The organism is Algiphilus sp., assembly GCF_965216485.1.
Taxonomy (GTDB): domain Bacteria; phylum Pseudomonadota; class Gammaproteobacteria; order Nevskiales; family Nevskiaceae; genus Algiphilus.
This window is the reverse complement of the sequence record NZ_OZ244162.1, coordinates 1,152,902-1,209,192: the sequence shown is the minus strand read 5'-3', so window position 1 is coordinate 1,209,192 and position 56,291 is coordinate 1,152,902. Positions and strand designations below refer to the sequence as shown.

General features: G+C 65.8%; 52 protein-coding genes, 1 tRNA gene and 1 pseudogene (2 of these 54 running past the window's edge). 25 read left to right on the top strand and 29 right to left on the bottom strand.

The genetic code is table 11. The features are described 5' to 3' along the window. Positions 1–129: the 5' end (the start) of an isovaleryl-CoA dehydrogenase gene (locus ACOOFO_RS05565; RefSeq protein WP_420428799.1), read on the bottom strand. Its footprint begins 1,035 nt before the window's first position; 129 of the gene's 1,164 nt are visible here — the first part of the coding sequence; the start codon lies at positions 127–129; the stop codon falls past the left edge of the window. Positions 130–228: 99 nt separating this feature from the next. On the opposite strand from ACOOFO_RS05565, the gene ACOOFO_RS05560 reads away from it, so the two are divergent. The 3 genes from ACOOFO_RS05560 (at position 229) to ACOOFO_RS05550 (ending at position 2,118) form a co-directional block, all read left to right on the top strand. Beyond that, the gene (locus ACOOFO_RS05560; protein WP_420428797.1) at positions 229–858 is read left to right on the top strand and encodes a TetR/AcrR family transcriptional regulator; all 630 of its coding nucleotides are present in this window, start codon (positions 229–231) and stop codon (positions 856–858) included. Positions 859–862: 4 nt separating this feature from the next. Further along, positions 863–1,813: a helix-turn-helix transcriptional regulator gene (locus ACOOFO_RS05555; RefSeq protein ID WP_420428795.1), complete on the top strand. Its 951-nt coding sequence runs from the start codon at positions 863–865 to the stop codon at positions 1,811–1,813. Between the two features lie 74 nt (positions 1,814–1,887). Next, complete coding sequence (locus ACOOFO_RS05550) at positions 1,888–2,118, top strand: hypothetical protein (RefSeq protein ID WP_420428793.1); 231 nt, start codon at positions 1,888–1,890, stop codon at positions 2,116–2,118. Positions 2,119–2,130: 12 nt separating this feature from the next. Here ACOOFO_RS05550 and ACOOFO_RS05545 read toward each other — a convergent pair whose 3' ends face one another. The 4 genes from ACOOFO_RS05545 to ACOOFO_RS05530 form a co-directional block, all read right to left on the bottom strand. Next, complete coding sequence (locus ACOOFO_RS05545) at positions 2,131–2,622, bottom strand: hypothetical protein (protein WP_420428791.1); 492 nt, start codon at positions 2,620–2,622, stop codon at positions 2,131–2,133. Between the two features lie 136 nt (positions 2,623–2,758). After that, the gene (locus ACOOFO_RS05540; RefSeq protein ID WP_420428789.1) at positions 2,759–3,751 is read right to left on the bottom strand and encodes a diguanylate cyclase; all 993 of its coding nucleotides are present in this window, start codon (positions 3,749–3,751) and stop codon (positions 2,759–2,761) included. A gap of 205 nt (positions 3,752–3,956) precedes the next feature. Then, the gene (locus ACOOFO_RS05535; RefSeq protein ID WP_420428787.1) at positions 3,957–4,259 is read right to left on the bottom strand and encodes a hypothetical protein; all 303 of its coding nucleotides are present in this window, start codon (positions 4,257–4,259) and stop codon (positions 3,957–3,959) included. 116 nt (positions 4,260–4,375) lie between these two features. Then, positions 4,376–4,466: transfer RNA gene (locus tag ACOOFO_RS05530), tRNA-Ser, on the bottom strand. Between the two features lie 256 nt (positions 4,467–4,722). On the opposite strand from ACOOFO_RS05530, the gene mltF reads away from it, so the two are divergent. Then, a complete protein-coding gene (mltF, locus tag ACOOFO_RS05525) occupies positions 4,723–6,198 on the top strand; it encodes a membrane-bound lytic murein transglycosylase MltF (protein WP_420428785.1) in 1,476 nt (491 codons plus the stop codon). Between the two features lie 12 nt (positions 6,199–6,210). On the opposite strand, the gene ACOOFO_RS05520 is transcribed toward mltF, so the two are convergent. Continuing rightward, entirely contained in the window at positions 6,211–6,543 is a 333-nt protein-coding gene (locus ACOOFO_RS05520) for a (2Fe-2S) ferredoxin domain-containing protein (RefSeq protein ID WP_420428783.1), read from the bottom strand. Then, positions 6,540–7,277 (bottom strand): DUF481 domain-containing protein, encoded by a 738-nt coding sequence (locus ACOOFO_RS05515; protein ID WP_420428781.1) that lies wholly within the window; start codon positions 7,275–7,277, stop codon positions 6,540–6,542. The genes ACOOFO_RS05520 and ACOOFO_RS05515 overlap by 4 nt, the downstream gene beginning before the upstream one ends. 111 nt (positions 7,278–7,388) lie before the next feature. On the opposite strand from ACOOFO_RS05515, the gene ACOOFO_RS05510 reads away from it, so the two are divergent. After that, a complete protein-coding gene (locus ACOOFO_RS05510) occupies positions 7,389–8,582 on the top strand; it encodes a (Fe-S)-binding protein (protein ID WP_420428779.1) in 1,194 nt (397 codons plus the stop codon). Here the strand turns inward: ACOOFO_RS05510 and lptE are convergent. The 3 genes from lptE to ACOOFO_RS05495 form a co-directional block, all read right to left on the bottom strand. After that, a complete protein-coding gene (gene lptE, locus ACOOFO_RS05505) occupies positions 8,579–9,127 on the bottom strand; it encodes an LPS assembly lipoprotein LptE (RefSeq protein ID WP_420428777.1) in 549 nt (182 codons plus the stop codon). The genes ACOOFO_RS05510 and lptE overlap by 4 nt on opposite strands. Continuing rightward, entirely contained in the window at positions 9,124–11,715 is a 2,592-nt protein-coding gene (leuS, locus tag ACOOFO_RS05500; protein WP_420428775.1) for a leucine--tRNA ligase, read from the bottom strand. The genes lptE and leuS overlap by 4 nt, the downstream gene beginning before the upstream one ends. Positions 11,716–11,829: 114 nt before the next feature. Next, positions 11,830–13,380: an exopolyphosphatase gene (locus ACOOFO_RS05495; protein ID WP_420428773.1), complete on the bottom strand. Its 1,551-nt coding sequence runs from the start codon at positions 13,378–13,380 to the stop codon at positions 11,830–11,832. 134 nt (positions 13,381–13,514) lie between these two features. Between ACOOFO_RS05495 and ACOOFO_RS05490 the strand changes: the two genes are divergently transcribed. Together ACOOFO_RS05490 and ACOOFO_RS05485 are read left to right on the top strand one after the other, a co-directional pair. After that, a complete protein-coding gene (locus tag ACOOFO_RS05490) occupies positions 13,515–13,835 on the top strand; it encodes a c-type cytochrome (protein WP_420428771.1) in 321 nt (106 codons plus the stop codon). A gap of 28 nt (positions 13,836–13,863) precedes the next feature. Continuing rightward, positions 13,864–14,214, top strand: coding sequence for a c-type cytochrome (locus ACOOFO_RS05485; RefSeq protein WP_420428769.1), 351 nt, complete (start codon positions 13,864–13,866; stop codon positions 14,212–14,214). 358 nt (positions 14,215–14,572) lie between these two features. On the opposite strand, the gene rpoD is transcribed toward ACOOFO_RS05485, so the two are convergent. From rpoD to rpsU, 4 genes are all read right to left on the bottom strand, one after another. Then, positions 14,573–16,429 carry an RNA polymerase sigma factor RpoD gene (gene rpoD, locus ACOOFO_RS05480; RefSeq protein WP_420428767.1) on the bottom strand — a complete coding sequence of 619 codons (1,857 nt, stop codon included), beginning with the start codon at positions 16,427–16,429 and terminating at the stop codon, positions 14,573–14,575. A gap of 89 nt (positions 16,430–16,518) precedes the next feature. Then, entirely contained in the window at positions 16,519–18,276 is a 1,758-nt protein-coding gene (dnaG, locus tag ACOOFO_RS05475) for a DNA primase (RefSeq protein ID WP_420428765.1), read from the bottom strand. A gap of 103 nt (positions 18,277–18,379) precedes the next feature. Then, complete coding sequence (locus tag ACOOFO_RS05470) at positions 18,380–18,826, bottom strand: GatB/YqeY domain-containing protein (RefSeq protein WP_420428763.1); 447 nt, start codon at positions 18,824–18,826, stop codon at positions 18,380–18,382. Positions 18,827–18,843: 17 nt separating this feature from the next. Continuing rightward, the gene (gene rpsU / locus ACOOFO_RS05465; RefSeq protein WP_223055296.1) at positions 18,844–19,059 is read right to left on the bottom strand and encodes a 30S ribosomal protein S21; all 216 of its coding nucleotides are present in this window, start codon (positions 19,057–19,059) and stop codon (positions 18,844–18,846) included. 119 nt (positions 19,060–19,178) lie between these two features. Between rpsU and tsaD the strand changes: the two genes are divergently transcribed. After that, positions 19,179–20,207: a tRNA (adenosine(37)-N6)-threonylcarbamoyltransferase complex transferase subunit TsaD gene (tsaD, locus tag ACOOFO_RS05460; RefSeq protein WP_420428761.1), complete on the top strand. Its 1,029-nt coding sequence runs from the start codon at positions 19,179–19,181 to the stop codon at positions 20,205–20,207. Continuing rightward, positions 20,200–20,574: a dihydroneopterin aldolase gene (gene folB, locus ACOOFO_RS05455; RefSeq protein ID WP_420428759.1), complete on the top strand. Its 375-nt coding sequence runs from the start codon at positions 20,200–20,202 to the stop codon at positions 20,572–20,574. Before tsaD ends, folB begins: the two co-directional genes overlap by 8 nt. A gap of 19 nt (positions 20,575–20,593) precedes the next feature. On the opposite strand, the gene ACOOFO_RS05450 is transcribed toward folB, so the two are convergent. The 3 genes and pseudogenes from ACOOFO_RS05450 to glyQ form a co-directional block, all read right to left on the bottom strand. Continuing rightward, positions 20,594–21,052 (bottom strand): hypothetical protein, encoded by a 459-nt coding sequence (locus ACOOFO_RS05450; protein ID WP_420428757.1) that lies wholly within the window; start codon positions 21,050–21,052, stop codon positions 20,594–20,596. A gap of 30 nt (positions 21,053–21,082) precedes the next feature. Continuing rightward, positions 21,083–23,146, bottom strand: coding sequence for a glycine--tRNA ligase subunit beta (gene glyS / locus ACOOFO_RS05445; protein ID WP_420428755.1), 2,064 nt, complete (start codon positions 23,144–23,146; stop codon positions 21,083–21,085). Further along, positions 23,143–24,035 (bottom strand): annotated as a pseudogene (gene glyQ, locus ACOOFO_RS05440) (glycine--tRNA ligase subunit alpha). The gene glyS and the pseudogene glyQ overlap by 4 nt, the downstream one beginning before the upstream one ends. Before the next feature lie 358 nt (positions 24,036–24,393). Between glyQ and glnA the strand changes: the two are divergent. From glnA to ntrC, 3 genes are all read left to right on the top strand, one after another. Then, positions 24,394–25,803: a glutamate--ammonia ligase gene (gene glnA / locus ACOOFO_RS05435; RefSeq protein WP_420428753.1), complete on the top strand. Its 1,410-nt coding sequence runs from the start codon at positions 24,394–24,396 to the stop codon at positions 25,801–25,803. A gap of 810 nt (positions 25,804–26,613) precedes the next feature. Continuing rightward, positions 26,614–27,687, top strand: coding sequence for a nitrogen regulation protein NR(II) (gene glnL, locus ACOOFO_RS05430; protein WP_420428751.1), 1,074 nt, complete (start codon positions 26,614–26,616; stop codon positions 27,685–27,687). After that, positions 27,684–29,180 carry a nitrogen regulation protein NR(I) gene (gene ntrC / locus ACOOFO_RS05425; RefSeq protein WP_420428749.1) on the top strand — a complete coding sequence of 499 codons (1,497 nt, stop codon included), beginning with the start codon at positions 27,684–27,686 and terminating at the stop codon, positions 29,178–29,180. The genes glnL and ntrC overlap by 4 nt, the downstream gene beginning before the upstream one ends. 8 nt (positions 29,181–29,188) lie before the next feature. Here ntrC and ACOOFO_RS05420 read toward each other — a convergent pair whose 3' ends face one another. Both ACOOFO_RS05420 and ACOOFO_RS05415 read right to left on the bottom strand, forming a co-directional pair. Next, positions 29,189–30,574, bottom strand: coding sequence for an NAD(P)/FAD-dependent oxidoreductase (locus tag ACOOFO_RS05420; protein WP_420428747.1), 1,386 nt, complete (start codon positions 30,572–30,574; stop codon positions 29,189–29,191). Positions 30,575–30,652: 78 nt separating this feature from the next. Then, a complete protein-coding gene (locus ACOOFO_RS05415; protein ID WP_420428745.1) occupies positions 30,653–31,513 on the bottom strand; it encodes an EcsC family protein in 861 nt (286 codons plus the stop codon). A gap of 87 nt (positions 31,514–31,600) precedes the next feature. On the opposite strand from ACOOFO_RS05415, the gene ACOOFO_RS05410 reads away from it, so the two are divergent. Continuing rightward, on the top strand, positions 31,601–32,377 hold the full coding sequence (locus ACOOFO_RS05410; RefSeq protein WP_420428743.1) for an NRDE family protein: 777 nt from the start codon (positions 31,601–31,603) through the stop codon (positions 32,375–32,377). Further along, positions 32,361–32,861 carry a methylated-DNA--[protein]-cysteine S-methyltransferase gene (locus ACOOFO_RS05405; RefSeq protein WP_420428741.1) on the top strand — a complete coding sequence of 167 codons (501 nt, stop codon included), beginning with the start codon at positions 32,361–32,363 and terminating at the stop codon, positions 32,859–32,861. The genes ACOOFO_RS05410 and ACOOFO_RS05405 overlap by 17 nt, the downstream gene beginning before the upstream one ends. Here the strand turns inward: ACOOFO_RS05405 and ACOOFO_RS05400 are convergent. From ACOOFO_RS05400 to ACOOFO_RS05385, 4 genes are all read right to left on the bottom strand, one after another. Then, the gene (locus ACOOFO_RS05400; RefSeq protein WP_420428739.1) at positions 32,762–33,958 is read right to left on the bottom strand and encodes an MFS transporter; all 1,197 of its coding nucleotides are present in this window, start codon (positions 33,956–33,958) and stop codon (positions 32,762–32,764) included. The two genes, ACOOFO_RS05405 and ACOOFO_RS05400, sit on opposite strands and share 100 nt — an antisense overlap. Before the next feature lie 6 nt (positions 33,959–33,964). After that, positions 33,965–34,684, bottom strand: a complete 720-nt coding sequence (locus tag ACOOFO_RS05395; protein ID WP_420429656.1) for an SDR family oxidoreductase — start codon at positions 34,682–34,684, stop codon at positions 33,965–33,967. An 81-nt stretch (positions 34,685–34,765) separates the two neighbouring features. Next, entirely contained in the window at positions 34,766–35,998 is a 1,233-nt protein-coding gene (locus ACOOFO_RS05390) for a multifunctional CCA addition/repair protein (RefSeq protein ID WP_420428737.1), read from the bottom strand. Beyond that, positions 35,998–37,938: a transglycosylase SLT domain-containing protein gene (locus ACOOFO_RS05385; protein WP_420428735.1), complete on the bottom strand. Its 1,941-nt coding sequence runs from the start codon at positions 37,936–37,938 to the stop codon at positions 35,998–36,000. The genes ACOOFO_RS05390 and ACOOFO_RS05385 overlap by 1 nt, the downstream gene beginning before the upstream one ends. A gap of 62 nt (positions 37,939–38,000) precedes the next feature. On the opposite strand from ACOOFO_RS05385, the gene ACOOFO_RS05380 reads away from it, so the two are divergent. The 4 genes from ACOOFO_RS05380 (at position 38,001) to ACOOFO_RS05365 (ending at position 41,019) form a co-directional block, all read left to right on the top strand. Further along, positions 38,001–38,795 carry a sulfite exporter TauE/SafE family protein gene (locus ACOOFO_RS05380; protein WP_420428733.1) on the top strand — a complete coding sequence of 265 codons (795 nt, stop codon included), beginning with the start codon at positions 38,001–38,003 and terminating at the stop codon, positions 38,793–38,795. A 105-nt stretch (positions 38,796–38,900) separates the two neighbouring features. Continuing rightward, positions 38,901–40,118: a sulfate adenylyltransferase gene (gene sat, locus ACOOFO_RS05375; RefSeq protein ID WP_420428731.1), complete on the top strand. Its 1,218-nt coding sequence runs from the start codon at positions 38,901–38,903 to the stop codon at positions 40,116–40,118. Then, positions 40,115–40,621, top strand: a complete 507-nt coding sequence (locus ACOOFO_RS05370) for an acyl-CoA thioesterase (RefSeq protein WP_420428729.1) — start codon at positions 40,115–40,117, stop codon at positions 40,619–40,621. Before sat ends, ACOOFO_RS05370 begins: the two co-directional genes overlap by 4 nt. After that, a complete protein-coding gene (locus ACOOFO_RS05365) occupies positions 40,618–41,019 on the top strand; it encodes a VOC family protein (protein ID WP_420428727.1) in 402 nt (133 codons plus the stop codon). The genes ACOOFO_RS05370 and ACOOFO_RS05365 overlap by 4 nt, the downstream gene beginning before the upstream one ends. 24 nt (positions 41,020–41,043) lie before the next feature. Here ACOOFO_RS05365 and pip read toward each other — a convergent pair whose 3' ends face one another. Continuing rightward, entirely contained in the window at positions 41,044–41,994 is a 951-nt protein-coding gene (pip, locus tag ACOOFO_RS05360) for a prolyl aminopeptidase (protein ID WP_420428725.1), read from the bottom strand. Positions 41,995–42,145: 151 nt separating this feature from the next. On the opposite strand from pip, the gene ACOOFO_RS05355 reads away from it, so the two are divergent. The 4 genes from ACOOFO_RS05355 to ACOOFO_RS05340 all read left to right on the top strand — a co-directional run bounded on the left by ACOOFO_RS05355 (position 42,146) and on the right by ACOOFO_RS05340 (position 47,824). Continuing rightward, positions 42,146–44,182, top strand: a complete 2,037-nt coding sequence (locus ACOOFO_RS05355) for a LysM peptidoglycan-binding domain-containing protein (RefSeq protein WP_420428723.1) — start codon at positions 42,146–42,148, stop codon at positions 44,180–44,182. Between the two features lie 64 nt (positions 44,183–44,246). Further along, positions 44,247–45,716 (top strand): DUF3336 domain-containing protein, encoded by a 1,470-nt coding sequence (locus tag ACOOFO_RS05350; protein WP_420428721.1) that lies wholly within the window; start codon positions 44,247–44,249, stop codon positions 45,714–45,716. Further along, the gene (locus ACOOFO_RS05345) at positions 45,713–47,104 is read left to right on the top strand and encodes an SDR family NAD(P)-dependent oxidoreductase (RefSeq protein ID WP_420428719.1); all 1,392 of its coding nucleotides are present in this window, start codon (positions 45,713–45,715) and stop codon (positions 47,102–47,104) included. Before ACOOFO_RS05350 ends, ACOOFO_RS05345 begins: the two co-directional genes overlap by 4 nt. Before the next feature lie 51 nt (positions 47,105–47,155). Beyond that, on the top strand, positions 47,156–47,824 hold the full coding sequence (locus ACOOFO_RS05340; RefSeq protein WP_420428717.1) for a TetR/AcrR family transcriptional regulator: 669 nt from the start codon (positions 47,156–47,158) through the stop codon (positions 47,822–47,824). 166 nt (positions 47,825–47,990) lie between these two features. Here ACOOFO_RS05340 and ACOOFO_RS05335 read toward each other — a convergent pair whose 3' ends face one another. Both ACOOFO_RS05335 and ACOOFO_RS05330 read right to left on the bottom strand, forming a co-directional pair. Next, a complete protein-coding gene (locus ACOOFO_RS05335) occupies positions 47,991–48,350 on the bottom strand; it encodes a copper chaperone PCu(A)C (protein ID WP_420428715.1) in 360 nt (119 codons plus the stop codon). A gap of 118 nt (positions 48,351–48,468) precedes the next feature. Next, positions 48,469–49,338, bottom strand: a complete 870-nt coding sequence (locus tag ACOOFO_RS05330) for an SDR family oxidoreductase (protein WP_420428713.1) — start codon at positions 49,336–49,338, stop codon at positions 48,469–48,471. Between ACOOFO_RS05330 and ACOOFO_RS05325 the strand changes: the two genes are divergently transcribed. From ACOOFO_RS05325 to ACOOFO_RS05315, 3 genes are all read left to right on the top strand, one after another. After that, positions 49,337–50,356, top strand: coding sequence for a 2Fe-2S iron-sulfur cluster-binding protein (locus ACOOFO_RS05325; RefSeq protein WP_420428711.1), 1,020 nt, complete (start codon positions 49,337–49,339; stop codon positions 50,354–50,356). The genes ACOOFO_RS05330 and ACOOFO_RS05325 overlap by 2 nt on opposite strands. Before the next feature lie 69 nt (positions 50,357–50,425). Beyond that, a complete protein-coding gene (locus ACOOFO_RS05320) occupies positions 50,426–51,931 on the top strand; it encodes a hypothetical protein (protein WP_420428709.1) in 1,506 nt (501 codons plus the stop codon). Positions 51,932–52,062: 131 nt separating this feature from the next. Then, positions 52,063–52,683, top strand: a complete 621-nt coding sequence (locus tag ACOOFO_RS05315) for a class I SAM-dependent methyltransferase (RefSeq protein ID WP_420428707.1) — start codon at positions 52,063–52,065, stop codon at positions 52,681–52,683. Between the two features lie 69 nt (positions 52,684–52,752). On the opposite strand, the gene ACOOFO_RS05310 is transcribed toward ACOOFO_RS05315, so the two are convergent. The 3 genes in view from ACOOFO_RS05310 to hemC are tightly spaced (each overlapping or abutting the next) and all read right to left on the bottom strand, a layout consistent with a single transcriptional unit that may run on beyond the window. Continuing rightward, a complete protein-coding gene (locus ACOOFO_RS05310) occupies positions 52,753–53,931 on the bottom strand; it encodes a heme biosynthesis HemY N-terminal domain-containing protein (protein WP_420428705.1) in 1,179 nt (392 codons plus the stop codon). Then, positions 53,931–55,874, bottom strand: coding sequence for a uroporphyrinogen-III C-methyltransferase (locus ACOOFO_RS05305; protein WP_420428703.1), 1,944 nt, complete (start codon positions 55,872–55,874; stop codon positions 53,931–53,933). The genes ACOOFO_RS05310 and ACOOFO_RS05305 overlap by 1 nt, the downstream gene beginning before the upstream one ends. Further along, positions 55,871–56,291: the final stretch of a hydroxymethylbilane synthase gene (hemC, locus tag ACOOFO_RS05300; protein ID WP_420428701.1), read on the bottom strand. Its footprint extends 527 nt past the window's final position; only the last 421 of its 948 coding nucleotides appear in the window; its start codon lies off the right edge, out of view — the gene reads right to left on this strand; its stop codon occupies positions 55,871–55,873. The genes ACOOFO_RS05305 and hemC overlap by 4 nt, the downstream gene beginning before the upstream one ends.

Sequence of the window (56,291 nt, the reverse complement as noted above, 5' to 3'; positions counted from 1 at the left end):
CGGGAAGGTGTTGCTCTCATCGACTTCGGCAGCGATGGGTGCGATTTCGCGACGCACGAAGGCGGTGATAGCGTCGCGCAGGGCGTCGAGATCGGCGCCGAGGTCGTGGTTGAGAGCGGCCAATTCCATGATGTCGCGTCCGGTTCGTGGCAGAGGCGCAGGAGTCTAGTCACCCCGTCGCAAGATGTGAAGTAAGATTCAGCAAAAGCGAGGATGATGCTGCAGACCATGGCTTACCGCCGATCTGCGCGCATGCAGGCGCGCCTTGACGACAACCGCCAGCGCATTCGCGAAGCCGCGCGACGCATCATTGCCCGCGGCGGTTTCCGTCACGCCCAGATGGCCGCCATCGCCGACGCGGCCGGCCTCTCCACCGGCTCGCTGTACCGCTATTTCCCTTCCAAGGCGGAGCTGTTCATCGACGTGCTCAGTGCCGCCGCCGACCAGGAGATCCGGCTGCTCGAAGCCATTGCGGTCTCGCACGCCCCTGCCCCACAGCGGCTCGCGCAGGCTGTGCGGCGCTACGTCGGTCGCGCCCTGGACGGGCCGCATCTTGCCCACGCCTTCATGGTCGAGCCGGTGGAGCCCGATCTTGACGCCGCCCGCCAGCAGCATCGCAAGCGGGTGGGCAAGGTCTTTCAGCGGATCCTGGAGGACGGTATCCACGATGGCGCCTTTCCGCCGCAGGATGCCGCTATCGCCGCCGCCTGCCTGGTCGGCGCGATGACCGAGGCACTGAGCGGCCCGACTGCCGCCGCGCCCGAAACCAGCGAGGCGCGGGCGCAGTTGGTGGAGCGCATTGCCGGCTTCTGCCAGCGTGCGGTCTCGGAGAATCGCTCGCTGGATCCGGCCGCCTGAGCGCATGGAGCGCGGCGAACGCTTCTACTACATCCATCGCCGCCTGCGCAGCGGCGCCTGCCTGCCGCTGCAGCACTTCCTCGATCACCTGGAGGTCTCGCGCGCCACCTTCAAACGCGATATCGAATACCTGCGCGACCGTTACCGCGCCCCCATCGTCTATGACCGCGATGCCGGGGGCTACCGCTACGACCGCACCAACCCCGACGACGCTCGCTTTGAGCTGCCCGGCCTGTGGTTTTCTGCCGAGGAATTGCACGGCCTGCTGACCATGGACGCGCTCATGCAGCAGATGGACCAGGAAATGCTGGGCGAACCGCTGATGCTGCTGCGGCAACGGCTGGTGGACCTGCTCGGCGATCAGGGCATCGCCCTCGAACAGTTGCAGAAGCGAGTCCATGTCTTTCAGACCGGAGTACGGCGCCGGCTGTCGAGCAGCTTCCCGACTGTGGCGCACGCGGTCATGACCCGGCGACGTCTGCAGATGCGTTACTGGACGCGCTCGCGGGACTCGGTGACCGAGCGCGAAGTGTCTCCACAGCGACTGATCTTCTATCGCGGCAACTGGTATCTCGACGGCTGGTGCCACCTGCGCGAAGGACTGCGCAATTTTTCGGTCGATGCCATCGTGCACGTCGAACTGGGCCACGACGACGCCATCGACATTGACGACTCCAGCCTGCAAGCAGAACTCGGTGCGGCCTACGGCATATTTTCGGGACAACCCGACCAGTGGGCGGTCCTTCGGTTTTCCGCCGAGCGCTCGCGCTGGGTAAAGGACGAAACCTGGCATCCGGAGCAGGAATCCACCCTAGACGTTCAAGGGCGCTGCACCCTGCGCATCCCCTACCGTCACGACGAGGAGTTGGTGATGGAGATTCTTCGCCACGGGCGCGAGGTGGAAGTGCTTGCGCCCGATGGCCTTCGGGCACGGGTGCAAGCGGCGGCGCAATAGTTTTTCGGCAGGCTCACCGCATGAGCCACCCGACGATCAAGCTGGGCCTCCATCCGCTCCAACGGAGTAGCCCCATGCCGGTCCACGCTCACACCACGCGTCGCAGCCACAGCCACCGCACCCGCCGTCAACGCGCAACACCCCCGTTCGACGCAACGGCGCTACGGAATCATCGTCTCCCTGGCGCGCTTGCGTCCGCAGCCCAAGCGGACAAGGCAGCGCCGCGGGAGCAGGCCAAGGTCAAACCGTGGCAGGTTGCGCTGGGTCTGCTCGCGCTGCTGTGCAGCGGCATTGACCTGGGCTAGCGCAGCCCGAAACTAGCGACCGGGCGGCAGTTTCTCGCTCTTGTCGGCAAGCAACTCAGCGCTAGCGAAGCCTTCGGCTTCGATCTGCAACAGCGGGCAGGCCGTGCGCTCCGGCCGGGTCGCGCCATGGAAGCAGTAGTCCACTTCCATTTCGATGCGCAGTTGATCGCAAGGAGTGGCGCTATTCAGACCGGTCTGCACCCGGTCTTCGGAGATACCGGCGTCATCCCAGCCGCGGAAGACGAGCTGCAGGGGCAAGCGGGTGGCAGCGCCATCGCGCACGTCCACGAAGGCGATATCGCCATACAGCGCGTCCAGCCCCGTGGCCTCCTTGTTGACCCGTGCCACGCGTTGGGGCCCGCATACGCCGTCGGTATTCTCCGTGGCGGTGAAGACCACTTGTACCGTGTCATCGGGCAATGTCGGCTCCTGCGCCGCCCCACCGCCGCAAGCCACGAGTGCCAGAGCGACGCTCACGCACCAGCCCTTTCCGAAGTTCGCCATAGTGCTTCCCCTGATCGACAGGCTTCGCAGTATCGCGGAGTCGCCCGACCGTTGCCAGGGCAGTGCGCTCGCTGAACGCAATCCCCCACCCTACGGAAGGTCGATTGCGGGGCTCCGCGTCAGAGCCCGCTGGTGGTTAGCGGTTCCGATCCGCGCGCCGCGTCTTCTTGATTTCGTACATGGCGGCATCGGCGCGTGCCAGTACCCGCTCCGCGTCCACTTCGCCCTGCTCTGCACGGGTCAGCCCGATACTTCCACCTCCCGCAGCGATCACCTGCCCCTGATCCGAGAAGGGCATGCCAAGCGTCCGCTGCAGGCGTTCGCGGAGTTCCGCCGGCTGGTCGGACGTGGTCACCACCACGAATTCATCCCCACCGTAGCGGGCCACGATGTCGCCCGCGCGCACGCCCTCCTTGAGTCGGCGCGCAATCTGCATGAGGAAGCGGTCGCCGACGTCATGCCCGTGGGTGTCATTGATGGCTTTGAAACCGTCGAGATCGATGAACAGCACATGCACCGGATAGCCGTGACGCTCCGCTGTCTTCAGGGTGTCGCGCAGTGCCGTCATCAAGCCGCGGCGGTTCACTACCCCCGTCAACGCATCGATACGGCTTTCCGCCGAAAGGCTTTCATTGGCACGACGCAAATCAAGGATGGCCTGCTCTCTCTCGACCTGATGCGCGATCAGACGCGCAAACAGCGACAGCAGATTCATGGTCTGGCCGTTCAGAGTGTGCCGCGCATCACTGGCCGCGCACAGTGTTCCGTACAGTTCGCCGTCGGCGCGTTGCACCGGATGGCTCAGATAGGTCTGTATGCCCAGCGCACGGGCTGCCGCAGAGTCCCCCCAGATGCCCGGCACGTCATCGGTGTAGGGGCGCTCTTCCTCCAGAGCACGTTTGCAGAGCGTGTCGTTCCAGTCGACGCTCAGGCCCTCTGGAATCTTCATGGCCCGCGTGTTGCGCGCGTACAGGATGTGCTGCTGCCCCGCCTGAAGATCGACCGTAGTCAGGTAGGTCGACTCCATGCCGGTAACGGCTTCGAGTAGCTCGAGAATCGGGCGCGACAGCGCTTCGAGATCCGTTGCCGCGTTGACCGCTTGGGCGAGGTTTTCAAGGGTTGCTTGCATGAACGCATTGTCAGGTCGGCTCTTACGCGCATCAACCCGGGTAGACAAGCGGACTCAGCTGGACGATCTGCGGTACCAGCGATGGCCGTCCCCGGCGCGGGGCGATCGGCGCTGAGTCGCCAACGGCAGCCAGGTGAATGCGCATAGGACACGGCACGACGGCTTCCAACGTATCGGCTTCCGTCGCGACCTGCGCCTTGGTGCCTTAGCGACGGACGTCCTGTTCCAAGCGACTGACACGCCCGCCAGCGAAGTACACGCTCAGCGCGTACTTCTGGTAACCGCTGCCGATATTCCAGTACTCCCAGCGCTGGCCCACCGCCGCACCCACGCGATTCTCCAGGGTCAGCCGTGCATTGGGCGCGCCGAGGACCGATGCGACTTCTGCCCGCGAATCGCCGAGCTGAATGAGGCGGCCGTCGTAGCGAAAGCTGGAAATTTCGCGCGGCTGGGCGTTGGCGACTGTAGCCGCGGCAGCGAGCATTCCGAGCCAGAAGAGTTGCTGCATGGCGGGTGATCCGATACCGGCGCGACTCCCAATGTACTCTGCGGTGCCTGGTCCGCAAGTCGCGCTGCAGCAAGCCCAACAAAAAGGGCTGACCCGGGTCAGCCCTGTTGCGAAGATGGCGGAGGGGGTGGGATTCGAACCCACGTGGGGCGTAAGCCCCCAACCGATTTCGAGTCGGTGCCGTTATGACCGCTTCGGTACCCCTCCAGGGGTGTGCATTCTACAGAGGAGTGGTGCTTTACGCGCCAGGTGCCGTCATGGTCCGGCCTGACGATGACACCGTCAGGCGCTCACCGTGCTGCGATGTGCCACAGGCACATCGGTCACGGCTCGCCCACTTCGGACCCCCTCCAGGGGTGCGTATTCTACAGAGGAGTGGTGCTTTACGCGCCAGGTGCCGTCATGGTCCGGCCTGTCGCAGATCGGACTGCCGTAGGTGCACGTCCTACGCTACGCTGCGCGCATGGACTCCGGGACACGATGGCGCTTCGAATGGAACGAAGCCAAGGCAACGCTGCGTGTGATCGCGTGGCTCCTGCTTGCCGTCCTGCTGTCCACCTACAGTGGTCGCGAAGACGCGTTGCGACAGATTCAGAAGACCGGCGTTCTGCGTGCCGCCATGGTCAACGATCCCACGAGCTACTACCTGGGTCCTGCGGGCTACACCGGCTTCGACTACGACCTTGCCAACGACTTCGCCGACTATCTGGGGGTGTCGCTCGATATCGTATTGGTCGACACACCGGAGGATGCCCTCACTGAGGTGCTTTCGGGCAATGCGCAGATGGCCGCCATCTCCATGCCGGTGACCGCAGAGCGCGCGCAGGCCATGCGCTTCAGCCGCCCGCTGCGTTACCGAACGCCAGAACTGGTGCGCAAAATGGGCAATCCAGAAGCAGAGGACCTGGAGGCGCTGGAATCCCCCATCATCGTGCCCGGCGGCAGTGCGCACGCCACCTGGCTGGAGCAACTCGAAGCCGAGATCCCTTCACTGAAGTGGGACACCCGCACCGATGCCGAGCCGGAAGCCCTGCTGCGTGAAGTCGCCAACGGTGAACTGGATCTGACGGTGGCCGGCTCGGATCTGGTTGCCATCACCAGACGCTATTACCCGCGCCTGGCCGTGGTCCGTCAATTGGGCGCACCGCGCCCGCTGGCGTGGGCACTGGCGCCCGAGCAAGGCGATTCCCTCTATCACGAGCTCAGTCACTATCTGCGCCTGCTGGGCAAGAAGGAGCTTCAGCGCCTGCGTGACCGCTACTTCGGGCATATCGAACGCCTCGACTATGTCGATGCCGTGACTCTGGCAACGCATTTCGAAACCCGCCTTCCGCGCTACCGCGAGAAGTTCGAGCAGGCGGCGAAGGAAAACGGCATTGACTGGCGCCTGCTCGCGGCCGTGGGTTATCAGGAGTCGCACTGGGACAATTCGGCGGTCAGTCCCACCGGGGTGCGCGGCATCATGCAGATCACGCAGCAGACGGCGCGCTTTCTGAATATCTCGGACCGCACCGACCCATCCGAAGCCATTGCCGGGGCGGCGCGCTATCTGCGCTCGCTGCACGGCCGCCTGCCCGAATCGATTCAGGAGCCGGATCGCAGCTGGTTCATGCTGGCCGCCTACAACATCGGGCTCGGTCATGTGCTGGATGCACGCCGTCTGACAGAGCGTATGGGCGATGATCCGGATCGCTGGGTCGATGTGCGTCAGCATCTGCCGCTGCTGACGCAACCCCGGCACTACAAGCAGCTGCGCTATGGCTATGCGCGTGGACCCGAGGCCGTGCATTACGTGGGCCACGTCCGCACCTACTTCGACATGCTTGTCTGGCTAACCAGCCGCGAGGAGGAGGCACCCGTCCCTGTCGACCCGCGTCCGCGCGAAATGCGCCCACCCAAGGGCGAGAATCCGCTGGCGATCGAGCAACCGCTGCTCTAATGTCTCCCGCAATCAGGGCAGTCGCAGGCGCTCCACGGGACGGCCTTTGCCGATGTGCTCCTCGATGATCTCGTCAATATCCTCTTCGTCGAGATAGCGATACCAGACCCCTTCAGGGTAGACCACCAGCACCGGTCCCAGCTCGCAGCGGTCCAGACAGCCGGCCATATTGATACGGACCTGGCCGGGCCCGTTGCAGCCCAGCGCCTTGATGCGCTCCTTTGCGTAGGCACGCACGCGCTCGGCCCCGTGGGCCGCGCAGCAGGGGCGGGCTGCGGTGGCATCCCGGCGATTGCAGCAGAAGAAGAGATGGTGCTGGTAGTAGCCAGCGGACGGGTCGCTCATGACGACCCGAAGCTATAGCTCAGGTTGAGCGCCGTGTAGGTGTCCGTCTTGTCGTCACCGGGACCCACGTCCGAATTGTTCAGCACGGTATAGCTCAATACCGCGAACAGATTGCCGACAACCGATAGCCGCAGCTCGGTGATCGATTCGGTGGAGGTGTTGGCCGAGCCGGTCTCCACATTGATCTGCTGACGCAGCTTGTTCGCGTCCGCGATCTGCCATTCGTAATCCAGACCGAAGCGGCCGATGCCTTCCGATTCCTGCGCACCTTCGGGCTCCTGGAACTCGATCTGCCGCAGACCGCCGCCGAGTTCCACATTGAGCGCATGCCGCTCGGTATCGATAAGCCGGCGGCCGTAACCCACCGTCTCACTCGTGCGCTCGCGTACACCACCGAAAAGATCCTTCTCGAAGGACAGTGCAACAAAGGCGAAATCGGCCTTGGTGAAGTTGAAATCCAGCTTGTAGCCCGCGGTGTAGCGCTCCACCGTGCGGTCGCCTTCATCCGTGGTGTTCAGCGCCTTGCCGCTGAGATGGTGCACCCAGTCGGTGGTGTCCCACTTCAGCGCGGCGCTGGCGTTGGCACTGCGCGATTCGCTGTTGCCGCTGGACGCCACGAAGCCCGCCGCGAGATCACCCGACCACCCCTGAGCGGTATCCGAGGCCTCCTGCGCACTGGCGACACCCATTGCGCTCGCCATCAGGCATGCGACGACGAAACGCCCGGATGCCATGCGATACTGATTCCTGTGCATGAGAGCTTGCCAAGCAATGAAAGGCCGCGGAGTGTACCAAGCACCACTGCTGCCTTCGTAAACGACAAAGCCGCATCCAAGGCACAGCGCGTGCAACAGGAGGCGGATCGCTGCGTCAAATGCGGTCTGTGCCTGCCGCATTGCCCGACCTATGCACTGGATCGCGAGGAATCCGAATCCCCGCGCGGACGCATCGCATTGCTGCAGGCCATCGCCAGTGGGCAGGTTCAACCGGACGAGGCCATCACCCATGCCATCGACGACTGTCTGAGCTGCCGCGCCTGCGAGCGCGTCTGCCCTGCCGATGTCCGCTACGGGCAACTCTTCGATGCCGGCCAGGCGATGCTCGCTGAACATGCGCCGCCGCGCGCGCGACTGGCAAGGCGCAAGGCCTGGCTGCTGCACCACCCAACCCTCCGACGTGGCGTGTTTCGTGCGCTCTTCCTCTTGCAACGCCTTGGCATGGTGGCGATCGCACGCTCCCTTCTCGCGGGCACGCGTCTCGGCGTGGCATTGCGCCGGTTGCCAACGCTGCCGTGGGCCCGTCGCCCGCGCCGCGGCGCGCCGCCGCCTCAAGGTCAGGTTGGCCTGTTCACCGGCTGTCTGGGCGAAGGGCCGGACCAGCATGCGGTACGCGGGGCCCAGCAACTGCTCAGCGCGGCCGGGTGGCGCTGGCACGCGCCCCGGTCACAGGACTGCTGCGGCGCCCTCGAACAGCACGGCGGCGCCGGAGGTACCGCCCACCAGGCGATCCAGCGCAACGCCAACGCCTTCGCCGAGCACACCCATATCGTCTCGCTGGCAAGTGGCTGCACCGCGTGGCTGCAGGATGCCGACCACAGTGCGTCGTCCGACGACCGCCCACCGCCCTTTAACGGACGGCTGACCTCGCTATGGGCGCTGCTGCACGATGCCCCGCAAGCGCTGCGCCTTGTCGCCCGCGACGAGCGCGTCGCGGTCTGGCTGCCCTGTACCCAGCGCAATGTGCTGCGTGACGAGCGCACCATGCTTGCAGTTCTGCGTCAGGTACCCGGAGCACGCGTAGATGTGTTGCCGGTGATGGACGGCTGCTGCGGCGCCGCCGGACTGCATTTCCTGGAGCAGGCCGAACGCGCCGACCGTCTGGCTGCCCCCATCGTGCGTGCACTGCAGGAAAACCCGGTGGATCGTCTGCTATGCGCCAATGTGGGCTGTCGACTGCACCTGATCTCCGCCTTGCGCGAAGCCGGTCTACCGCTACCGGTGGAACACCCAGCGCAATGGCTGGCGTCTACGCTGCACTAGGGGGACGATGCTGGCTCGGATGGTTGATCGGCGTCCAGACGCGCCTGCAACTGCAGCAGGATGAGTTCCGCCAGCTCCCCCTGCAGGAATTCCCGTAGCCGCGCTTCCTCGGCTTCCTTGGGCAGAATCTGCTCACTGGGAAAGCTCAGCGCGCGGCGCGCGGTCAGGGTCTCCGGCTTGACCAGCACCTCGCCCCGTTTCGACCGCAAGAGATAGGTGGCCGACACAATGACGTCGAACTCGATGGCGCGGCCTTGCTGATCGATGGACAGCACTTCGGAGCGCTCTTCCACGTCGGTGATCACCAGCACACTATGGGCACGGCCTCGGTCGCCCGTCACGGTGGCGCCCTGGCGGCGTAGGCGCGCGCCCAGCGCGACCGCCACCGGTGGATCGTCCACGGTATAGGGGTTGTCGCTGTCAATGAACACCCGTTGCAGCGCATAGGGCAGATCGCGGCTGCCCTGGAGCTGAAACCCACAGCCGGACAGAAGCGCAATGCACAGTCCCAGCAGCGCCACGCGGTGGCCGACGGGCAGCGTCATACGACCAGGTTCACCAGTTTGCCGGGCACGACGATCTGCTTGCGTAGCGGCTGGCCATCGATATGACGCGCGACCGCCTCGTCGGCCGTGGCGCGCGCGAGGATGTCGTCCTGGCTGGCGTCGGCCGGCACCGTGATGCGGCCACGCAACTTGCCGTTGACCTGCACCACCAGGGTCACCTCGTCGGCCACGAGTGCCGACGGGTCCGGCTGCGGCCAGGGCGCATCGATGACCGGCGTGTCGTGTCCCAACGCGAACCACAAGCTGTGAGTGATATGGGGCGTGATGGGCGACAGCACGCGCACCAGTGCCTCCAGGGTTTCTCGCACGACAGCGTGCATGCCGGCGTTGTCCTGGTTCACGCGCGAGACGGCGTTGAGCAGTTCCATGCAGGCCGCGACGGCGGTATTGAATACCTGACGCCGGGTCACATCAGCATCGATCTTCTGCAGCGTCTCGTGCAGCTGGCGACGCAAGGCCTTGGCATCGCTGTCCAGGAAAGGCGGCGCTGACACCGCGCCACGGGCGACGTGCTCGTGCACCTGTCGCCACAGGCGACGCAGGAAGCGACTTGCACCTTCCAGCCCGGCATCGGACCACTCCAGGGACTGATCCGGCGGAGCCGCGAACATCATGAACAGGCGTACGGCATCCGCACCGTGGGCATCGATCATGGCCTGCGGATCGACGCCGTTGTTCTTCGACTTGGACATCTTCTCGATGCCGCCCACCTGCACCGCGCTGCCGTCCGCCACGGCGGTGGCCGACAGCACGGCACCGCGCTCGTCGCGCTGCAGCTGTACATCGAGGGGGTTGAACCAGCGGCGGCGGCCATCGCTGCCTTCCTGGAAGAAAGTCGGCGCGACCACCATGCCTTGCGTCAGCAGACGCTTGAAGGGTTCATCGCAATCCAGAAGCCCCTGATCCCGCATAAGCTTGGTGAAAAAGCGCGCGTACAGCAGATGCAGCACCGCGTGCTCGACGCCGCCGACATACTGGTCCACCGGCATCCAGCGCCGTGCGCCGTCGTCGAGCATGGCTTGCTCGCTGAAGGCGCTGGCGAAGCGCGCGAAATACCAGGAGGAATCGATGAAGGTGTCGAAGGTATCGGTTTCGCGTCGCGCGGCCTTGCCGCACCTGGGGCAGTCGCAATGCAGGAAGTCCGGGTCCTTGGCCAGTGGATTACCCGAACCGTCCGGCGTCAGGTGTTCCGGCAGACGCACGGGGAGCTGATCATCCGGGACCGGTACGGCGCCGCAATCGTCGCAGTAGACCACAGGGATCGGACAGCCCCAGTAGCGCTGGCGCGACACACCCCAATCGCGCAACCGGTAGTTGATACGGATGCGGCCCTGGCCGGCCTCGGTGAGATGCTGGGCTATGGCCTCGAAGGCGGTGGACGAATCCATGCCACTGAAGGTATCCGAGTGGTGCAGTACGCCGCGCTCCGTAAAGGCGGCGTCGCTGATGTCGGCCGGCCCCGAGGCGTCGGCGCCGATTACGGAACGGATCGGCAGTCCGTAGGCATGGGCGAAAGCGTGATCGCGCTCGTCATGCGCAGGGACGGCCATGACCGCACCCGCGCCGTAGGCCATGAGCACGAAATTGGCCGTCCAGACCGGGATGCGCGCACCGGTCAACGGGTGGATGGCGTCAATGCCGAGGGCCATGCCGCGCTTTTCGGCGGTCTCCATGGCCGCTTCGGAGGTCGCGCTGCGCTGCAGCTCCTCGATGAAGCGGGCCACCTCCGGGTCGCGCGCGGCGGCCTCGCGCGCCAGCGGATGCTGGGGCGCTACTGCCATGTAGGTCACGCCATAGAGCGTATCCGGCCGTGTGGTGTATACCCTGAGATGGCCCTCGCGGTCGGCCAGCCCGAAGTCGATCTCGACGCCACGCGAGCGACCGATCCAGTTGGCCTGCATGGTTCGAACGGCGTCGGGCCACCCCTCGAGCTTGTCGAGATCATCCACCAGCTCGTCGGCATAGTCGGTGATGCGAATGAACCACTGCGGAATCTCGCGCTGTTCGACCAGTGCGCCGGAGCGCCAGCCACGCCCGTCGATGACCTGCTCGTTGGCAAGCACGGTCTGATCGACAGGATCCCAGTTGACCACGGCATTGCGCCGCTCTACCAATCCGGCATCCCACAGTCGAAGAAAGAACCACTGCTGCCAGCGGTAGTAGCCAGGATCACAGGTAGCGAACTCCCGCGACCAGTCGTAGCCGAAACCCAGACGCTGCAACTGATCGCGCATCGCATCGATGTTGTCACGCGTCCATTTGCCGGGCGGTACGCCTTTGTCCATGGCAGCGTTTTCGGCTGGCAGACCGAAGGCGTCCCAGCCCATGGGCTGCAGAACCTGAAAACCACGCATGCGCTGCACGCGCGCAATCACGTCGCCGATGGTGTAGTTCCGCACGTGCCCCATGTGCAGCTTGCCGCTGGGGTACGGAAACATCGATAGACAATAGAAAGTTTCGCGATCGGCACCCCAGCCATCGGCCGGTTCGGCGGCGAAACTTGCGTTCTTCAACCAAAAGTCTTGCGCGGCGCGCTCAACGGCGGCGGCTTCATATTCTTGCTGCATGCCTGGGGCGATCTGGGTCGGAAGCGCGCATGGTAGCGCGGGCGCTACCGGGCGTGCCCCGCCCGAGACCCGTGACGCACCCGGTCGAGGCCGGATCGACGAAAGCCGGAAGCGCTAGCGAAAGCTCAGGCGATAGCCCGCCGCCTTGAGCTGGCCGGCTTCACGCTCCAGATCGGCGCAGGTCAGGGGATTGTTCTCCAGCCAGCGTCCGGGCAGTTCCAGATGCAGGCCATTGCGCGTGGCACGCAAGGCAAAGGCGGGTACGACTCCCGGCTTGCGCGAACGATTGAGCAGATAGGCGAGGCGCAGCAAGATGGCCAGCCGCTTGATCGGCTGCGCCCACGACCCCGGCACCCCATCCAGGACGCTGCTCGACAGCTTGCCGCGGTGCAGTCGCACCAGCACCGAGACGAGCTTCTGCTCGGTCTGCGAGAAGCCCTGAATGTCCATGTTGCGCAGGATGTATTCGCCATGCTTGTGGTACGAGGCGTGCGATACCGACAGCCCCACCTCGTGCAGCAGTGCGGCCCACTCCAGCAGACGCTCGCACTGCGGATGCTGCAGCCCCCAGGGCTCGACGACCTGCGCCAGGGCGTGGCGGGCGGTATCGGCAACATCGCGGGCATGGGCCTCATCGACGCCGTAGCGGCGGGCCGTCACCAGCACGCTCTCGCTGCGAATGGCGTCGCCGCCATTGCGTTCGCAGATGTCGTAGATCAACCCCTCGCGCAGCGCGCGGTCGGAGGTCCGCATGCGCTCGATCCCGAGGCTGTCGAAGACCCCGGCGAGCGCCGCCACGCCACCCGGGAAGACGGGACGCCGATCTTCGCGCAAGCCCTCGAACTTGATGGCCGATATGCGCCCGGTGGCAATCACCACGTCGATCAGCTGTTCGAGCCCCTCGCGGGTGATTTCGTCGTCACACCAGCCGTAGGCCATCAGCACGCGCCAGATCCCGCGCACCGTACCGGAGGAACCGATGGCGATGTCCCAGCCGGCCTCACGATACTGCCGTTCCAAATACTCCAGCTCGACGCGCGCCGCCAGTCGTGCCGCCTGGAAACGCTTGCGGGTGATGTTGCCATCCTCGAAAAAGCGCTGGGTATGCACCACACAGCCAAGCGCGACGCTTTCCAAGAAGCGCGGCCCATGGGCATCCCCGATGACCAACTCAGTACTGCCGCCGCCGATATCGACGACCAGGCGCCGGCGCTGGTCCGCTTCCAGGCCGCGCGTCACCCCCTCGTACACCAGACGCGCTTCCTCGGCCCCTGAGATGACCTCGATGTTGTGACCCAAGGCAGCCTCGGCCGTTTCGATGAAGGCGAAGCCCTGGTGCATCTCGCGCAGGGTATTGGTGCCTACAACGCGCACATTGCGCTTGGGCAGGTGCTGAATGCGCTCGCCAAAGCGGGCCAGGCAGCGCAGCGCACGCTCGCGCGCTTCCACCGACAGGCGCAGATCCGAATCCAGACCGCCAGCCAGCCGTACCGGCTCGCGCAAACGGTCAATGACCTGCATCAGGCCATCACTGCCAATGCGGGCGACAAGCATGTGGAAACTGTTGGAGCCCAGATCGACCGCGGCGAGATCGAGCTCATGCGAGCCATCCCCCCGCGCGGGTGGCGCCCCGCCGTCGTCCTGCTTGGGCGTATCGTCTGCCATCGGGCAACATTAGCAAAAGCGGAACAGCCGCCTGTTGCTGCGTCGTCATATTGACCCCACGGGCGGCTTCAGCGATCATTGCGCCCCCTCGAAACTGGACGCCTGCGGGCTTCCTCACGCGGAGTTATTTGTACATGAGAGGTCTGAGCGTTTTGGCCCTGGCCCTTGCCGGCGCCCTCACCACGGCAGCCAACGCCGCCGGTGATCCGGAGCGGGGCGCCACGCTGGCAGATACCTGCATGGGCTGTCACGGCATCGCCGACTACAACAACGTGTATCCCACCTACCGGGTACCCAAGCTCGGCGGACAGAACGCGGCGTATCTTGCCGCGTCGCTCAAGGCTTATCGCTCCGGTGATCGCCAGCACCCCACCATGCGAGCCCAGGCCAACCTGATGACCGATCAGGACATCGCTGATCTCGCCGCCTTCTTCTCGCAAGCGCCTAAGCGCTAAGCCGACGCTGCAAAGGACGACCGACCTCATGCGCAAAACCCTTGCCTTGCTGACCTTCTGTGTCGCGACCACCGCCGTGGCCGAGGAAGAACGCCGCCCCTTGGAGCAATTAGTAGGCACCTGCGCGGCCTGCCACGGACAGCGTGGCGACGAGGCCCTGCAGCCCAGCTACCCGATCCTTGCCGGCCAGCACCAGAGCTATCTGGAACAGGCCCTGAAGCAGTACCGCTCCGGCGAACGCAACAACGCCATCATGAACGGACAGGCCGCCAATCTTTCCGATGGCGACATCAAGGCCCTGGCCGCCTACTACTCGCGCCAGGAAGCGGCGCTCTACACCCCGGCCTATCCCGACAGGGAGGGTCAGGCCGGAGAATAAGCACCCCGCTACCGACAGTCGTCGTCGGTTGCAGGGCTTGCAGCGCAATTGAATGATTGCGTGCTTTCGCTTCGAGCTTGCGCTTCAATACCCTATACGCCCATTAATGATGGGCGTATGCATTTATGGGGGGGCGCCACTCGGACTCTGGAATGGGCTAGGCCATTCGCGATTCTTCAGCGTGCGCATGAACCATCGGAATCGGGCGTAAAACCAGCTCGTACCGCGTGGCCCTGAAGGTACGCATCGTGAAACATCATCCGAGGCGAACGCAGCCACGCGCTCCAACTCGGATGTCGCACCGGTCATTGCTGCCTGATGTACAAGCAGCAATGACCGGTGAACGCGGGGGCGTGTTCTAGCCGCCCCCTCCGGTCTCATCCAGAAAGCTGCGCAGATAGTTCGCGCGTGTCGGATGACGTAGCTTGCGTAGCGCCTTGGCTTCGATCTGACGGATACGCTCGCGGGTCACGTCGAACTGCTTGCCGACTTCTTCGAGCGTATGGTCGGTATTCATGTCGATACCGAAGCGCATGCGCAGCACCTTGGCTTCGCGCGGCGTCAGACTCGACAGGATCGAGTAGGTCGCCTCGCGCAGGGATTCGCCGGTGGTCGAATCCACCGGGGAAATGGCCGCCAGGTCTTCGATGAAGTCGCCCAGATGCGAATCTTCATCGTCGCCGATGGGCGTCTCCATGGAGATCGGCTCCTTGGCGATCTTCATGACCTTGCGGACCTTGTCTTCCGGCATCTCCATCCGCTCGGCCAATTCTTCCGGCGTCGGCTCGCGGCCATACTCCTGAAGCATCTGACGGGAGATGCGGTTGAGCTTGTTGATCGTCTCGATCATGTGCACCGGAATGCGGATGGTGCGAGCCTGGTCGGCGATCGAGCGCGTGATGGCCTGGCGAATCCACCAGGTGGCGTAGGTGGAGAACTTGAAGCCGCGGCGGAATTCGAATTTGTCCACCGCCTTCATCAGGCCGATGTTGCCTTCCTGAATCAGGTCAAGGAACTGAAGGCCGCGGTTGGTGTACTTCTTGGCGATGGAGATCACGAGGCGGAGGTTCGCCTCAACCATCTCCTTCTTGGCACGCTTGGCCTTGGCGTCTCCCATGACCACGCGGCGGTTGATGTCCTTGATCTCCGCGATGGTGATCAGGTTGTCCGCCTCGATCTGGCGCAGATCATTCTGCAGACCGACCAGCTCATCGCGCCGCGCCGCGATCTCCCGCGAATAGGAGCGCTTGGCACGGATCATCTTGTCGATCAGTTCCGGGTCGGTCTCGTAGTTGAGGAACTTTTGACGGAAGTCCTCGCGTGACATGCCGGCTTCATTGACGCAGATGCGAAGGATGCGCTTCTCGGTGTTGCGGATCTGCTCGATGCGCGCCTGCAGATTGCCCATGATTTCGGCGTGCAGCTTGGGCGACATCTTGAAGCGCATGACATGGTAGGCGAGCGCTTCGCGCGCCTCCTCGGTCTTCTTGTTGCCAGCACCTTGCTTCTCGAGCGCGTCCCAGGCCTGATCGTAGAGGCGCTGCAGCTCTTCAAATCGCTCGGCGCAGATTTCCGGGTCCGGTCCACTCGGAGTGGTGGACTCGTCGTCGTCTTCCTCTTCGTCGGCATCGGCGTCCACGTCAGCGTCCGCCGCTTCGGCCTCTGCTTCAGGCCCCTGCCCTTCCGGATAGCCCGTCTCCGGGTCGATGAATCCGGCAACGATCTCGGCCAGGCGGCGTTCGCCCTGCTGATGTGCCTGCCAAGCCTCAAGCATGATGGCCACCGACTCGGGGAGCTGGGCCACCGCGCGCATGGATTCGTTCAGGCCTTCCTCGATGCGCTTGGCGATGCGAATTTCGCCTTCCCGGTCGAGCAGCTCGACACTACCCATTTCGCGCATATACATGCGCACCGGATCGGTGGTGCGACCGAACTGGTCATCCAACGCCGCGAGGGCGGCTGCAGCCTCTTCTACCGCTTCATCATCCTCTTCGCTGTCGGAACCGGTGGTGTTCGACAGCAACAGGGTTTCATCGTCCGGCGTCTCTTCATGGACGGTGATCCCCATGTTCTGGATCATGCTAATAATGTCGTCGATCTGTTCGGAATCGACCACTTCAGGCAGATGGTCCGCCACTTCCGCGTAGGTCAGGTAACCCTTGTCCTTGCCGCGGGCGATGAGCAGCTTCATCTGGGACTGCTTTTCAAGATTCATGCAGACAGTCTCACGCGCATTCTTCCACTGGGAACCTGACAGTATATCAGGGCGGTTGGTCGTTGCTTCAATAGATCGCGGTCCGTGCCTCAGCCTCCACGTCCGGAACGCGCCGCCGTCAGCGCGCGCAGTTCCTCGGTTTCGCCTGCGCTCAGCTCGCGCTCGCGCGCAGCCTGCAGCAGGGTCTCGACGCGCAAGCGGCGACCACGGTCGCGCAGGCGCGCGACGATGTCGTCGAATTCCGCTTCCGGCTCGGATGGCGGTACCGCCATCGGCCGCGCCAGCACCTCCAGCTGCTGCCGCTGCTCACGATCCGCCCACGCCTGAATGAGACCGGCCGCGGTGGTGTCCGGTTCCTCGATGAGGTGATCGAGCACCGCGACCAGCAGTTCCATGCCGGGTTGGTTGACCTGCGCCAGCTCATCGAGGTCGCGCACGCGCTGCGCCAGCGTCGGCTGATCCAGCAGCAACTGGAGGGCGCGGCCCACCGGCCGCTGTCGTCTTGGCGCGCCGTTGCTGGCGGCGTTGCGCGCGGACGCCGTCGATGTCTGCTGCGATGACCGACCGCCGCGCAAGGCCGCTTCGATGTCGGCACGGGCCAGATGGGTGCGCGGCACCAGCGCATCGATGATGGCGGTTCGGGTCGCGGCATCCTCCATGCGCGCCAGATAGGGGGCCGCCTGGGCGATGAGCTGACCGCGGCCGTCGGGAGTGGTCAGATCGCAGTCCGCCGCCAGGCGGTCGAGCAGGAAACGGCTGAGCGGCTGCGCGGCAGCCACCGCCTGCTCCCAGGCCGCCTCGCCCTCTTCGGCAATCAGGCTGTCCGGGTCGTGGCCGTCGGGCAGGAACATGAAGCGCACTTCACGCCCGGGGCCAAGCGTAGGCAGTGCCTGCTCCAGCGCCTTCCACGCTGCCCGCTTGCCGGCAGCGTCACCGTCGAAGCAGAAGATGACACGCCGCGTGCTTCGGAAGAGGAGATGCAAATGGTCGGCGGTTGTGGCGGTCCCCAGGGTGGCCACGGCGCCCTCCACCCCATGGCGCGCGAGGCCCACCACGTCCATATAACCCTCCACCACATAGAGCTGCGCCGGGTGTTGCAGCGCCTGCCGGGCCTCATACAACCCGTAGAGCTGGCGCCCCTTGTGAAAGAGGTCGGTTTCGGGACTGTTGAGGTACTTCGCGGGATCGTCCCCGAGGGTCCGCCCGCCAAAGGCGATGACGCGGCCGCGCGTGTCGCGGATCGGGAAAGTGATGCGATTGCGGAAGCGGTCGTAGCAGCCGTTGGCGGGATCGTCACCGCGGGCAATCAACAAGCCGGCGGCCAGCGCCGGGCCCGGATCCCTGAACTGCTGGGTCAGACTGTCCCAGCGGTCCGGCGCAAAGCCGATACCGAAGCGCTGCGCTGTGGCACCGTCGATGCCGCGCGCCTTGAGATAGTCGATGGCCGTCTGAGACTGACGCAAGGACGCTTCGAAATGGCGCTGCGCCTGTTCCAGCGCTGCCAGCGGCCCCTCGGTGGAAACCCGCGGTCGGGCGCGCCCGCCACTCTCGCGCGGCACTTCGACGCCGATGGAACGCGCCAGCTCTTCGACCGCCTCGACGAAGTCGAGGCGGTCGAAAGCCATGAGAAAACCGATGGCGTTGCCGTTTTGCCCCGAACTGAAATCGAAGTACATTTGCTTCGCCGGACTGACGAAGAAGCTCGGGGTCTTTTCGTTGGAGAAGGGCGACAGGCCGCGCCACTCCCGGCCGGCGCGCTTGAGTTCAACGCGCGGCGCAATCACGTCCACGATGTCGACGCGCGACAGCAGATCGCTGATGAAGGATTCCGGTATGCGGCCGTTCACGATGGGCACTCGCGGAGCGCGACTGGCCGCTGCATTCTATCGCCCCCTGTCGCTGAGGCGAGGCCGACACCGCCGCGCTGCACGCGCGCGCCGCGCCTGGTGCCTACTGGAGCTTGGCGCGCACCTTGCCGGAGAGCGCCCCCATGTCCGCGCGTCCGGCCACCTGGGGCTTGAGCCATGCCATCACCTTGCCCATGTCGCCCATGGCAGCCGCACCGGTCTCGGCAATGGCCTGGTCAATGAGCGCAGCGAGCGCGGCCTCGTCGAGCGGCTGCGGCAGGTACTCCGCCAGCACCCCGGCCTCGAAATCCTCCTGCGCGGCCAATTCCTCGCGACCACCGTCGCGGTACTGCGCGGCGGCATCGCGGCGCTGCTTCACCTGCTTTTCGACAATAGACAGCGCAGCCGTGTCGTCGAGCTCGATACGCTCGTCGATCTCGCGCTGCTTGATGGCCGCCTGCAGCATGCGGATGACCGCCAGTCGTGGCTTGTCACCCGCGCGCATCGCGGTCTTCATGTCCGCCGAAAGCCGCTCCTTGAGCGTGCTCATGGCTGCGGTATGCGTCCTTAATAGAGGCGCGTACGGCGGGCGGTCTCACGCGAGACGCGCTTCATCTGCCGCTTCACGGCAGCGGCACGCTTGCGCTTGCGCTCCTGGCTGGGCTTCTCGAAGTACTCGCGCTTGCGGACGTCGGTGATGACGCCGGCGCGCTCACAGGTGCGCTTGAAACGGCGAATGGCAACTTCGAAGGGCTCGTTGTCACGAACGCGGACGCTGGGCATAGGCAATGATCTCGCATTGGCGGTCCGGACCGCCGGAAAAAGGGGCGGCATTGTAGGCCGGACACCGCCGCAATGCAAAGCGCCGGGGGCGCGCGCCCGGCGCCTGCTAGCATTCGCGCGTGACTACGATACTCGCGATTGAATCCTCCTGCGACGAGACCGCCGTCGCCATCTACGATGGCAAGCTGCGCGCCCACGTGCTGCATTCTCAGACGGACCTGCACGCTGCCTATGGCGGCGTCGTGCCCGAATTGGCCGCGCGCGACCACCTGGCGCGCATGACGGGCCTTCTGGAAACCGCCTGCGCCCAGGCCGGGCTGCGGCCATCGGCTTTGGACGCGGTGGCCTATACCGCTGGCCCCGGCCTGGCCGGCGCCCTGCTGGTAGGCGCCGCATCGGCCAGCGGCGTCGCCCTGGCCTACGACCTCCCCCTGATCCCGATTCACCATATGGAGGCCCACCTGCTGGCCCCCATGCTGAGCGACGATCCCCCCGAGTACCCCTTCGTCGCATTGCTGGTCTCGGGTGGGCACAGTCTGTTGGTAGAGGTTGCTTCCCCCGGCTGCTACCGCCTTCTAGGCGAGAGCCTCGACGATGCGGTCGGCGAAGCTTTCGACAAGACCGCTTCGCTGCTCGATCTCCCTTACCCCGGCGGGCCGCATCTGGCGCGGCTCGCAAACAACGGCATACCGGGTCGCTTCGCGCTGCCGCGGCCGCTGATCGACCGACCGGACTGTCAGTTCAGCTTTTCGGGATTGAAAACCGCCGTACGCCTGCTGCTCGAGAAGCAGGAAACCCTCGACGAGCAAACCCGCGCCGACATTGCCCGCGCCTTCGAGGATGCCTGCGTGGATGTGCTGGTCGCCAAGTGTCATCGTGCGCTACAGCAGACCGGCTACACGCGGCTGGTGGTCGCGGGTGGCGTGTCCGCCAATCTGCGCCTGCGCGCACGACTCAGCGACGAATGCGCCCAGCGCGGCGTCAAGCTGCATCTGCCGGCGCCGGCCTTTTGCACCGACAACGCTGCGATGGTGGCGTATACCGGCTGGCTGCGTCGTCACGACCCGCCCACCACCGCCCCGGATGTCTACGCCCGCTGGGCCTTGGCCGATCTGCAACCGCCCCGCATGGCCAGCGCCGATGTCTGACCAGGCCGACTGCATCATGCTGCGCGGCATCGCCGCGGAGGCCATCGTCGGCGTCTATGACTTCGAGCGCCATCGGACACGTCCGGTCCCGATCGATCTCACCCTGTGGTGCGACCTCGCTGCTGCCGCCACCACCGACGACGTCGCCGAAACGATCGACTATGACGGCGTCACCCAGACCGTGCATCAGATCTGCGCCACTCTGCAGCCGGCGCTGATCGAGACCTTGGCGGGCACGATCGCTGCGCGCCTGCTGGAGGATGCACGCATCCGCGCGGTCACTGTCACCGTGCACAAGCCGGGCGCCGTGGCGGGGGTGGACGACATCGCGGTGCGCCTGCATCGCAGCCAGGCGGAGCGCCCCTAGCCAGAACCACCCGCGCGGGCTATTGGTGCGCCGGCAACTCCGGGAAACTGCCGTCCGTGCCCAGCGCATAGATCGCCCCGGCCGCCACGCCGCGCGCTGCTGTCTCCCCGGCCACGCCCGCGGCGATGACGGTCAGCTTGGCGGCATCGCAACTGGCGCGCCGGCAGAGATCGCGCAAGACCTGCGCGCGCGCGCCGGATTCACCGGCATCGGGGAAGAGCGCGCCCTCTAAACGGCTCCCGGCTTCCTGGAGACTCCGTCCGACCTGATCGCAGCGCGTCAGGGCACGGTCCAGATCGCTGCCATCCTCGCGCCTCAGCGCCGGCGCCAGCACAAAGAGCCGGGCGCCGTTGTGCTGCAGGCGTCCGAGCTGTTCGATGGCGCGGGCGGAGGGAATGGCTGTATGGACCGCCGCATCGTCGTTCTCCGGCAACAGGGCCTCCAGTTCGATGACGACGATGGACGCTTGTGAAGTCACGGTGCCTCCCGCGGCGGGTACGACGGCAGTCTAGCTCGATAGCAGGGACACGTCCGCCACCCGCCGGCAGGTCGCATCGAGCTGCGCGAGCAGAGCGAGGCGATTAGCGCGCACGGCTGCATCGTCGGCCATCACCATGACCGCATCGAAGAAGGCGTCGACCGGCCCCTGCAGCGCCGCAAGCGCGCGCAGGGCTTCGGTATAGGCTCCCTGCTGCAGATGCGTTTCCTGGAGGGCCGCCTGCGTGGCCAGACTATTGGCGAGAGCGCCTTCACAGGCATCGCTGAAGGCTCCCGAGTCCAGTGCTGAAGCATCTCCCCCACCGGCCTGACGCAGCACATTGCGCGCCCGCTTGTGCGCTGCGGCCAGCTGCGGCGCTTCCGGCATCGCGAGGAAGGCGGCGACGGCCTGCGCGCGCGCCGTGAAATCCCGCACATCGTGAATGCCGAGCGCCGCCACGGCATCGAAAATTTCGCGCCCGATACCGCGCTCGGCCAGAATGCCGCGCAGGCGCTCACTGACGAATTGCCACAGCGGCTCCAGGGCCGCGTCGCCATCCCTGTCGACCGGCTGGGCCTGCAAGGCGCGCTTCAGCCAGGCGTGCAGGTCCAGCGCGAGATCGCCTTCGATCAGAATGCGCAGCACGCCGATGGCGGCCCGGCGCAGAGCGAAGGGATCCTTGCTCGCCGTTGGCGGCTGACCGATGGCAAAGATGCCCGCCAGCGTATCGAGCTTGTCCGCCAGTGCCACCAGACGCCCGGGCACGCTGTCCGGAATGGGCGCACCCGCGCCCACCGGCGCGTAATGGCTGGCGATGGCCTCGGCCACCGCCTCGCTTTCGCCGCATTCGCGCGCGTAGTAGCCGCCCATCACACCCTGCAGCTCGGTGAATTCGAAGACCATCTGCGTGGCAAGGTCGGCCTTGCACAACGCTGCCGCTCGCTGCGTGGTGACGACATCGGCATCCAGCGCTTCCGCCAGAGCGCGCGCCAGCGCCGTGACGCGTTCAGCCTTGTGCGCCAGGCTACCGAGCTGCTTCTGGAAGGTGACCCTTTCCAGCTTGGGCAGGAAGGCTTCCAGCGGCTGACGGCGATCCTGATTCCAGAAGAACAGTGCGTCTGCGAGTCTTGGGCGCACCACGCGCTCATTGCCCGCAATCAACTGGGCGGGATCGCGCGATTCGATGTTCGCGACCGTGATGAAGGCCGGCTGCAGCCTGCCCTCGCCGTCGAAGACGGTGAAATAGCGCTGGTTGGTCTCCACCGTGGTGACGATCACCTCCGGCGGCAGCACCATGAAATCCTCGGCAATGCGGCCGGCCACCGCGACCGGCCACTCGACCAGCGCCGTGACCTCATCGAGCAGGGCGTCGGTGATGCGCGCCGTACCGCCGCATTCGCTGGCGACCGCTTCCACCTGACGACGGATCGTCGCCCGTCGCGCCGCGCTATCGGCCTGGACATAGGCCGCCTGCAGCTGCTCGGCATAGGCATCGGCCTCGGCAAGATCAATGGCCTCCGGCACGTGAAAGCGATGTCCGTAGGTGCGATTGCCGGCCTCCAGTCCGAAAGCGGTCAACGGGAGGACCGCATCTCCGTGCATTGCCAGCAGCCAGCGCACCGGCCGCGCAAAGACCACATCCGTGCCGCCCCACCGCATACGGCGCGGCACCGCCTGATCCAGGCGTGCCACGATATCGGGCACGGCATCGTTGAGCACGTCGGCCAGCGGTCGGCCCGCGGCAACGCCCTCGTACCAGACATAGCCGTCGCGCTGGGTCAGCGCTTCGGGCGCAATGCCGCAGGAACGCGCAAAGCCCTGAACCGCCTTGGTGGGCGCCCCCTGGGCATCGAAGGCGCGATCCAGCGCCGGCCCCTTGCGCTGAATCGGCTGATCGGGCTGCATTCCGCTGACGGCGGCGACCTGGACAGCAATGCGCCGTGGAGTCGCGAAGGCGGTCGCCGCGTCACGCGGTACACCGGCCTGGTCTAGCGCCTCGCACAGCGCCGTGCGAAGGGCGTCGGCCAGCGGCTGGACATCGCGCGCCGGCAGGTCTTCGCAACCGATCTCGATGAGCAAGCTGGCCAAATTCATGACGCCACCGCCGCATTGCCAATGGGAAAGCCGAGCGCCTCGCGCGCGTCGTAATAGGCCTGCGCGCAGGCGCGCGCCAGGGCCCGCACACGCAGGATGTAGGCTTGGCGCTCGGTCACTGAGATGGCGCCGCGCGCGTCCATCAGATTGAGGCGTGCGAGGCATGGCAGACCTGTTCATAGGCTGGTAGAGGCAGGCCCGCCTCCACCAGGCGGTTGCAGGCCGCCTCTGCGGCGACAAAGCTGGCTTCCAGCGCCTCGACGTCGGCATGTTCGAAGTTGTAGGTTGACTGTTCCACCTCGTTCTGGTGGTAGACCTCCCCGTAGGTCATGCGCCGGCCACCGGCATCGGACCAGACCAGGTCATAGACCGACTCGACTCCCTGGATGTACATCGCCAGCCGCTCCAGGCCATAGGTCAGCTCGCCCGCAACGGGGCGACATTCCAGACCACCCACCTGCTGGAAATAGGTGAACTGGGTGACCTCCATGCCATTCAGCCAGACCTCCCAGCCCAGGCCCCAGGCGCCGAGGGTGGGTGACTCCCAGTTGTCTTCAACGAAACGGATGTCGTGCACCAGCGGGTCGAAGCCGAGCTCGCGCAGACTTCCGAGATAGAGTTCCTGCAGATCGTCGGGCGCGGGCTTCATCAGGACCTGGAACTGGTAATAGTGCTGCAGACGCATCGGGTTGTCGCCGTAGCGTCCATCCGTGGGCCGGCGTGAAGGTTGCACGTAGGCGGTGTTCCAAGGTTCGGGCCCGATCGAGCGTAGGAAGGTCGCCCAATGGAAAGTGCCTGCGCCCACTTCTATGTCGAGCGGCTGAAGGATGGCGCAGCCCTGCTGCGCCCAGTAACTCTGCAAACGCAGGATGAGTTCCTGGAAGGTCATGAGCGCTCGGCGCTTCGTGCAATCGGGCGCAGAGTATAACGAGCACCCTGCCGCTTGCGCCCGCGCTGGCACCGTGCACGAAGACGCCAGCCCACCGCTTACAGCGGCACGTGTGGTCGCCACCAGCGCCCGGGCCCTGCCCGAACACCGGGTGCGTGGGAAGCACTTCCGGGGCGCACACCGTCGTGACCCAAAGGAGTGCATCTGGCGCGCGCGCAAGGCGGAGCGATGGTGCACAATCGCTGCGGCCTATCGCCACACGCACCGGGTACTTGGCACGATTTCTGCGTAAACCTGGCGCAGCGGCGCGCCGTTTTGGCGCGGCGTCCTTTCACACATCGCTGCAGGAGAAAAGTCAATGTCAGCGCAAGACGCAATGAAGCTCATCAAGGAGAAAGGCGCGAAGTTTGTCGACTTCCGCTTTGTCGACACCAAGGGCAAGGAGCAGAACGTCACGGTGCCTTCCCACACCATCGACGCCGACCTGTTCACCGACGGCAAGATGTTCGACGGTTCGTCGATTCAGGGCTGGAAGGGCATCAACGAGTCCGACATGATCCTGATGCCGGAATCGGAATCCGCCTTCCTCGACCCCTTCTTTGAAGAGCCGACCGTTGTGCTGCGTTGCGATGTGATCGAGCCCGCCACCATGCAGGGCTACACCCGCGACCCGCGCTCGCTGGCCAAGCGCGCCGAGGCCTACCTCAACGCCTCCGGTATTGCGGATACGGCCTACTTCGGCCCCGAGAACGAATTCTTCGTGTTCGACTCGGTGCGCTGGAGCAACCAGATGGGCCATACCTTCTATCAGATCGACTCGGAAGAGGCGAGCTGGAACTCCGGCAAGGAATACGAGCTGGGCAACATGGGCCATCGCCCGGGCGTCAAGGGTGGTTATTTCCCGGTGCCCCCCGTCGACAGCCTTCAGGACATCCGTTCGGCCATGTGCCTGACCCTCGAGGAAATCGGCATCACCACCGAAGTCCATCACCACGAGGTTGCCACCGCTGGCCAGTGCGAGATCGGCACCAAGTTCAACACGCTGGTGAAGAAGGCCGATGAGACGTTGGCCTACAAGTACATCGTGCACAACATTGCGCACCAGTTCGGCAAGACCGCGACCTTCATGCCGAAGCCGCTGGTCGGCGACAACGGCAACGGCATGCACGTGCACCAGTCGCTGTCGAAGGACGGCAAGAATCTGTTCGCCGGGGACGAGTACGGCGGCCTGTCCGAAACCGCGCTGTACTACATCGGCGGCATCATCAAGCACGCGCAGGCGATCAACGCCTTCACCAATCCTGGCACCAACAGCTACAAGCGTCTGGTTCCGGGCTTTGAGGCGCCGGTGCTGCTCGCCTACTCCGCGCGCAACCGCTCGGCATCGATCCGTATTCCGTATGTGGCCAACCCGAAGGGTCGCCGCATCGAGGTGCGCTTCCCGGATTCCCTCGCCAATCCTTACCTGGCCTTCTCGGCGATGCTGATGGCCGGCCTGGACGGCATCCAGAACAAGATCCACCCCGGCGACGCCATGGACAAGGATCTCTACAACCTCCCGCCGGAAGAAGACGCCAAGATCCCGCGGGTGGCGCACGGTCTGGATATCGCGCTGGCGGCGCTGGACAAGGACCGCGACTTCCTCAAGGCGGGTGACGTCTTCAGCGACGATCTGATCGACGCCTACCTCGACCTCAAGATGGAAGAAGTGACCCGCTTCCGCATGCATCCCCACCCCTGCGAATTCGACATGTACTACAGCATGTAGCGGCGTGAGCAGCGTGCGGGGCCCCACGCAGTGGGGTGTAGCGTCGCGAATCGACGCCCTGCACGCTGGCAGGTGGTAGCTAAAGGCCTCGGACCCGTTCCGGGGCCTTTTTTGTTCACGCTGCGAGCAGCGTGGAGGGGCCCCGCTGCGCGGGGATCCAGCGTCGCGAGTCAGTGCCCTCCATGCTGGCAGGCGGTAGCCAAAGGCCCCGGGCATCCCGGGGCCTTTTTCGTACACGGCGTGAGCAGCATGCGAGGCCCCACGCAGTGGGGTGTAGCGTCGCGAATCGACGCCCTGCACGCTGGCAAGTGGTAGCTAAAGGCCTCGGACCCGTTCCGGGGCCTTTTTCGTACACGGCGTGAGCGTGTGCGGGGCCCCACGCAATGGGGTCTCGCGTCGCGAATCAACGCCCAGCACGCCGGCAGGTGGTCCAAAGGCCGCGCACCGGTCGTGGAGCGCTCTAAGGGCAAGAACAGCAGGGTTGGACTACTGCGCGATTGCACGAGCGCGAAGCGCTTTGCCGTGCACCAACTCGGATGCATTGCACCAAAGACGGACAATGGCTGACCAAAGCACCATCTGCCGCGCAAAAGCAACCGGCGATATTGCCCCAGGAAGAGGCAGGGGGCGATGACTTATCGTCCACCGAAGCACTTTTGCACTGTCCTTGTGCAATTTGCTTAATATTGCTTACTTATTGTGCATTTATGCACCTTATCTGTGCACTACAACCCCGCGTCAGCATGAGGCAATTCAGCGCCCCGTTGTGATGCTTCATGAGCTGGCCTGTTCCTTGCAAGGCAGTGGTCCATGAAATTCACCGCACGCACCCGACTCAAGAGCGAGCTGGTTCTGGAAAGCGTCACCACTGGAATCATCGCCGTCGATGCGCGCCTGTGTGTAGGCCACATCAACCCTGCCGCGGAAACGCTATTCGGTGTCTCCGAAGGCCACGCCCTCGGCGAGCCACTCCATATCGCAGTACCCCACTTCTCGCATCATATGGAGCGCCTGCGACAAGCCATCGCTACGACGTCCGGATTCATTGAGCGAGAGCTCGAGATGCGTCGTGGCCAGGACCGTCCAATCACCGTTGACCTCATCGTGACGCCTGCCCTCTTCGGGAAGCAGCCAGGGCTGGTCATGGAAGCTACAGCGCTCGATCGGCATCTACGCATCTCGCGCGACGAATGGTTGCAGGCCCAATTCGATGCAGGGCGCCAGCTCATTCGTGGGCTGGCGCATGAGATCAAGAACCCGCTGGGCGGCATTCGCGGTGCGGCGCAGCTTCTCGAGCATGAGTTCCCCGATTCAGTCCACCGCGAATATACGCAGGTCATCACGCGCGAGGCAGATCGGCTGCAGAACCTGGTGGATCGCATGCTGGGGCCGAATCGCATGCCGGTACGCGACACCCTCAACGTGCACGCCATGCTGGAGCACGTGCGCCATCTCATTGAAGCCGAAGCTGGGGAATGGCTGACCGTCGAACGCGATTACGATCCGAGCATTCCCGATATCGAGGGTGACCGCGAACAGCTGGTGCAGTCGGCCCTGAATATTGCGCGCAATGCCATGCAGGCTCTGGAAGGCCAGGAGGATGCCACGCTGACGCTGCGTACCCGGGTCCGTCGTCAGCACACCATCGCCGGCACGCTGCACCGCATGGTGGCGCAGATCGATATCGAGGACAACGGCCCTGGCATCCCGCAAACCCTGCTTGAAAAAATCTTCTATCCCATGGTCACAACCCGCGCCACCGGTAGCGGGCTCGGCCTGCCAATTTCGCAGTACCTCGTGCACGGGCACCACGGCATCATCGAGTGCCACTCACGCACGGGCTGCACCACCTTCTCCATCTATCTGCCCCTGCCGAGCTCATGAATGATCGCGCACTGACTATCTGGGTCGTCGACGACGACGAGTCCATCCGCTGGGTCATGGAGCGCTCCCTGACCCGTCATGGCATGCACGTGGAAGCATTTCCTGGCGCGGCGGAGATGATCGACGCCCTCGAGGAAAGCCATCCGGACGTGCTCATCAGTGACATCCGCATGCCCGGCGTGGACGGTCTGGAGTTATTGAACCGCGTCCACAAGAAGGATCCGGACTTGCCGGTCATCATCATGACGGCGCATTCGGATCTGGATGCCGCCGTAGCGGCATACAAGGGCGGCGCATTCGAGTACCTCGCCAAGCCCTTCGATGTGGATGAGGTAGCGGAACTGGTGGCCCGCGCTGCGGCCTCGCGCAGCATCGAGCCCGCTACCCAGGAGATTGGCCCTGGCGGTGCCTCGCTGATCGGCGAGGCCCCCGCCATGCAGGATGTCTTTCGCGCCATCGGGCGCCTGTCCCAGAGCCAGATCACAGTGCTCATCACGGGCGAAACCGGCGTCGGCAAGGAACTGGTGGCGCGCGCCCTCCACGCACACAGCCCTCGCGCTGCTCGCGAATTCATTGCGGTGAACACGGCGGCGATTCCGCGCGACCTGATGGAGTCCGAATTCTTCGGTCATGAGCGCGGCGCCTTTACCGGCGCACAGACGCAGCGGCGTGGTCGCTTCGAGCAGGCCGACGGCGGCACGCTCTTTCTCGACGAGATCGGCGACATGCCCATGGATCTGCAGACCCGCCTGCTACGCGTGCTGTCCGATGGGGAGTTCTACCGCGTGGGCGGCACCACACCGGTCAAGGTCGACGTGCGCGTCATCGCCGCCACCAATCAGGAACTCGAGGACTCTGTGGCCGAAGGCCGCTTCCGCGAGGATCTCTTCCACCGCCTCAACGTCATTCGCATCCGCATTCCTTCACTGCGCGAACGCACCGAGGATATCCCAATGCTGGCGCGGCATTTTCTCATCAGTGCCGCGCGCGACCTCCATACCGACCCGAAGCGGCTCAGCGATCAGGCTGCCGAAAAGATGCAGGGGCTGCCGTGGCCCGGCAACGTACGCCAGCTGGAGAACATCTGCCGCTGGCTGACTGTGATGGCGCCCGGACAGGAAATCCAGGCCGATGATCTGCCTCCAGAGCTTCGCGCGCGCGCAGCCCCGACCGAGGCGCCCGCAGTGCCAGGGACAGTCGCCGGCACAGCGCTCGGTGCTGAGGTGTCGACGGCGCTGCCCATGCCCGATGAGTGGCCGCGTCTTCTACGCGCCTGGGCCGATGCAGCACTCAACGCGGGAGAGAGCAATCTGCTGGACGATGCACTGCCTGCCTTTGAACGCACCCTCATCGAAGCCGCTCTGACCAGTTCACGCGGGCATCGCATTGAGGCAGCCAAGCGCCTCGGCTGGGGGCGCAACACGCTGACCCGCAAGATCAAGGAACTCGATATGGGTAGCGATACCCCGGCCGGCCTGCGCGGAGGCCGCTGAGCAACGCCTCAGGCGACGTCACGCCGCCGCGCCTCAACGGCAGCCTGGCTCTCGGCAGTCTGAGAGGCCCGCAGACGCGCCTCGCGCAGCGACTGCGTATGGGTCGGGTCCCCCGTGATCAGACGATCGCCCATCTGACGGGTGAAATACTTCCACGACCAATTCACGAAGACCCGCAGCCGCTGCTCGCCATCGATTAGCGCGCGGATATGCACAAAGGCCCACAGGAACCAGGCCAGCATGCCACTCGTCTTCCAGCCGCGGATATTGCCCACCGCACGGTTGATGCCGATGACCGCCATCGTGCCCCAATCCCTGTAGCGGAAGGGCTTCACCTTCTTGCCGCGATCCCGACGGTAGACCGTGTCCGCAATGTAACGGCCCTGCTGAATGGCCGCCGGTGCTAGGCCCGGCACCTGCTGACCACTGGCATCCACCAGTGAGGCCAGATCGCCGATGACGAAGATGTCGGGATGCGTTGGTAGCGAGCAGTCCGGATTGACCAGCAGGCGACCGCCGCGGTCGCGCTCGGCGCCGGTCGCATCAGCCAGCACCTGACCGAACAGCGAAGGCCGCACGCCGGCTGCCCAGAGCACGGTCTTCGCCTCGATCCGCTCGCTGGCGTCACTATGTCGCACCCGGACGCCCTCTGCATTCACATCCTCGACCATGGCGCTGGTCTGTACCTCCACGCCCAGATCGGCCAAGTGCTTGCGTGCCTTCGCGCGCAGCGAGGCGGGATACACCGGGAGAATGTCCGGCCCACCTTCGAGCAGCACGATGCGCGCATCCTGCGAACGAAAACGGCGGAAATCGCGCACCATCGTCTTGCGCGTCAGCTCGCCAAGTGCGCCTGCCAGCTCGACGCCGGTGGGACCACCCCCTACCACCACAAAGGTGAGCAGCTTGGTGCGCTCGGCATCGTCCTCGCACATCTCGGCGTACTCGAAGGCGCGAAAGATACGCCGCCGCATCTGAATGGCGTGCTCGGCGGTCTTCAGGCCGGGAGCGTGCTCCCGCCAATGGTCGTTGCCGAAATAGTTGTGCTTGACGCCGGTGGCCGCGACCAGCAGGTCGTAATGCAGTTCGCCGTGTTCGTGGTACACGCACCGCTTCTCGGGGTCGATATCGAACACGGTGGTGTTCAGCGTCCACACCTTCGGCATCTTGCGCAGCAGCGTCCGCTGCGGGTAGGCAATGTCACCAATCGTCAGCGACCCGGTTGCCACCTGATACAGCAGCGGCTGGAAAAGCTGGAAATTGCGCTTGTCGAGCAGGGTGACCCGGTACCCGCGGCGACCGAAACGCCGGGCCGCGTGCAGACCGGCAAAGCCGCCCCCCACGATCACGACATGACGACCATCGGCAGGATTCTGTTCGCGTGCTTTCATCATTTATGCTGCATTGCACAAATACCTAGGGTACCGCGAAACCCGGTGAAAAACAGCCCTCCGCCCGCGCGGGGCGCAGCATCAGCCGCCCTCGATGGCGCTGATCTGGGGCGAATCATCGTGCGCGAGCTGGGCGTGCTCCGGGTAGCGTGCGAGCAGCCAGCGCTCCTGGAAACAATAGCGTGCGACCTGTGCCACATCGTTGATGTACCAGGCATTCACTGAACCACCGACAAAGGCGCCGAGCACCGGAGCGGCCGATGCCGCCTTCCTCCAGCCCAGGTGCACGGACAGCGAACGGGCCAGATTCTGCATGCTGTAGGTGGCGGCCTCCTTGGCCAGCTCGCGCTCGGCGGCGCGCTCCACGCCGTCACGCCACGCCGCCTCGAGGGTCCCGTCGAGCAGGCCGGCGGCACGCAGCCCGCGCAGGGCTGCCATCTTTTCTTCCACGCTGTTGGCGGAAGCGGCCGCAAAGATGGATAGGGCCACTCCGTCATCGGCACGCTCCAGACAACGGTCGCCATAGCAAAGGCCCATTCTTCGAATGGTGCGCAACGCCAGCACCAGCACACCCGAGATGTCCAGCACCATGCCGGCCGTACCCGCCACGCCGAATACCGCACCTCCAGCCCCACCGAGCAGCAGCGCCCTGCGCTGCACACGATCCGCCAAGCCGTCGCACACCGCCAGCGGCACGCTCCGCAAGGCATCCACGGACTCCACCCCCGCTCGGCTCAGGATGGACCGATTGCCATCCGAGCGCGCCGCCGCCTTGTGGGCTGTATTCAACGCCGTACGCAGCGCCGACGCCGGTACCACCGTCTGCACCGCGCGACTGGCCGGTCCTGCGGCGCGGCCGAACCAACGCGTTGCCGGCCCTGGCGGGCGTGCCTGCCAGGCCCGGATCGCAGCCAGACGCTCGGCTTCGTAGTCGCTGATCAAGGCACTCTCCGCTCGGGGAATGGTCGAATGATACGCTTGCCACCTCCTCGAATCGTGGCCTGAATCCATGCTTGCTGCCCGCCTACGATGTGCCTGATCGGCCTGCAATGGCGCGACGCGCATTACCGGTGGCGCATTGCCGCCAACCGCGATGAATTCCATGCGCGCCCCACCACGGCTGCGGACTGGTGGCCGGAGGATGCCAGCGGAGGTGCACGCATTTTTGGTGGTCGCGACTTGAAGGCTGGCGGCGGCTGGCTCGCCTGCACGCCGGAAGGGCGCTTCGCGGCGGTGACCAATGTCCGCGGCACCACCGCCACGGCCGGGCAGTATTCGCGCGGCATGTTGGTCTCGCGCTTCCTCCGCGGCAGCGGTACACCTGCCGAGTTTTTTGCCGAGCTGGCAGCCGACGCCGGACGCTATGCGGGATTCAATCTCCTGGTCAGTGACGGTGTCAGCTGCCGCTATGCCAGCAACACCCCGGCATGGCACGAGCGGGCACTGACCCCAGGTGTCCACGTCGTCTCCAATGCCGACCTCGATACCCCTTGGCCCAAGACGGAGCGCCTGCGCCTCGTGCTGGAGGCCGACAGTGACGACGAGGCGCTGTTTCAGGCACTGGCCGACGAAGCGGCCGCTGCTGACGACGAGCTGCCTGATACCGGCGTCGGCCCTGAGATGGAGCGCTTTTTGTCGCCGCCCTTCATTCGCGGAAGCCACTACGGCACACGCGCAAGTACCATCCTGTCGTGGTCCGGCGATGGGCCGATCCACTTTGAAGAGCGGTGTTTCGCGGCCGACGGCATTCCCGCCGGGAGCCGCCGCACCTTGCTAGGGAGCAGCAACGATGTCCATACGGCTTGATACCCCACTGGGCCCCATGCTGGCCCGATTCGACGAAACGGCGCTCACGGAACTGCATTTCTGCACCGAGCCGGAAGCCCGGGCGGCCCGAGCGCCGCGCCAGCCGATGGAGCGCGCCCTGAGCGATCAGCTCGCCGCCTATTTCGCGGGTGATCGCATCGCCTTCGATCTGCCACTAGCCCCCAAAGGCAGCGCTTTTGCCATGGCGGTTTGGCAAGCGCTGCTGCGCATCCCCTACGGTCAGACAGCAGCCTATGCCGACATTGCCACCGCGGTCGGCCAGCCCAAGGCGGCGCGGGCTGTCGGCCGCGCCAATGGTGCCAACCCCATCTGCATCCTCATCCCGTGCCACCGTGTGGTGCGCAGTGGGGGGGCCATCGGTGGCTATGGCGGCGGCGTCGAGCGCAAGCGTGCGCTTCTCGATATCGAGCAGAGCGCCGCCGCGAGCGCGCCCGTCGCCAGTACCGCGGCAGCCGCTGCGTAGAGCCCGCCGTTGCCCCACTGACTGGCCACCGGCTGGGCCAACAGCGGGGAGGCAAACTGTCCCAGAAAGAAGGCCGTGGTCAGACCGCCCAGCGCCTGGCCGCGTTGAGCGGCATCGCTGACCTGCACGGTCCAATGATTGAGATTGGGCACCATGAATCCGAGGCCCGCACCGGCGATCACCAGTCCGAGCAGAAACAGAGGCACGCTGTGCGACACCGCCACCACGGCATAGCCCGCGGCGAGCAATCCGCCGGTCAGCGCCACCATCCCGAGCGCCGGTATCCGCGCGCGCACCCGGCCGAACTGCATGCCAGACACCATGGCTGCGAGGTTGCCCAGGGCAATGAAGGCGCCGACCCAGCCTGCGCTAAGCGCGAAGCGGCTACTGAGTAGGAAGGGCATGTAGACCGGCACCAGATAGAACAGCGCCATGCCGAGGAAGGCCAACAGATAGATGACGCCGACCCGGCGCAGCAGGCGGGTCATGGGCACGGCTTGCACCGGGTGGACGGACATCGCGCCGGCGTCCCGAGTCTCCGGCAGGCGCAGCATGGCGGGCAACAGCAGCAAGGCCAGAAGATAGACGCCGAATGCCACCCGCCAATGCAGTTCGGCAGCCAGTCCACCGGCAAAGACAAACACCACGCCGCCCCCGGCCATGAAGGCGCCCTGCAGCCCCAGCAACCGGGTCTGTTCGCTGCCTCGCGTGCTGTCGGCGATCATCGTGGTGGCCGCGGTCATCAGGCAGGCAATCCCAATGCCGAGCACGGCGCGACTGACCAGCAGGATGGGCAGCGAGGGTGCCAGCGCCCCGGCGCTTCCTGCGGCCACGTACAGCGCGAGACCGGTCAGCAACACGGGTTTGCGCCCACGGCGGTCACAGGCGCGCCCGGCCCAGGGCGCGGCAAGCACGATGAACAAGGCGGGCAGGGTCAGCACCAGCCGCGTCAGCATGCCGGCATGGGGCGTGTCGGCAAAGTGGGCGGCAATGCCTGCCAGCGACGGCGTGATGGTCGCTGCCGCCATCACCGTGAGGGTGCTACACAGCAGGAGTGTCAGCGCCTGGCTGCGCGAGGCCGCCGTCGCTTCCCGCAACGGCAATCAGCTAAGGCGCAGCCCGCCATCCACCGGCAGGACTGCACCCGTCACGTAATCGGCATCACTCGAGAGCAGGAAACGCACGGCGCGGGCGATATCCTCACCCCCGCCCAGCCGGCCAAGCGGAATCCGTGCCGCCTCCTGCCGGCGCTCTTCCTCACCCAATGCGGAGTTAGTGGCCCAGAGGATGTGGCCAGGCGCGACCCCGTTGACGCGCACGGCCGGCGCCAGCTCGAGGGCCAGGGCTTCGGTCAGCGTCCAGAGTCCACTCTTGGCGGCGAAATAGGGGGCGTAGCCCGCGCGCACGTGGCGCGCCAGGGTGTCGATGATGTTGACCACGGCCGCGGCGCGGGGCTGCTGCGCGAAAGCCTGAATCGCTTCCAGCGGCGCCTTGAGATTGGATGCCAGCAGATCCTCCACCGTGGTGGCATCCACCTCCGTCAAGGGCGTCTTGACGTAGCTGGACGCGTTGTTGACCAATGCATCCAGCCGTCCCCAGTGCTGCGCGGCTTGCGCAACGGCGTGTGCTGCGCCGCCGCTCTGGCTGAAGTCCGCCTGCACGACGTGCGCACTGTCCGGCCGCCCTGCATTGAGTTCCGCGACCAGCTGGTCCGCGTCTTCGCGGCTGCTGCGGCAGTGCACCACCACGCGCCAGCCGGCGTGGTGCAGCAAACGGGCAATCTGCGCGCCGATGCGGCGCGCACCTCCGGTGATCAGCACCACCGATCCGGTGCTTGGCGACTCCATGGCATCGATTCCAGGCCAATGATCTCGCATTGTGGCATCGGGCTACTGCGCCCGTGCTCAGCCCTTCGACGTACCCTCGCGCCAGGCCTTGATAGCCGCCGCGCGCGCCTGCGCGAGACGCTCGCCGATTTCGGGGCCCTTCATGCCCTCCTCCATGACGTCGCGCGCCCGGATGCGGGCGGCGACGGCACACGCGCCACGAAGGTGCTCCGCCGAGGGATAGTCGGTGTCCTCGAAACCGGTGCGGCCACGCGCATCGGCTCCACAGGCAGCCAGCGCCTGCTCGAAGAATGGACCGTCACGAAATCCACGCAGACGTTCGATCAGCTGCAGCAGCGTTGTGGGGCGCAAGCGCGGCGCCCGGTGCACCAGCAGATGATCGCGACACACAGCCACGGCCAGCTCGCGATAGGCCGTGGGCACGCGCAGGCGGGCACAGAAGGCCTCGACCAGAGGCACACCCGCTTCCTCGTGACCGCGATGGCCGGGCAGCACGGCCTCCGGGGTGAGGGCCTTGCCCAGATCGTGCAGCAATACCGCCACCCGCACGGCTGCCGGGGCCTGCGCGTGGGCGGCCTGGTCCAGCGCCATCAGGCAATGCACGCCCGTATCGATTTCGGGATGGTAGTCGGCGCGTTGCGGTACGCCGAAGAGCTGATCCACTTCGGGCATGAGTGCGGCCAGAGCCCCGCACGCTCGCAATGTTTCGAAATACACCGACGGCCGATCGTGCATCAGCGCACGCTCGGTTTCCTTCCAGACGCGTTCAGCCGCCAGCGCCTGCATCTCGCGGGATGCCACGATCTCGCGCATCAAGGCCATGGTCTCATCGGCGATGCGGAAACCGAAGGAGGCGAAGCGGGTGGCAAAACGCGCCACCCGCAGCACACGCAGCGGGTCCTCCACGAAGGCATCCGAGACATGCCGCAGCAGGCGCGCCTGCAGATCCGCCTGCCCGCCCCAGGGATCGATCAGACGGCCGTCTTCGGCCTGTGCGATGGCATTGACGGTGAGATCCCGCCGGCGCAGGTCCTCTTCCAGCGTCACCTCCGGTGAGGCATCCACGACAAAGCCGCGGTAGCCGCGGCCGGATTTACGCTCCGTGCGCGCCAGCGCGTGCTCCTCCTGCGTCTCGGGATGCAGAAACACCGGAAAATCGCGCCCCACCGCGCGGTAGCCCTGCGCTTCCATCTCGGGCTGCGTCGCGCCGACCACCACCCAATCACGCTCGCCCACCGGCAAGCCCAGCAGCGCATCGCGCACAGCCCCGCCGACCAGATAACGCTGCATCAGGCGTCCTCCTGCGCGCGTACCGGCTCAGCCAGCAGGGGCCCGAGCTGTCCGGGCGTGCCGTGCAAACGCCAATGAATGATGACGTAGTGGTAGAGCGCCCGCCGCACGTAGCCACGCGTCTCATTGAAGGGGATATTCTCGATCCAGATGTCGGCCGGTAGCGGCGCCTCGGGCAACCAGATCGGGATGCGCCCCGGGCCTGCGTTGTAGGCGGGCACCACGAAGAGCCAGCGTTGCTCGAAGCGCTCCAGCAGCTCATGCAGGAAGTGGGCGCTGAGGCGGAGGTTGGTATCGGCATCGAACAGACTATCCCGGCCGTCATAGTCCAATCCCTGGCGCGCCGCGACGCGTTGCGCAGTGGTCGGCATCAACTGCGCGATGCCGCGCGCACCTGCGCTGGAGACTGCGCGCGTGTCGTACAGGCTCTCCGTGCGCGCAATGCTATGCAGCCAGACGAGGGCAACGCCGGCGTCCTTGGCAGCGCGCGCAAAACTGTCCGCGTGAGGCAGCGGGAAGCGGAGATCGAGATCATCCCAGCGACCGGCACGGGCCATCCAGGCGATGGCCTGCTGGTGCCAGCCCCAGTCGTGCAGCATCAGGGCCGCCTGCTCCAGGCCGTCTGCATCCAGTTCGGCAAAGGCCCAGGCCAGTTCGGCGCGCGCTCTGCGGTCGTCCGCCAGGGCATACCAGGCGCGCGCGCGCTGCACGGCAGGCAACGTGGCGAGCTGCTGCTGCGCCGCCGGTACCGGCTTCGCGGGCTGGTGCCCAAGCGTGGGCGCCACGCCGGCGCGTTCCGCTGCCATGAATCCATAGAAGCTGCGCTCGCGCGCCAGCGCAGCAAAAGCCTCCTCCGCGCCTACCTTGCCGCGCGCCACCCGCATGCGCGCCCGCCAGTAGCGCCAGGCCTCGTCCTGCTGCATGGATACCGGCATGGCGCGCAGCACGCGGCGAAACTCCTGCCAGTCCTGCGCCCAGAGAGCGGCGCGCGCGTGCCAGACGAGTGCCTCTTCGCTATGTCCCTCCACCGGCGTCTCACGAAACAGGCGCAGCGCCAGCGGTGCGCGCGACCAGGACGCGGCAAGGGCCACACTGCGCTGCAACGCATGTCGTTCGGACTCGCTCAGGCTGCGCTGCTCCAGCAGCCGCTGCAGCAGATCGCCGGCCTCCTCGGGTTGGCCGCGCGCGTGCGCCAGCAAACCGGCCCGCAGATCCTCGAAAAAGACGGGTGCATCGGGGCTGGCAATCAGCCGCTCAATGAAACGCCCCCGGCGCTGGCGCACCAGCCGCGCATTGACCCAGATGCGCCGCTCGCTCTCCGGCAGCTTGTCCGTCAGAAAACGCGCCAAGCCGAAGGCGTTTGCATCCAGCGCCAGGCGCAGCCGCTCGGTCACTGCGGCCTGGTCGAGCAGCCCCTGCGCCTCCAGCCAATCGAAGGCCGCGTTGCACGCAGCCGGCATGCTGCGCCCGTTGCGCCATGCGGCCCAGGCGTGGCGCGCGAAATCCTCGGTGCGACCGAGCTTCAGGCGCGCGGTCAGCCACTGGCATAGCCTTAGGTCAGCGGTCGGCCGTTGCGGCTGCACCGCAAGCAGCCGCTCCCATGCCTCGCGCGCAGCCAGGCTGGACAACCACTGTCGGCGCAATGCCTGCGTGTAGGGCGCGCGACCGTTGGCGTCCAGAAAGGCTTCGATGCGCGCATCGAGTGCGGCGTCCGGCGCGGCGGACAGCGCCTGTTCCAGACGCCGCGCCTGCAACCAGGGATAGAGTGGGTGCGCCTTGAGCGGCGGACTGTCGCTGCGCTCGACGCCTTCCTCCGGTGCCTCGAAGGCGCGCAGAAAGGCCCGGTCGGCAGCGGAGATTTCCGCAGCCGCCGAAGGGTCGGCGCCGGCCTGGCCGGCGACACAAAGCATGGCAAAAACCAGCAGCAAACGGACCTGCATGGCGCGAGCGGTCTAGGATGTGCGCCCATTCTAGGCCCGCGACACGAGCGCGCACGGCATCCATGGAATTTCTGCCCTACTTCATTGCCACCGGCATCCTGTCCGGCCTGCTCGCGGGTCTCTTCGGCGTGGGCGGCGGATTAACCACCGTACCCATCCTCGCCCTCATCCTGAGCGCCCAGGGCTTCCCGGAGGCCCACGTCATGCAGGTGGCCATCGGCACCTCGCTTGCGGTGATTGCGCTGACCGCACTGTCATCGACCCGCGCCCATCATGGCCATCACGCCGTGGTGTGGAAGACAGTGGGCATGCTGGTACCGGGTCTGGTCCTGGGTGCGGTGCTTGGCGCATGGACCGCGCACGGTCTGTCGACCGTGATGCTGGCACGCATCGTCGGCGTGGGCGCCCTGGCGGTCGCGCTGAAGATGCTGCTGCAGGCGGATCCGCGGGTGCGCTTTCAGGCCCCGGGACGCGGCCTGCTGACCACGGCGGGTACCGGCATCGGTTGGGCCTCCGCGCTGATCGGCATCGGCGGCGGTTCGCTCACCGTGCCCTTCCTTCGCCTGTGCGGCTACGAGATGCGCCAGGCGGTCGGAACCTCGGCCGCGGCGGGCATTCCCATCGCCTGGGCCGGCGCGGTGGGCTTCATCTGGACCGGCTGGCAGGTGCCGGGGCTGCCCGCCGGCCAGTTGGGCTATATCTCGCTGCCTGGCTTCGCCGCCGTGGCCGCGGCCTCGGTGCTGATGGCGCCGGTTGGCGCGCGCCTGGCGCACCGACTGCCGCAGCTGTGGCTGCAGCGCGCCTTTGCCGCGCTGCTCATCGTGATTGGTTGCACGATGCTGCTGGGTATCCGCTGAGCGGCGTCTGCGCCGGGCTTGCAACAATTCGGAAACCGCTCCGAAGCCGCCACGCGCGTAAAATGCGCGATCTGTTGCTCATCCCACCACGGAGTCCATAGCCCCATGTCCGGTCTGGTCACACCCCACGGCAGTGATGTACTGAAGCCACTGCTACTCGAAGGCGCGGCACGCGATGCCGAAGCCCAACGCGCGCAGGGCCTGCCTCGCGTCACCATCAGCTCGCGCGAAGCGGGCGACCTGTTCATGCTTGGCATCGGTGGCTTCACGCCGCTCGAAGGCTTCATGGGACACGACGACTGGCGCGGCGTCTGCGATGACATGCGCCTCGCCTCGGGCCTGTTCTGGCCGATTCCGATCACGCTGTCGACCGACGAGGCCACGGCCGACACGATTGGCGAAGGCAGCGACGTGGCGCTCTACGACGCCGAGCGTGACGAAATCCTGGCCACGATGACGGTCAACGAGAAGTACCGTATAGACAAGGCGCACGAATGCGACCAGGTATTCCGGACCTCTGATGAGGAGCACCCTGGCGTCAAGATGGTGATGGCACAGGGTGCGGTCAATCTGGGCGGCCCGGTACGTGTGCTGTCTCAGGGCGGCTTCCCGGAGAAGTACCCCGGCCTGTACATGACCCCGGCACAGACGCGTGCCGCCTTCGAGGAACGCGGCTGGAAGACGGTGGCGGCTTTCCAGACCCGCAATCCGATGCACCGCAGCCATGAATATCTGGTGCGCATTGCCATCGAGATCTGTGACGGCGTGCTGATCCATTCGCTGCTTGGCAAGCTGAAACCTGGCGACATTCCGGCCGAAGTGCGCACCAAGGCCATTTCCGCGCTGATCGACAACTACCTGCGCCCCGAAACCATCATTCAGTCCGGCTATCCGCTCGACATGCGCTATGCCGGACCGCGCGAGGCGCTGCTGCACGCCGTCTTCCGTCAGAACTACGGCTGCAGCCACCTCATCGTGGGACGTGACCACGCCGGCGTCGGCGACTACTACGGACCCTTCGATGCGCATCACATCTTCGACGAGATCCCCGAAGGCGCGATCCAGACCAAGCCGCTGAAGCTGGACTGGACCTTCTGGAGCCACAAGGTAGGCGGCATGGCCTCGTTGCGCACCTGCCCCGGCTCGGATGAAGACCGCGTCCTGCTGTCGGGTAGCAAGTTGCGCAAGCTGCTGTCGGAGGACCAGCACGTGCCGGACGAATTCTCGCGGCCCGAGGTGCTGGAAATCCTGCGCCGCTACTACCAGGGCCTGGAGGATCACGAACGCGTGGAAGTCAAGGTGACCGGACACTCGGCACGATGACCGAAGCGCGCCCGTCGGCCGCGTCGCGTGTCGACAATCAGGTCTACATGGTGTTTCCCAACGACCTGAATGCCAACGACACGGTCTTTGGCGGCATGATCATGGCGCAGATGGACCGGACCTGCGCCGTGGTCGCGGACCGGCATGCGGGCAGTATCTGCGTCACCGCCAGCGTCGACGCCGTGCATTTCATGGCGCCGGCGCGGCGCGGCGACGTGCTCGTCTTCCACGCCGCCGTGAACCGTGCCTGGACGACCTCCATGGAAGTGGGCTGCAAGGTGGAGGCCGAGACTGTCGGCGGCGGTCCCCGCCGACACATCCTATCGGCCTACCTCACCTTCGTCGCCCTCGATGACACGGGCAGTCCGAAGCCGGTTCCGGCACTCAGCACCGAGACCGAGACCGAGCGGCAACGCTATCGGGAAGCCCAACTGCGGCGCGATCTGCGCCTGCAGCACGCCCACGAACTGCGCGCGCTTCGCGCCAAGGGGAAAGACGCTTGAGTGGCATTGGCATCGACGGCGTCCGGCAGATTGCCGTGACCGTCTCCGACCTGGATCGCGCCGTCCATTTCTACGCCGACGTGCTCGGCATGGATCTGCGCTTCCGCAACGAAAAACTGGCTTTCTTCGACTGCGGCAGCACGCGTCTGCTGCTCGCCCTCAAGGGACAGGACGACGCCGACGGCATCGTGCTGTATTTCGAGGTCGCGGATATCTTTACCGCTGTCGACACGCTGCGCGACAGCGGCATCGCCATCGAGAAGGAACCGGCCTGTCTGGCGCGGATGGCTGGCCGTGCCATGTGGGTCAGCTTTTTCCGCGACAGCGAGGGCGCGCTGGCTGCGCTGATCGCCGAACACGCCGATGACGGCGAGGCAGGCACGCCCGACACCGCCTGAGCGGATCACGGCCCGCTGCTGGCCTCAGGGGCAGTCGGCATAACGCATCACGCCATCGAGCAGAGCGCGCAATGTGCCAGGCTCGGTGGCGGAATGGCCGGCATCCGGAATGATCTGCAGTTCCGACGCCGGCCAGGCGCGGGACAGTTCCCAAGCAGAGCGCGCGGGACATACCACGTCGTAGCGGCCCTGCACGATCAGGCCCGGGATGTGTTCGATGCGTTGCGCATTGCGCAGAATCCAGTCGGGCTGCTCGAAGAAGCCGCCATTGACGAAATAGTGGCATTCGATACGGGCAAAGGCTTCAGCAAAGCGCACGTCACCAAAGGCGGCTTCCGCTTCCGGTGAATTGCGCAGATTGCTGGTGGCACCTTCCCAACGGCTCCAGGCGATGGCGGCGGCGCGGCGTTGTTCCAGATCGTCGCCGGTCAACCGTCGATGATAGGCATGCAGCAAGTCATCGCGCTCCGCCTCCGGGATAGGCGCAATGAAGCGCTCCCAGGCGTCGGGGTAGATCCAGCTGCAGCCACGCTGGTAGAACCAGGCGATCTCTTCCGGCCGAAGCAGGAAGATACCGCGCAAAATCAGACTCTTGACGCGCTCTGGATGGGTAATCGCGTAGCTCAGCGCCAGCGTTGAGCCCCAGGAACCACCAAAGACCATCCAGCGATCAATGCCGAAATAGTCGCGGATGCGTTCGATGTCCTCGATCAGATCCCAAGTCGTGTTCTCGCGCAGCTCGGCGTGGGGCGTGGATCGACCACAGCCGCGCTGATCGAACAGGATGATGCGGAAGCGATGCGGATCGAAGAACTGGCGATGAAAGGGCTGACAACCACCGCCCGGCCCCCCGTGCAGGAAGAGCACCGGCAAGCCTTCGGGGTTGCCGGCTTCCTCGACATAGATTTCGTGCAGCGGCGACACGCGCAGATGCGTCGTGTGGCGCACCGGCACGGGTGGATAGAGACCGTCCATCAAACAACGGGCCGAAAAAATATGCGCATAGCTTAGCGACTTCCGACCGGAGAACGTGTTCTACGGAACAATGGTGCTGCAGTGCGGATACTGACTCGCTAGCATGACGCTTTGGTTGCGCGCCCTCTCCACCCCCGCCACGACTACAGATATGGCCCTCCCTGCCCGATTGTCGATTGCCGCGCTCGTCCTGCTCGCGCTGGTACCGGTGAGCCATGCTGAACAGCGGCCCACCATCGATGCATCGTTGCTCGAACGCCCGCCGGTCCTGCAGCCCGCGATCAGCTTCTGGCGGCATGTGTTCGGCAAGTATTCACAGCATCAGGTGGTGCTCCACGCACGCGACTATCCCAACAAGATCTTCACCGTGCTGGATTACCGGGACGAGGCGGCACGCGGCATGGATGCCGCCGCGCTTGCCGCCCTGCGCCGCCGCGAAACCGAGCAGACCATTGAGCGCATCGACGCGCTGCTGGGTGAGATCGCCGCCGCCAACGGGCGCCATGCGGGCTTGAGCGATGACGCCAAGGCCATCGTCGAACTGCTGGCGGATCTCGACGACCCTGACATCTACCGCAAGGTGCAGGGCCGCGTGCGCGCCCAGCAAGGCGTGCAGGAGCGCACGCGCGAAGGTCTGGAGCGGGCGGGTCGCTACCTGCCCTACATGGAGTCGGTCTTCGCCGAGCGCGACCTGCCGCCGGTGCTGACCCGGCTGCCGCTGGTGGAATCCTCCTTCGATACCCGCGCCTATTCCAAGGTCGGGGCCGCCGGCGTCTGGCAGTTCATCCCGTCATCGGCACGGCGTTACATGCGCCTCGATTACATGCTTGACGACCGCCGCGACCCATGGAACAGCACGCGCGCCGCGGCAGCCCACCTGAGCGACGACTACGCCCTGCTGCAGGATTGGCCGCTTGCCATCACCGCCTACAACTTTGGACGCGCCGGCGTGAAGCGCGCGCTCGAAGCCGTGGATGGTGATTCCCTGGGCGACCTCATCCGCGATTACGAGCATCCCCGTTTCGGCTTTGCCTCGCGTAATTTCTACGCCTCCTTCGTTGCCGCGGTGGATGTGGAACAGGCGCGAGAACGCTGGTTCGACATCCCGCTGCGCCCCGCCGAGCCCGCGCGCTTCGATGAGGTGGAGACCCAACACTATGTCGCGTGGTCCACGCTGCAGCGACTCTCCGGCTGGGATCCCGAGCACTTTCGCATTCACAACCCGGCCTACGGCGAACTGGTGCGCGAGGGGCAGCTATTGGTCCCGCCCAATCACCGCATTCGCGTGGCGCCGGGCCACGGAGAGGCCTTTGCGCGCGCCTACCTCGCGCTGAACGACGGCGAACTCCACGCCCGTCAGCGCGATGCCTTCATCACCCACCGCATCCGCAGCGGCGAAACACTGTCCGAGATCGCGCGCCGTCATGGCACCTCGGCGTCGCGTCTGCAGCAGCTCAACGGACTGCGTAGCGCGCATCACGTGCGCATCGGTCAGAGCCTGCGCATTCCGGCGCCCAGCAACCGCAATACCACCAGCGTGGCGCGCACCACACCCGCCGCGGAGCGCCCGCACCATCATCAGGTGGGCAGTGGCGAAACCCTTTCGCAGATTGCGGCACGCTACGGCATCACTACCACCGAGTTGGCGGCCCTCAACGGCATCCGTGATCCGCGCAGGCTGCGCGCCGGTCAGCGACTACGCTTGCCCGCGAGTGGGCCGGGCGAACGCGCATCGGCGCGCCTTACCGAATATCGCGTCAGCGATGGCGAAACGCTGTCCCAGATCGCGCTGCGCCACGACACTTCCACCAATGCGCTGCGTGCGCTCAATGGGATCGATGACGCCGACCAGTTGCAGGTCGGCCAGCGTCTGCGCGTGCCGGGCACCGGCACGAACCACGTCGTGGCCCCGGGCGAGACGCTGTCCGGCATCGCTGACCGCTATGGACAATCGCTGCAGGCGCTACTCGCTGCCAACCCGCTGCAGGACCCGCATGCGCTGCGGCCCGGCCAGACCCTGACCATCCCGGGCCAGGATGGACCGCAGCGCCACCGTGTATCCCCGGGAGAAACGCTGTGGGATATCGCACGTCGACACGATCTGCCACTGGCGCGCATCGTGGCGCACAATGCGCTGGAGGATGCCGACAGCATCCGGCCGGGCCAACTGCTGGAAATCCCGAATTGATGACCGGGGCCGCCCGCGGGTGGCCGCGCTACACTGAATAACGAACTGACGCGGAGGCTTGCGCATGGGCGACAAGCGACTGAAAACGCGACTCCGTGACCTGGAGCATGCGACGGATTACGCCAGCTGGCGGGAAATCGCCGAGGAGCTGGACCGCCTCGAGGGACTGGATCAGTGGCGCGCCGACGACACCTCCGACGACTACGACTACCTGCTCATCAAGGAGCGGCTGGCCGAAATGCAGGCCCTGCGCTCGGCCGGTGACGTGCGTCGCCTCGCCTTTGCGCTGCACGAGGGCCTGCACGGCAACATCGGCAATATTGCCAATCCGGCACTGCACCAGGTGGCGCGCTGCGGCACCAAGTATCTCATCGAGAGCTATGTGCACGAGGTATCGCGCTGCATTGATTACATCTCGGCCGGCGACTTTCCGAACTTCCCCCCCGCCGAGAAAGTCCTGTTCTTCAAGCGCGTCGGCACGGTCTTCGGTCGCTCGGCGCTGATGCTGTCCGGCGGCGCTTCGCTCGGCATGTTCCACCTCGGGGTGGTCAAGGCTCTGTTTGAGCGGGGCCTGCTGCCGCGCGTACTGTCGGGCAGTTCCGCCGGGTCGATCATTGCCAGCATGGTGTGCGTGCGCACTGATGCACAGATCCCGCAATTGTTCGAGCGTGACAGCATCAACCTGGAAGCCTTCCAGCGTGTCTCCCTGCGCGGCGTGCTGCGCAATGGCAGCGTCATGGAAGGCAGCGCACTGCAATCCTGCTTGCAACGCAACATCGGCGACGCCACCTTCGAGCAGGCCTTTGAATCCACGCGCCGCATGCTCGGCATCACCGTATCGCCGGCAGAGATCAACCAGCAGGGGCGCCTGCTCAACTACCTCACCGCACCGCATGTGCTGATCAACAGCGCTTCGCTGGCCAGCTGCGCGATTCCCGGCGTCTTTCCCTCGGTGATGCTGCAGGCGCGCGACTTCAATGGCGACATTGAGCCCTACATGCCCTCCAAGCGCTGGGTGGACGGTACGCTTAGCTCGGATCTGCCGATGCTGCGCCTGGCGCGTCTGCACAATGTCAACCACTACATCGTCAGCCAGACCAACCCGCATGTGGTGCCCTTCCTGCATGACCGGCAGCACGAACGCGGCATCGGGCCGTGGGTGCGAGAGCTGGTCGGCTCCAGCGGCAAGAATGCGCTGAAAGTCACCCGCAAGCATTTCGCCACCGGCAGCGCCGTGCTGGCCCAGGCCTATGGTGTGGTGCGGCAGCGCTACTCGGGCGACGTCACGCTGTATCCCAAGCATTCGCCGCGTCAACTGATGCGCATGCTGGCTAACCCCACTGCGGACGAGATCGATGCCTACATCCGCGAAGGCGAGCGCAATACCTGGCCCAAGATCGCCCGTATCGACACCCAAACCCGCATTTCACGGGCGCTGGAGGATGCCACCGCGCGCCTGAAGACCCACACCCCGGCACATACCAGCCGGGCACGGCCGCTGCGCGCCGTCACCGACCAGCTCAAGCGGCGATGATCGTTCTCGAGCACCGCATTGCCGCAGGGCGGCCGGCGCGTGAGTGCCTGTGGTACGCCGCCGACTTCCGCAACCTGCCGCAATGGGACACTAGCGTCACCGCAGTCGAAAAGATGACGGAGGGGGCTGTGGGCAGCGGGGCTCGCTTCGAGTTGCGGACCCGCAATGGGATGCGCGAGCAACTCCTGCACTACGAGATCCTGCGTTTCTCGCCGCCCTTCGCGGCCACGCTGCGCGGGGAAGGCGACGGTGTCACGGTGGTGGACGAGATTCGCGTCGAAGCGACCGATGGCGGCTGCACGCTGCACTGGCGCGTGGAAATCCGGTTGCGCAGCACCTGGCTGGAAACCCTTGCCCGTCCATGGATCCAGCGCAACGTGCAACGCGCCGCTCGGGCACTGGAACGCGCGCTGCGTGCGCCGGAGCCGGCGCGGCTGGGCTTCGGCGGCCATCTCGCCGATCGACTGGTGCTCCCCGGTGCGGCGCGCTTCACGCGACAGGGCTTTCAGGCAGCACGGCTGGCGCCCATCGTGGAGCGCGCCGATGGGCAGCATATCGTCATCACCGGCGCGACCTCTGGCCTGGGCGAAGCCGCTGCCATCGCACTGGCACGCCGCGGCGCACGACTCAGCATCGTCGGCCGGGACGGTCAGCGTCTGCGCGCACTGGTGAAGCATCTGCGGGTGGATTCCGGCTGTCGTGCGCGCATCGTCGAAGCCGACCTGCTCGACCTGGAACAAGCCACGCAGGCGGGCCAGCAGCTGCTTCAGGACGACCCGCCCGAGGTGCTCATCAACAATGCCGGCGCGCTATTTGCAGAACGCGACGAATCGCCTCAGGGCTTCGAGCGGGCACTGGCGATCAACGCATTGGCACCCCTGCTGCTGATGGACACGCTCGGCCCCGCCATGCCGTCAGGGGGCCGCATCATCAATGTGGTCAGCGGCGGCATGTACCTGACGCCGTTGCGCCTGGACGACCTGCAATACCGGCGCGGCCGCTATGACGGGGCTACGGCTTACGGCCGCGCCAAGCGCATTCTGACAGTGCTCGGCATGCGCCGCGCACGGGCTTGGCCGCACCTGGCCGTGCACGCCATGCACCCCGGCTGGGCCGACACGCCTGGCGTGCGCCGGTCGCTGCCTGCCTTTCATCGTGTCATGCGTCCGCTGTTGCGCGACGCGGAGCAAGGCGCCGATACGGCGGTCTGGCTGGCGCTGAGCGCAGCGGGTGCGGAGAGCCGTCACGGCGTCTGGTTCGATCGCGCCCCGCACCCCATCGATGTATTGCCGAGCACGCGTCTGCGCAGTCCACAGATCGACGCGCTTGACGGGCAATTGAGCACGCTCATCGGGCCGTGGCTGTCGAGCCAGGGGGCTGCTGCCTGACACTCTGGGGCGAGCGCTGCGTGCAGCGCGCCATACAAGCCGTGAGAGCCGATGGACGCCGCCCCCTCAGAATCCGCCGCAGTACGCCCCAGCCCCCAGGAACCCTACGCACCGGCCACCGCTCGCGGTCGCGCCACGCGCCAACGCCTGCTGGATGCGGCTATCGCGGAATTCGGCGAGAAGGGCTTTCACGCCGCCTCGGTGAGCGCGATCACCACCCGTGCCGGCATCGGCCAGGGCACCTTCTACATCTACTTCAGTTCCAAGGAAGCCTGCTACGCGGTGGTGGTGGAAAGCGTGAGCCGGCTCTTGCGCCGCGCGTTGCTGCGGGGCTTCAGCTTCCTCGACCTCGAAAGCTGTCTGCGCGAGAGCTTTGCTGCCTACCTGCGATTCTGCGCAGAACAGCCCACCGCGATGCGCGCCCTCGGCGAGGCGCAATTCATTGATGAATCCATCTGGCGGGAGCACACGCGGCGGCTAGTGCATTGCTACACCGATCTGCTCGAACGTCACGCTGGCGCAAACACGCCGCACGCCGAGCGCGAACTCCATGCCACCGCTATCGTCGGTGGACTGCATGGTGCCGCGCAGGCGCTGGTGGCCACACTCGAGGAGAGCGGCGAAGAGGCCGCCAATCTCATTCATCATCAGGCCGATGGCCTGCGCGATGTGGCGCTTTATGGCGTAGGGCCCCGGCCACCGAGTCAGGCTGCGAGCTAGGCCCTGATAATTCTCAGTCGATCGCGGCGCGCGTCCGTATGCGTGCAGCGCAAGGAGTCAGGAGCGCGATGGACTTGACGTACATGAGCGACGAAGGACGCGGCGGTGCGCGCATACGGGCCGCGTCCTTCGGATTCGCCCCCTGCCGACCGCGTGTGAACAGGCCCTAGCGCGCCTCTACCGCAAAGCGCACGGTCTTCTGTGCAGTGGCATCGCCCACTGCATAGTGGATCTGAACCTCGACGCTGTCGCCCGCTTCCACGCTGCCCTGGGGTGTGATGAACATCAGGTGCTTGCCGTGCGGCTCAAGCGCCACGCTTTCGCCAGGCGGCACCGAGATTGAGGGCAGCTCACGCATGCGCATCATGCCCCCCTCGTGATCCATGGTGTGCATCTCGACCCGCTCATAGGCTGCGGTCGACAGGCCCTGGATGAGCAGCGGTGTACCACCCTGATTGCCGAAGCTGAGATAACCGGCCGCCGTATCGCGGCCCGGCGGGGGCAGTACCAGCCGTGGATCGCTCACGGTCAGCGCTGAGGCGGGGTCGGGCGCTGTGCTTAGGCTGTTGCCACAGCCCGCGATTGCCAGGGCGCCGAGCAGCGCTGCGACAGGAAGGCAGATTCGAAGCATCGACGGCATGGTGTCAGGCGTCCTTTGCGATTTCGGAGGAGAGACAGGCCGGCAGTCCACTGGCCAGGTCAGGATATTGCCACTGAAAGCCCAGAGCATCCCGCAGCCGATCCACGCGCAGCCGCTTGCTTTCTTCCATGAAGGACCACATGGCCGCACTCATGTGCGTCCGGGCCTCCTCCGGGGGCAGCTGCGGCGGGGCTGGTAGACCCAGCAACGCGGCGCAGCGGAGGAAATAATCCGTCATGGTCGTGGGATTGCCGTCGGCCACGTTGTAGGCCTGACCGGTCTCGCCATGGCGCAGTACACACAGGGTGGCAGCGGCGAGGTCTTCAACGTGGATGCGGTTGGTGTAGGGCGCGGCATCAGCGGCAATGACCGGCGTACCGTCGCGCAGCCGCGCCTCCGGCAAGCGGCCCGGTCCATAGATGCCAGGCACCCGAATCACAACGTAGTCGCCACCGGTTGCGCTGCGCCATGCGGCGAGCTGATGCTCGGCATCGGCGCGACGCTGCGCACGCGCGCTCTTCGGCGCAATCGGCGCCGATTCGTCGATCCATTCGCCGCCGCAGTCGCCATAGACCCCGGAGGTCGACAGATAGAGCAGTCGGCGGATGGCCGAGCCGGCATGGAGGCAGCGCGCCAGTCGCGGCTCAGTGCGCCCCTCCCGCGGCGGCGGTGCCAGCCAGATCACCGTCCCCTTCAGCGGCGCGGACTGCGTGTCCAAGTCGCACTGCAAAGCGCGCACCCCGGCGGCCTCCAGACGCTCTAGGCTTTGTCGGCTGCGCACGACTCCGGTAGGCTCCAGGCCCTCCTGCTGCAGGCGCTTTGCCACGCGCAACCCGACATCCCCGCAGCCGACGATCCACACCGATTCCACCATGACTCACCACGTGTATTTAGGCGATAGCGGCCAGCATTTTGCCGCACGCCCGGACCAAACCCTCCTTGACGCCGGCCTGTGTGCAGGTGTCTCGCTGCCTTATGGGTGTGCCAGCGGCACCTGCGGCGCCTGCCGCTGCCGCATCCGCAGCGGCCGCGCCGTCGAAGACCCACCCAATCGCGCACTGTCCGAGACCGAACGGGCGGCCGGCTATGCCCTGCTCTGCCAAGCCCACGCCGCCAGCGATATCGTGCTGGATTGGCAGGCACCGGCGGGTACACCCGCACCGCGGCCAGCGATCTGGCCATGCCGCCTGCAGGAGAGACGCTGGCTATCCGGCGATGTCCTTGGAGTGACGCTCAAACTGCCACGCGGTGACGCCGCCTTTGCCTACCTGCCGGGGCAGTATGTCGATTTTCTTCTGGATGATGGCGGCCGGCGCAGTTTCTCGCTGGCTGGGGTGGCGTCGGACGGCACCATCGAACTGCACGTTAAGGTCACACCCCAGGGACGCTTCGGCCGCTACATCGCCGAGCAGCTTCCCGACCGCGCCATGCTGCGCTTTGAAGGCCCGTTGGGTGCGTTCTATCTTCATGAGGCCCAACGGCCGACCATCCTGGTCGCGGGCGGTACCGGTTTCGCACCCATCAAGGCCATCATCGAGGACGCCATCCATAGGGAAGACCAGCGTCCGATGCATGTGTTCTGGGGCGCGCGCAAGCGAGAGGATCTCTACCTCGACGCCCTGGTCAGAGATTGGGCGGATCGCTACGCCAATATCGACTACACCCCAGTCTGCGAATCGCCTCCTAAAGAATGGAACGGTGCGCGCGGCCGCGTGGACGACGCGGTCGCCGCGCAGTACAGCGATCTGCGCGACCATGCGCTCTACGTCAGTGGCCCGCCAGCCATGGTGGCGGCCGTCAAAGCCCGGGGACTTGGCGCTGGCCTGCATCCAGACCATCTGCATTACGACAGTTTCGATGACGCCCACGTCACGTGGCCGGGCACACCGTAGGTCGGACAGCTCATGCGTCAGAGCGGGGGCTTGGGGCATAGTGATGCTTCGATTTCCGAGGGGCATGTCATGCGCTTCACCCAAGCATTCCTAATCAGTTGCTGTGCTGCGCTTTGCGCGCTGGCACTGCCGCTCACCGCCGCTGCCGCCGAAAGACAGATCCCCCGCCCGACGGTCGAGGATGCGCAGGCACTGCCCGACGGAATGGCGATCCAGCCGGTGCTGCAGTCTGGGCGCGCCGTCGATCTTCCGCTCAGCGTTCAGGACGGGGAGTGGTCCTTCCCCGCGGACGGAAGCGCGATTTGGCGGCTCGCGCTGAACACCGCCGACGCAACCTACATCGGCCTCCATTTTGAAGCGCTCTCGCTTCCCGCAGAAAGCCAGCTGGCACTGATCGGCGCCCACGGGCAGAGCGGCCCCTTCAGTGCAGCGGACCAAGGCGCCGACGGTACGCTCTGGGTACCGCTCGTCCACGGCAAGGAAGCGGTCCTGGAAATCACCCTTCCCGCCGCGGCGCTATCCGAATTGAGATTCGGTGACACCACGCTGCAGTACGGGGTGGTTGCGCTTGATGACCGTCGCCCCCAAACCAAAGCGGAAGGCGACGCCGGCAACTGTCACAACAATGTCGCGTGCCCGGTGGGGGACGACTGGCCTTTGGCCATCGATGCCACCGTATTGCTGATCATTGGCAACCAGGTCGTCTGCAATGGCGCGTTGCTCAACAACACGCGGAGCGATGGCAGTCCGCTGATTATCACCGCCGACCATTGCGGGATTCGCAGCGACGGCGACGGCGACGGCTTCCCCGCCGACTCTGTTACTGCCATCTTCAATTTTCAGAGTACGCAATGCGACCGCAGTGCCGGTGTTTCGGATGAGGACCGTATCAACGGCGCCACGCTGCTCTACCGCGATACCCGCTCCGATACCAGCCTGATCCGGCTGGATCGTGCGCCTCCGGCAGGCTTCAACGCCCGCTATGCCGGCTGGGACGCATCGGGCAATGGCGCCGGCCGCGGCAGCGGCGTGCACCACCCCGCGGGCGACTTGAAGAAGATCAGCCTGTTTGACGAGCCGACACAAAAGGAAACTGTCACCATCACCGACGGGGCACTCATCGGCAGCCGCAATCAGACGGTTGATGCATGGCGGGTGACCTGGGCCGATGGCGTGACCGAACCCGGCAGCTCTGGATCGGGTCTGTGGACGCCGCAGCAGCAACTGATCGGCGTGCTGTCGGGCGGCAGTTCGGCCTGTGGCAGCAGCGGGCTGCTCGGCCTCGGCAGCGGTGATGTCAACCCGGGCCCGGATTTCTACGGTCGTTTGGAGGTCGCCTTCGCGCGCTCGGGGGAACTCGGGACCCCCATCCAGCGTTTCCTGGACCCCGCCGGCAGTGGCGTATTGCGGCTGAGTCCGCGCGGCGGTGTCAGCGCCCCGCCAACGGCCGACGGAAGCGAAAGCGACGGGTCTCCCGATACCGGCAGTGATGGCGGAGGCGGCGGCGCCGTGGGCTGGACCACGGCGCTCGGGCTGCTGCTGGGCGCCCTGCTGCGCCGCCGATGGCAGTACTGAGCATCGGCGGCCGGCCTCGCGAGCCGAAGCAGAATTGTTACCATGTTCGCACAGTAATCACCGCATCGGCGGCCGGCTGCGCGTTTGTATCCGCCCGACTCGATCTGCCGCCCCAGAGGTAAGGAGTACCCGTGGAGAAGAACGAACAGCCCCGCTTTCAGCGCGACCGAAACAGCATCGCCTTTTTCCGTGGTTTTCTGCGGAAGCCCGATGTCGTGGCATCCGTCATTCCCAGTTCGCGCTATCTAGAGAAGCGCATCGTCGAGGCCTGCGACGTGCACGACGCCAAGCTGGTGGTGGAGCTCGGCCCCGGTACCGGTGGCACCACGCACGCCCTACTACAGGCCATGCCGGCGGATGCCAAGCTGCTCGCCATTGACGTCGAAGCCGACTTTGTTCGCATGCTCAACGCCTTTGGTGACGACCGTCTGGTGGCTCATTGCGGCCGCGCCGAAGACATTGCCAGCATTCTTGCTGAACACGGCCTGCCGGCGCCGGATGTCGTGGTTTCGGGCATCCCCTTTTCCACCATCAGTCATGCCCAAGGCGAAGAAATCATTCGCCGCGTCTGGCAGAGCCTGAAGCCGGGCGGCAAGTTTGTGGCCTATCAATTCCGCGATCGCGTGGCGATGCTGGGCCGCAAGTTGCTGGGCGCCCCTACCAGTCGGCTTGAATTGCGCAACGTCCCGCCCATGCGGGTGTATCAGTGGTTCAAGGATGCCGTCGTCGAAGCGCACGGCGCAGCCGCCTAGACGCAGGGCACAACCGGCTTACCGCAAGGGGCCGCGTGGCAGAAGCCATGCGGCCCCTTTTCGTTTTGGCTATGAGGTCAGGGCGCGACGCAGGCCTTCTTCGTAATGCTGGCGCGCTGCCTCGGGTTGCTCCGTGGCAGTGCACAGCAAACCGTATTCGTAGTGCGCTTCGGCACTCGGCGCCTGGGCAATCAATGCATCAAGGTAGCTGCGCGCCTTGCCCCAGAGCCGGTTGCGACGACAGGTATGGGCCGCCGCAAGCAGGAGCTCCGGTTGTTCACCGTGGCGCTGCAGCCATTGCTCGGCACTGGCCAGCGCCGCAACATGGTCGGGTGTCTCCGCGCGCAGAAAGAGACGGACCATGATCGGATCCCAGCGCTGCTCGAGCGCACGGTGCACCACCGTCATCAGCTCCTTTTCCGCGTTCAGGCGATAGAGCGTCTCGGCGTAGAGTCGCTCGGCCTGCACGGACTTGCGCAGCGATGCGGGCAATTGCGCCCAGAGTTGGCGCGCCTCATCGAGGCGCAGGGCTTCACTCAAGGCACCGCCCAAGGCGTCCAGCGTGCGCTCAGCCCACTGCTCTCCTGGCCAGCCGCGCGCTTTTTCCGCGCCACAGAGCAGGTCGTAGGCTGCGCGCCAGTCGTGCTGCGCGAGCATGATCTGCGCCAGCTTGGGATAGAGCCGCGGGTGTGAAGGACTGCGCTGGCGCAGTGCTTCGAGATCCGCTCGCGCTGCATCGAGGTCGCCACCCTCGATCGCGTACTCGGCCTGCATCAAGGTCGTGGCTTCTCCTACCAGGCCATCATCAATGACCGCGGCGCGCTGCAGATAGTGTGTCACCCGGCCAGGTTCACGCTGCTGGTGCGCTGCCATGGCCGCGATGAGGTGGTGCGCCCCGGCCTCCTTGCCCTCGGGAAGATCCTTTTCAACCGTGACTTCTGCGCGCTCGTAGCGCCCTGCGAGCCACTGCATCAGTCCCTGCATGAGCGCGCGATACTGACGATGGGCGCGGCGCCGCTGCAGCCCCTCGCGCACGCTGCTTGGCAAGCGAATGCCTGCGCCCAGGGCGCGCAACACCAGCAGCAAGATGGCCAGAACAGCGACCATGGCCGCGGCAAAACCGACCACCGAAGTCTCCAGCATCCAATGGCCATAGGTCACCAGGACATAGCCGTTGTCGGCCCGCAGGTAGTAGGCCGCGGCCGCACCGGCCGCAAACAGAAGCAGCAGCAGCAGTACGGCGCGCATCAGGAGCCCCCACGCACGCTCGAGGCCACCTCACGCAGCCGGGTCAGGCTTCCTGTGATATCCGGCAAGGCCGGCATCAGGGTCTCACTATGAAGGTCCTGGAGTTCCTGCATCGCGGCCTGCACCGCCGCGTCCTCGGTGGCGTACTGCGCGTCAAGCCAGCGGCGTGCGTCCTCCAGGGCAGCCTCATAGGTACCCTGCTGGCCGGCCATCAGTGCAGCACGCCCCGCCTCAAGGCGCAGCAGGAGCACGCTCCGTACCAATCCGTCCTGTTCGGGGGCCATCAGTGGCTTCACCGGCACGTCGGTGCGCCGAACCACGAAGACGCTGGCAAGGGCGTCACCCACGCTATTCAATGCCCGCTTCCAGGCTGGCAGTGCGGTGTCGGTGGAAGACGGGTCATCGGGTAACGCCGGCGCTGTGGTGTCTGGCACGCCACCGCGCAAACGCAGCGCATCGGAACGCTTGATGAGTGCCGACAACTGCAATGCCAGGGCGGCACGATCCACCTTCTGGACGGCGCGAAGCGCGCTCATCTCTTCGGCAATGATCTCGCGCACGGGGAAGAAACGGGGATCACTCAGCGCAGCCAACCGCTCATCGGCCAACGCCAGCGCGCGGCGTGCACCGGCAACATCACGCCCCAACTGCAGGCGCTCATTGGCACCCAGCAGCAGCTGTTCCACTGCCACGAGATGGGCTTGGGTGCGGCCGGCGTCGACAATACTTTCGATCTCGCGCAGCTTGGCGGATTGGGCCTCCGTCTGCTCGGCAAGGGCAGCGACCTCCTCACTCAGGCCGCTGGCCTGCTGGGTGGCGCCGCGGGCACGGTTCTGCGCCGCATCGATGGCTGCACGCTGCTCGGCGATTGTCTGTTGCAAGCTATCGACGCGTTCCACGGTGGCCGCTTCGATGCGTTGCAGTTGCTGCCAGCCCCACCAGCCCGCAGCGGCGGCTGCCGCCAGCAAAAGCAGGATCACGAGCACGATCAGCCAACCGCCACCCCGGCGGGGTGGAGGCGCTTCCGCCGCTGGCGGAGGCGCTGGTGGCTCGGCCGCGCTTGGCCCGGCCTCCGGCGCCGCGGTGGATGCCTTGGAAGGCGCCGCGGCCTCCACACTGGCGCCCTGGGCGGCGGGCGGCAATTCGGTCTCCGGAGTAGCGCCGGCGGTCTCCTGCGCGCCGCGCTCCGCGTCGTGTTCGTTCTTTTGCATGATGGGTAGTGTATCGGCTGCAGCCAGCAATGCAGCGTTGGACATAGGTTGTGCTACAGCATGCGGACCATGCAGGCCGCGCGCGCGACAGAAGTCGGCCACCCGCTCGCTCGGCACCACCAGGGGCATTTCCGCGAGGCGACGACGCGCTGCAGCGTCACTCAGCGACCACAGACGATCGGCGGCGCTGACACTGGTCAGAATGGCGATATCCGCCTCGGCCACATGCGCGCCGACTGTCTCGCTGCTGTGGTCGATGGCTTCCAGGCGATAGACCGGCAGACTCTCCACCGCCGCACCCCGCGCACTGAGCAAATCACGCAGCGTCTCGCGCGGTGCCTCGTTGCCGATGATGACGATGCGCTGCCCAGTCACATCGCTGAAGGCTGGCAGAGCAAGGAGGGCTTCGGTACTGAAACTGTGTTCCGGCACCGCCTCCGGCGGGTGCCCGGCTGCCTCGAGCGCCGACGCCGTGGCGGCACCGATGGCGGCCGCTCGTGCCCACTTGTCGGGGGCTGCAGCCTGTGTGAGGGAGACGGCATTGGTGCTGGTGAAGACCCACCAGTCGGCATCTGCTGCCGCTTCCAGCTGTGCCTTGCGCTTCTCGTCGCTGCAGACGGCTTCGATGGTGAATAGGGGCAGGCTGATCGCATGCCAGCCCTCGCTCTGGGCGCGACGCGCCAATGCACGCGCTTGGTGCCGCGGCCGCGTGATCAGCAGACGCGCACTCATGCCTCGATCCCCATGTCGGCGAGAATGGCGCGCGCGCCCTGGTCGAGCAGGCGCTCGGCCAAAGTCAGGCCGACGAGCGCGGCATCGGCGGCGTCGCCCTCGTGGCGATCACGCACCAACTGGCGCCCGTTAGGGCTTGCAACCACGCCATCGAGTGCGATGCGTCCCTGTGTCAACTGGGCGTGCCCAGCCACCGGCACCGTGCAGGCGCCACCCAGCCGCGCCGAGAAGCTGCGCTCGGCGGCCAGTCGCGTGGCCGTATCGGGGTCATGCAGCGGCGCCAGCGCTGCCAGCGTGGCAGTGTCATCGGCGCGCGCTTCGATACCAATGATGCCCTGGGCACAGGCCGGTACGAACTGGGCCGGGTCCAACGCCTCACGAATGCGGGCGCCGAATTCCAGACGGCGCAGACCGGCG

Coding starts and splice junctions, on each gene's coding strand:
- ACOOFO_RS05560 (WP_420428797.1), top strand. CDS start 229: ATGGCTTACCGCCGATCTGCGCGCATGCAGGCGCGCCTTGACGACAAC.
- ACOOFO_RS05555 (WP_420428795.1), top strand. CDS start 863: ATGGAGCGCGGCGAACGCTTCTACTACATCCATCGCCGCCTGCGCAGC.
- ACOOFO_RS05550 (WP_420428793.1), top strand. CDS start 1,888: ATGCCGGTCCACGCTCACACCACGCGTCGCAGCCACAGCCACCGCACC.
- ACOOFO_RS05545 (WP_420428791.1), bottom strand. CDS start 2,622: ATGGCGAACTTCGGAAAGGGCTGGTGCGTGAGCGTCGCTCTGGCACTC.
- ACOOFO_RS05540 (WP_420428789.1), bottom strand. CDS start 3,751: ATGCAAGCAACCCTTGAAAACCTCGCCCAAGCGGTCAACGCGGCAACG.
- ACOOFO_RS05535 (WP_420428787.1), bottom strand. CDS start 4,259: ATGCAGCAACTCTTCTGGCTCGGAATGCTCGCTGCCGCGGCTACAGTC.
- mltF (WP_420428785.1), top strand. CDS start 4,723: ATGGACTCCGGGACACGATGGCGCTTCGAATGGAACGAAGCCAAGGCA.
- ACOOFO_RS05520 (WP_420428783.1), bottom strand. CDS start 6,543: ATGAGCGACCCGTCCGCTGGCTACTACCAGCACCATCTCTTCTTCTGC.
- ACOOFO_RS05515 (WP_420428781.1), bottom strand. CDS start 7,277: ATGGCATCCGGGCGTTTCGTCGTCGCATGCCTGATGGCGAGCGCAATG.
- lptE (WP_420428777.1), bottom strand. CDS start 9,127: ATGACGCTGCCCGTCGGCCACCGCGTGGCGCTGCTGGGACTGTGCATT.
- leuS (WP_420428775.1), bottom strand. CDS start 11,715: ATGCAGCAAGAATATGAAGCCGCCGCCGTTGAGCGCGCCGCGCAAGAC.
- ACOOFO_RS05495 (WP_420428773.1), bottom strand. CDS start 13,380: ATGGCAGACGATACGCCCAAGCAGGACGACGGCGGGGCGCCACCCGCG.
- ACOOFO_RS05490 (WP_420428771.1), top strand. CDS start 13,515: ATGAGAGGTCTGAGCGTTTTGGCCCTGGCCCTTGCCGGCGCCCTCACC.
- ACOOFO_RS05485 (WP_420428769.1), top strand. CDS start 13,864: ATGCGCAAAACCCTTGCCTTGCTGACCTTCTGTGTCGCGACCACCGCC.
- rpoD (WP_420428767.1), bottom strand. CDS start 16,429: ATGAATCTTGAAAAGCAGTCCCAGATGAAGCTGCTCATCGCCCGCGGC.
- ACOOFO_RS05470 (WP_420428763.1), bottom strand. CDS start 18,826: ATGAGCACGCTCAAGGAGCGGCTTTCGGCGGACATGAAGACCGCGATG.
- rpsU (WP_223055296.1), bottom strand. CDS start 19,059: ATGCCCAGCGTCCGCGTTCGTGACAACGAGCCCTTCGAAGTTGCCATT.
- folB (WP_420428759.1), top strand. CDS start 20,200: ATGTCTGACCAGGCCGACTGCATCATGCTGCGCGGCATCGCCGCGGAG.
- glyS (WP_420428755.1), bottom strand. CDS start 23,146: ATGAATTTGGCCAGCTTGCTCATCGAGATCGGTTGCGAAGACCTGCCG.
- glnA (WP_420428753.1), top strand. CDS start 24,394: ATGTCAGCGCAAGACGCAATGAAGCTCATCAAGGAGAAAGGCGCGAAG.
- glnL (WP_420428751.1), top strand. CDS start 26,614: ATGAAATTCACCGCACGCACCCGACTCAAGAGCGAGCTGGTTCTGGAA.
- ntrC (WP_420428749.1), top strand. CDS start 27,684: ATGAATGATCGCGCACTGACTATCTGGGTCGTCGACGACGACGAGTCC.
- ACOOFO_RS05420 (WP_420428747.1), bottom strand. CDS start 30,574: ATGATGAAAGCACGCGAACAGAATCCTGCCGATGGTCGTCATGTCGTG.
- ACOOFO_RS05410 (WP_420428743.1), top strand. CDS start 31,601: ATGTGCCTGATCGGCCTGCAATGGCGCGACGCGCATTACCGGTGGCGC.
- ACOOFO_RS05405 (WP_420428741.1), top strand. CDS start 32,361: ATGTCCATACGGCTTGATACCCCACTGGGCCCCATGCTGGCCCGATTC.
- ACOOFO_RS05390 (WP_420428737.1), bottom strand. CDS start 35,998: ATGCAGCGTTATCTGGTCGGCGGGGCTGTGCGCGATGCGCTGCTGGGC.
- ACOOFO_RS05385 (WP_420428735.1), bottom strand. CDS start 37,938: ATGCAGGTCCGTTTGCTGCTGGTTTTTGCCATGCTTTGTGTCGCCGGC.
- ACOOFO_RS05380 (WP_420428733.1), top strand. CDS start 38,001: ATGGAATTTCTGCCCTACTTCATTGCCACCGGCATCCTGTCCGGCCTG.
- sat (WP_420428731.1), top strand. CDS start 38,901: ATGTCCGGTCTGGTCACACCCCACGGCAGTGATGTACTGAAGCCACTG.
- ACOOFO_RS05370 (WP_420428729.1), top strand. CDS start 40,115: ATGACCGAAGCGCGCCCGTCGGCCGCGTCGCGTGTCGACAATCAGGTC.
- pip (WP_420428725.1), bottom strand. CDS start 41,994: ATGGACGGTCTCTATCCACCCGTGCCGGTGCGCCACACGACGCATCTG.
- ACOOFO_RS05355 (WP_420428723.1), top strand. CDS start 42,146: ATGGCCCTCCCTGCCCGATTGTCGATTGCCGCGCTCGTCCTGCTCGCG.
- ACOOFO_RS05350 (WP_420428721.1), top strand. CDS start 44,247: ATGGGCGACAAGCGACTGAAAACGCGACTCCGTGACCTGGAGCATGCG.
- ACOOFO_RS05345 (WP_420428719.1), top strand. CDS start 45,713: ATGATCGTTCTCGAGCACCGCATTGCCGCAGGGCGGCCGGCGCGTGAG.
- ACOOFO_RS05340 (WP_420428717.1), top strand. CDS start 47,156: ATGGACGCCGCCCCCTCAGAATCCGCCGCAGTACGCCCCAGCCCCCAG.
- ACOOFO_RS05325 (WP_420428711.1), top strand. CDS start 49,337: ATGACTCACCACGTGTATTTAGGCGATAGCGGCCAGCATTTTGCCGCA.
- ACOOFO_RS05330 (WP_420428713.1), bottom strand. CDS start 49,338: ATGGTGGAATCGGTGTGGATCGTCGGCTGCGGGGATGTCGGGTTGCGC.
- ACOOFO_RS05320 (WP_420428709.1), top strand. CDS start 50,426: ATGCGCTTCACCCAAGCATTCCTAATCAGTTGCTGTGCTGCGCTTTGC.
- ACOOFO_RS05310 (WP_420428705.1), bottom strand. CDS start 53,931: ATGCGCGCCGTACTGCTGCTGCTGCTTCTGTTTGCGGCCGGTGCGGCC.
- ACOOFO_RS05305 (WP_420428703.1), bottom strand. CDS start 55,874: ATGAGTGCGCGTCTGCTGATCACGCGGCCGCGGCACCAAGCGCGTGCA.